Origin of the sequence: Aquabacterium sp. (assembly GCF_016234775.1) — a bacterium.
Lineage (GTDB): Bacteria > Pseudomonadota > Gammaproteobacteria > Burkholderiales > Burkholderiaceae_C > Aquabacterium.
On sequence record NZ_JACRAH010000030.1, the window covers coordinates 1 to 41,328 of the forward strand.

A 41,328-nucleotide genomic window follows, 5' to 3' on the forward strand; every position below is an offset into this window, starting at 1 on the left:
AACCGCTGACATCAGCGCGCTGACCAGCACCAATATCCGCGTCCTGAGCACGGCCGCCATCGCAGCCCTGAGCACCGATCAGATCCAGGCCCTGACCACCGCACAAACGGCCGCCTTGCTCACCACCCAGGCCGATGTGCTGACCGTCGCCCAGATCGCCGCCTTGCAAAGCACCGATCTGGCCAACCTGAGCTCCGCCCAGGTCGCCGTTCTGGACAGCGCCCAAGTCGCCGCCATCGAAACGGCCGACATCAGCGCGCTGACCACCACCGCCTTCTAGGCGATGAACACCGAGGCCGTCTACGGCCTGAGCACCGATCAGATCGCCAACCTGACTTCTGCCCAAATTGGCGCGCTGAACACTGCCCAGACAGCCGAGTTCAGTACTGCGCAGGCGAAGGCCATTCAGACGACGGACATCAGCGCCATGAGCACTGCCGCCGTGCGCACGCTGAGCACCGCCGCCATCGCGTCACTGAGCACGGACCAGATCGCCGCACTCACCACCGCTCAGGTGGCTGGCCTTAACTCAGAACAAGCCCAGGCCCTCACATCGGCCCAGATCATCGCCCTGCAAAGCACCGATCTGGCCGCTTTGAACACCGCCCAGGTCGCGGTTTTAAGCGGCGCTCAAGCGGCGGCCATTGAAACGGGCGACATCAGCGCGCTGACCTCGACCAACATCCGCGCCTTGACGACAGAAGCCATCAACGCGCTGACCACCGACCAGATCCAGGCCCTCACCACCGCTCAGACCGCCACGCTGCTCTCGACGCAAACCAGCGTGCTGACCACCGCCCAGATCGCGGCCCTGCAAAGCACGGACTTCGCCAACCTCAACTCGGCTCAGGTCGCGGTGCTTGACAGCGCACAGATCGCCGCCATCGAGACCACCGACATCAGCGCCCTGAGCACCACGGCCATCAAGGCGCTGAACACCGAGGCCATCTACGGCCTGAGCACGGATCAGATCGTCAACCTGACTTCTGCGCAACTGGGGGCCCTGAACACCGCTCAGACGGCCGAATTCAGCACTGCCCAGGCAGCCGCCATCCAGACCAGCGACATCAGCGCCGTCAGCACCGCCGCCATGCGCACGTTGAGCACGGCCGCCATCGCCGCCCTGGGTACGGATCAGATCGCCGCGCTCACAACCACCCAGGTGGCCGCGCTCAACAGCAACCAGGCTGAAGCACTGACCACAGCCCAGGTTGCAGCCCTGGAAAGCACCGATCTGGCCGCCCTGAACACCGCGCAAGTGGCCGTGTTCAGCGCGGCCCAGGCCGCCGCCATCGAGACCACCGACATCAGCGCACTGAACACCAGCAACGTCCGCGCCTTGAGCACGGACGCCAGCAGTGCGCTCACGACCGAGCAGATCCAGGCACTGACCACGGCGCAGACCGCCGCCTTCACCACCACCCAGACCAGCACGCTGACCATCGCGCAAATTGCCGCCCTGCAAAGCACGGACTTCGCCGTGTTCAACTCGGCCCAGGTGGCTGCGCTTGACAGTGCCCAGATCGGCGCCATCGAGACCACCGATATCGGCGCCTTGAGCACCCTGGCCATCAAGGCGATCAACACCGAAGCCATCCACGGCCTGACAACGGATCAGATCGTCAACCTGAACTCAGCCCACTTGGCGGCGCTCAACACCGCACAAACAGCCGAGTTCAACACCGCGCAGGCCGTCGCCATCCAGACGTCCAACATCGACGCCCTGAGCACCTCGGCCATTCGCACACTCACCACCGCCGCAGTGGCCGCGCTGGGCACGGACCAGATCGCTGCCCTCACGACCGCCCAGATTGCAGGCCTGAACACCGAGCAGGCGCTGGCACTGACCACCAGCCAGATCGTCGCCCTCAACAGCGCCGATGTAGCTGCCTTGAACACCGCCCAGACGGCCGTGCTAGACACCGCGCAGGCCGCGGCCATTGAAACCAGCGACCTCAGCGCCCTGAGCACCACCGCCCTGCGCACCTTGTCAACCGCAGCTGTGGCCGCGCTGGACACCCTCCAGATCCAGGCTCTGACCACAGAACAGGTTGCCGCGCTCTACAGCACCCAGATCGAGGCCTTGACCAGCACCCAGGTGGTCGCGCTGGAAAGCACCGATCTGGCCATCCTGAACACCGCGCAAGCAGCCGTGCTCAACGCCACCCAGGCGGGCGCCATTGAAACCACCGACCTGGCAGAACTCAGCGTCGGCGCCGTTCGGGCCTTGAACACCGACGCGATCTCTGGCTTGAGCACCAGCCAGATCGCCAACCTGACGTCTGCCCAGATCGAGGCTTTGAACACGGCCCAGGCTGCTGCACTCAACACCGCTCAGGCAGCCGCCATTGAAACCACCGACATCGCGGCCTTGAGCACGGCGGCTGTTCGCAACCTGAGTAACGACGCGATCGCGGCGTTGACCACCGACCAGATTCTCAATCTGGGCACCGATCAGATCTCGGCATTGACCACCGACCAGCTCCAGCACCTGAACACCGCCCAATTGGGCGCTTTGGAGACCAATGACATCGTCGCTTTCTCCACGGCCCAAGTCTTTGCGCTCACCTCGGAACAGATCACGGCACTGAACACGGCCGACATCCAGATCATGGACACAGTCCAGGTCCAGGCGATCAACACCGAGGCCTTCCAGGCGCTGCGCACCGATCAGATCGTGGCCCTGAACACCGACCAGTTCGCCGCGCTCACGACCGATCAAATCGCGCACCTCACGGCCAGCCACATGGTCGCCATGGAGACGGATGACCTGCAGGCACTGAGCACCACCCAGTTCACCGCCTTGTCAATCGACGCAATCTCGGCCATGACGACCGCAGACATTGTCGCGATGACCACAGCCCAGATCCTGGCACTGGACACCGCCCATATCGCCGCCTTCAACACGCTGGACATCATCGCCCTCAGCGTCGACCACATCCAGGCCTTGGACACCAACCAGATCCAGGCCTTCACCGCCGAGCAGATGGCCGTGTTCGAGACCACGGATCTGGCCGCCTTCAACATGGCGCAAAGCACGGCGCTCACGCAGCCTCAGCTGGATGCCCTCAACACCGAGCAATCTGCCGCCCTGACCGCCGTTTCCCCCATCGTGCTGGACCTCAATGGCGATGGTGTTCAAACGCTGTCAGCCGCCCGCGGCGTCAACTTCGACCTGATGGGCACGGGCATCGAACACCTTGTCGGCTGGGTTGCACCGACCGATGGCCTGCTGGTGATGGACCGCAATGGCGACGGCCAGATCAACGATGGCAAGGAACTGTTCGGCACCGCCACCGTGGTGGAGGGCCACCGCGCGGGTGACGGCTACACCGCCATGCGCGCCGAGGACAGCAACCACGATGGCAAGCTCAGCGCCAGCGATCTGCGCTTCGATGAACTCAGGATCTGGGTCGATGCCAACAGCGACGGCACCTCGCAAGCGAGCGAGCTGCGCGATCTGGCCGGTCTGGGCATCATCGAACTCAATCTGCAGGCGCGAGCCGGTACCGACATCAACAACGGCAACTTGCTGGGCCTGGTGTCGGACTACAGAACGAGTGATGGCCATTCGCATGCCATGGCGGACGTCTGGTTCGCCAAGGATCAAACGCCCCCCACTACCGACCTTGCAGCGCCCACGCTGGACCTGCATGTCAGCGACTTGCTGGCCCCCAGGGCCGAAGACCTGCTCGCCAGCAACATCAAACCAAACACCTCGATCACGGCCGCACCAGCCGTGCCGCCAGGCGACCTCCATCTGGCACAGGTGGACCACACCCAACTCACGGAAGACCCGAACAAGACCACACCGCTGATCTAAACCCCACCTTTCAGCCTCCCAGGCCCTGACCTGGGGAAGCCCCTCGGCCCCTACCCCGGCAGAGGGGCGTGCGCGCTCGCGCAAACCGTGCAAATGTGCACGGATGCCCCGCTTTTTCAAGCTTATGAGCGCCGCTTGCAGGATCACCATTGCTGAACTGCCTCGTGCGGAATGGTTCCGCCGGGCTGTCTCGTCAAGGAGAACCGCATGAGCATGCGACTGGGCACCAGCAAAACCTGTCTCGTTACCGGCGGCGCCGGCTTCCTGGGTTCACACCTGTGCGAACGCCTGCTGGAACAAGGCCATGAAGTCGTCTGCGTGGACAACCTGTTCACCGGTTCTCGCCGCAACATCGAACACCTGATGGACCACCCCAGGTTCGAGTTCCAGCGTCACGATGTGACCTTCCCGCTCTACATCGAGGTTGACGAGATCTACAACTTCGCCTGCCCGGCCTCGCCCATTCACTACCAGCACGATCCGGTCCAGACCACCAAGACCAGCGTGCACGGTGCCATCAACATGCTCGGCCTGGCCAAGCGCGTGCGCGCCAAGATCCTGCAGGCATCGACCTCCGAGGTCTATGGCGACCCGCAGATCCACCCGCAGCCCGAAGAGTACTGGGGCCATGTGAACCCCATCGGTTACCGCTCCTGCTATGACGAAGGCAAGCGCTGCGCCGAAACGCTGTTCTTCGATTACCACCGCCAGCACAAACTGCGCATCAAGGTCATGCGCATCTTCAACACCTACGGCCCCCGCATGCATCCCAACGACGGCCGCGTGGTGTCCAACTTCATCGTGCAGGCGCTGACCGGCAAGCCCATCACCCTGTACGGCGAAGGCACCCAGACCCGCTCCTTCGGCTATGTGGACGACCTCATCGACGGTGCCCTGCGGCTGATGAACAGCCCTGACGACATCACCGGGCCGATCAACATCGGCAACCCGGTGGAGACCACCGTGCGTGCCCTGGCTGAAAAAGTCATCGACATGACGGGTTCGAGTTCGCCCATCGTCTACAAGCCCCTGCCCCACGACGACCCCATGCAGCGCTGCCCGGACATCACCCGTGCCAAGACCCTGCTGGGCTGGCAGCCCAACACCCAGCTGGAGCAAGGCCTGGCCAAGACGATTGCCTACTTCGAGCACCTGCTCAAGGTCGAAAAGATCGAAATCGCCTGAGGTAGACCACCATGACCAAAGCACTGGACATCGGCTGCGGCCCCAAACCGAAGAACCCCTTCAACGCCACCGAGGTGTACGGCATCGACGTGCGCGATGACATCGACCGTGGCATCTTCCGCGCCGATCTGGTGGTGGACCCGATTCCCTTCCCTGACAACAGCTTCAACTTCGTGACGGCCCACGATTTCCTGGAGCACATTCCCCGCCTCATCTACTGCCCACAGCGCCGCAATGCGTTTGTGGAAGTGATGAACGAGGTCTGGCGCGTGCTGGAACCCGATGGCCTGTTCATGTCCTTCACGCCGGCCTACCCCAACCCGGCCGCCTTCCGTGACCCGACTCACGTCAACATCATCACGGACGAGACCTTCCCCGCCTACTTTGACAACGTCAACCGCTGGGCGTCGGTCTATGGCTTCAAGGGTGCATTCCAGATCATCAGCCAGGAATGGCGCGGCCCGCACCTCATGACCATCATGCGCAAGGTGGCCGCACCGGATACGCCCCAGACAGAGGCCATCCCCGACGTGTCCATGCACACGCCGCCGGCCCCTGCTGCTGCAGCCGCCCCGACCACATCGGCAACGTCGGCCTCAGGCGACAAACCCAAGGCCGGCTCCGTGGAAGAGTGGAACTACAAGCTCTATCACGACGAAGGCAGCCATGCGCTGGATCCTGAGACCCGCCGCATGCATGAATCCTGGTTCAGCGAGGACACGGCCGACTTCTGGCGCCACGAGCGCATGATGGAGCCGCTGTTCCACTGCCTGAGCCACACGCACAACGACAAGTGGCTCACCGTCGGTGACGGCCACTACGGCCTGGACGCCATCCGCATGATGCGCCGTGGCTACAAGAGCGTGCTGCCCACCAACATCTCCGGCACCTTCCTCGCAGAAGCCAAGGAGCGCGGCCTGATCCCCGCCTACTCCGAAGAGAACGCCGAAAAACTCAGCTTTGCCGACAACGAATTCGACTTCGTGCTGTGCAAAGAGGCCTATCACCACTTCCCTCGCCCCGCCATCGCCCTGTACGAGATGCTGCGCGTGGCCCGCAAGGGCGTGGTGCTGATCGAGCCGCAAGACAAGTACGCGGATCCTCCCGTCATCCCCGGCGAAGATCAGCCCAGCTACGAAGCCGTGGGCAACTTCGTCTACGCCCTGTCGCGCCGCGAGATCAACAAGGTTTGCTGGGGCCTGGATCTGCCAGCCGTGGCTTACAAAAATATCTGCGACGTCTACCTGCCGGGCGTGGAATACGTCCAGGCCAAGGATGGCGAGCCCCTGTTCGAGCGCCTCAAGGCCGAAACCGCCGATGCCGAGCTCAAAGCCAAGCAGATGCTGATCAAGCCCAACGTGCTGCTGACGGTGATCTTCAAGGAAAAGCCCGACCAGGCCACCATCGACCGCTTCACCCAGGGTGTGGAGGGTTGGACCTTCCGGCAGTTCGAGGGCAACCCGCACCTCAAGCGCACCCGCACCTGGTAGCGCCAGGTTCAGGGGCCTCGCCCCGGGCGCGCCACCAAACCGCAATAAACGCTGTAACCCCCCGGTTTTTCTCGCTAAAGCCGGGCGGGTGGGCGCGCGACCATGTGAACCACTGCACAACCTGACCGTCCTCTTCCAAGGAGAAACCGCATGAGCATGCGACTGGGCACCAGCAAGACCTGTCTCGTTACCGGCGGCGCCGGCTTCCTGGGCTCGCACCTGTGCGACCGCCTCCTGGAGCAAGGCCATGAAGTCGTCTGCGTGGACAACCTGTTCACCGGCTCACGCCGCAACATCGAGCACCTGCTAGATCATCCCCGGTTCGAGTTCCAACGCCATGACGTGACCTTCCCCCTGCATGTGGAAGTCGACGAGATCTACAACCTGGCCTGCCCGGCCTCGCCCATCCACTACCAGCACGACCCGGTGCAGACCACCAAGACCAGCGTGCACGGCGCCATCAACATGCTCGGCCTGGCCAAGCGCCTCAAAGCCAAGATCCTGCAGGCCTCCACCTCCGAGGTGTATGGCGACCCACAGGTGCACCCTCAAACTGAGGACTACTGGGGCCACGTGAACCCCATGGGCATCCGCTCCTGCTATGACGAAGGCAAGCGCTGCGCCGAAACCCTGTTCTTCGACTATCACCGCCAGCACAAGCTGCGCATCAAGGTCATGCGCATCTTCAACACCTACGGCCCCCGCATGCACCCCAATGACGGCCGCGTGGTGTCCAACTTCATCGTGCAGGCACTGAGCGGCAAGCCCATCACTCTGTATGGCGACGGCATGCAGACACGCGCCTTCGGCTATGTGGATGACCTCATTGACGGTGCCCTGCGCCTGATGAACAGCCCCGACGACATCACCGGCCCGATCAACATCGGCAACCCGGTCGAAACCACCGTGCGCGAACTGGCCGAAAAGATCATCGACATGACCGGCTCCAGCTCGACCATCGTCTACAAGCCCCTGCCTCACGACGACCCCATGCAGCGTTGCCCGGACATCACCCGCGCCAAGACCCTGCTGGGCTGGCAGCCCACCACACAGCTCGAAGAAGGCCTGGGCAAGACCATCGCCTACTTCGAGAAGCTGCTCACCGTCGAGCAGATCGCCCTGGCCTGACAGCCGCCCGCGTTCAACCCCATCTACAGGTAGATCCCCATGACCAAAGCACTGGACATCGGCTGCGGCCCCAAGCCCAAGAACCCCTTCAACGCCACCGAGGTGTACGGCATCGACGTGCGTGACGACATCGACCACGGCATCTTCCGTGCCGACCTGGTGGTCGACCCCATCCCCTTCCCTGAAGATGCCTTCGATTTCGTGACTGCGCACGACTTCCTGGAGCACATCCCCCGCCTCATCTACTGCCCACAGCGCCGCAATGCCTTTGTGGAAGTGATGAACGAAGTCTGGCGCGTGCTGAAACCGGGTGGCCTCTTCATGTCCTTCACACCGGCCTACCCCAACCCGGCCGCCTTCCGTGACCCGACCCACGTCAACATCATCACGGACGAAACCTTCCCCGCCTACTTCGACAACGTGAACCGCTGGGCCACCGCCTACGGCTTCAAGGGTGCCTTCCAGATCCTGAGCCAGGAATGGCGTGGCCCCCACTTGCTGTCGATCATGCGCAAGGTGGAAGTGCCCGAGCCAGCTGCTGCAGCCCCAGCCGAACACGCCTGATCTGACTGATCGGTCTGAGAACAGCACAGGAGCAAGCCATGAGCACCAAGGTCGCCGCCATCACGATGATCAAGGACGAGTGCGACATCATCGAACTCTTCGTCCGCATCAACAGCCGTTGTGTAGACCACATCTACGTGATCGACCACGACAGCAAGGATGGCACGCAGGAGATCCTGCTGCGGCTCAAGGCTCAAGGCTTCCCGCTGACCATCTACAAGCACGAATCGTCTGATTTCCAGCAGGCGATCATGCTGACCACGCTGTGCCGCCAGGTTGCAGCGACCAACGACTACGACTACATCGTGCCGCTGGACGCCGACGAGTTCATCCACACGCCCAACGGCCAGGACTTTCGCCAGGCGCTGGATGAGCAAGTCCCCAAGGACGGCTGCGGCCTGATGGCCTGGGTCACCTACGTGCCCACCGGTGGCGACTACTACGGCAGCAAGGCGCCGCTGTACGACGTCTTCCGCAAGCGCGCCAAGGAGCCCGAACAGTTCTACAAGGTCGTCATCCCCAATGAACCCGGCAAAACCTGCATCATTGCCGAAGGCAGCCACTTCATCTCGGTCAACAACCAATGGCTGCAAGGCCCCGTGATCACGCCCGTGCTGCAACACGTGCCCGTGCGCTCGGTGGACCAGATCACCGCCAAATCCCTGATTGGGGCGCGCCGCCTGTCCATCAAGGTAGGCCGCAGCAAGACCCAGACAGCCCACTGGGACCACATGGCTGAGAAGATCCGTGCGGCCAACTACCGACTGCCCCACTCAGAGATGCTGGCCATGGCCTTCCTGTACGCAGGCGACCTGTCGCAAGACTGCGATCACTCCGCCATCGACGAAACCGCCCCCCGCGTTGGCAACCCCGATGACCAGATCCTGTTTGCTGACCTGTCGCGCATCAACATCCTGATGAAGTTCGACCAGTTCGCCGCCAGCCTGTGTGGCGAGATCCGCGCCACGCGTGGCATCAAGGATGAAGAGGCCTGACGGCACCCATTGCCTCATGTTGTGGCCGCTACCACCTCACGGCTGAGCTCACCACCCCCAACTTGAATGATCAGGGAATAACGCGATCGACATCAAGGCGCGATAGTCTGGCTGCTGCACAAATCGACACCAACGCATCGGGAGCGTGTTCATGCAGCAAACCATGCCGCAAAAAGTGGGCCGACTGTTCATGGGTGCCGCCATCGTCCTTGGCGCCCTGCTGAACCTCGGGGGCTGTACCACCACACTGGTTCAGCCATATGACGAAGTCTTGCTGAACGACACCCAAAGCCTGTTCAAAAAGGCTTCGGCCATGGTCAATGACGGGATCGCCAAAAGCCCCCGAACGGACCATGACCGCGCCGCCTTCAAGGACAAACCGACCACGCACCCGGCACATGTCGCCCAGTTCGAGGCGCGCTACGCCGAACTTGGCAGCGACAGTGATGCCCTGATCCTGCGTGCGCTCAGTCGCAGCCAACAGGTATCGGCCACTGGTCAATCTCTGGAGAGCAAGGTTGAAGAACTGATCGAGAAACACATTCCCAACGCCTGCCCTGATGTGGACGCCGAACTGGGCACCCTGAGCACCGGGCTGACCGTGCGCAACTACCTTGATCTCAAATGCCTGCTGCTGAAATGGCACGAACAACACGCAGACCTGGACGTCACGGAATCAACCGGCATTCTCAAACGCAGCAACTGGGAACTCCGTCGTGCCACGCTCTTTGCGGCGGTTCTGGCCATCGAAAAGGCCGAACTGGCCAAGAAGAAATAAGCCGCCAAACTGAAGCACTCAAAACGGGAGCCAACACATGGGCCAAGTCATCAACGGCGTTGACTTCGGGCAAGTTGCCAAGAACGCGATCGCAGAAGCCAAAATTGCAGCGGCCAATGCAACGATCTGGAACAGCCTGAACGACATCATCAAGAACATCACCGACAGCCTCAAAGCAGACGTTCAGGTCATCGCGAAAAGAAAGCTCTCCGGCGAGTTCAATGAAAAGGATGCCGCCATCTTCATGGAGGACCAGAAGATCGTGGCCAGAATGCGCATTCGCTCCATTGCGGTTGTCGGCATGCAACTGGCCGAAGACATCTGGAACGCCATTGCCAAAGTGTTTCGCACGGCCATCCAGACTGCGCTGGGTTGGACGGTGATCTGATTGCCGGCTGCTGCAATACCCGGCAGCAAGGCCTCGACATGGCCCCTTCGGCAGGGGGCTGTCAGCACAACGTCATCTCCCCCTCGTAAGGTAGGGCTCACATGCTTCACCAACGAGGAGACCCCAACATGTCGCACCCGCTAAGCAAGCTGCTGGCCCTGTCTGCAGCGCTGTTCATCGCCACGCCAGGCCATGCGCACGAACTCGACGCCGTCAAAGGCCTTGGCTTCGAGCACGGCGCCCGCCACCAGGCCGCCAAACCCTTGGTCATCGGTCACCGTGGCGCGTCTGGCTATCTGCCAGAACACACCCTGGAGAGCTACGCCCTTGCCATCGAACTGGGCGCAGACTTCGTTGAACCCGATCTGGTCGCCACCAAAGATGGCCACCTGATTGCCCGCCACGAACCCAATATCACCAACACCACGGACGTGGCTGAGCACCCCGAGTTCGCCTCACGCCGGCGCACAGCCGTGGTGGATGGCGCAACAGAAGAAGGCTTCTTCGCCTCTGACTTCACGCTCGCCGAAATCAAACGCCTGCGCGCCAAGCAAGCCTTCGGAGAACGCCCTCAGCAATTCAACGGCCACCTCCAGATCCCCACACTGGAAGAAGTCATCGCACTGGTCAAGCGCAAGACCCTTGAGCAGCGCCGCGTGATCGGCATCTACCCGGAAACCAAGCACCCCACCTACCACAAGCAATTGGGCCTGCCGCTGGAAGGTCGTTTGCTCACTGCCCTGACCCTGGCGGGCTGGAACCACCGTCACGCCCCCGTATTCATCCAGTCCTTTGAGCAAGGCAACCTCAAGGCGCTCAGCAAGCTCACCAAAGTGCGCCTGATCCAGTTGGTGGATGCCAATGACGTGAACCCTGATGGCACCTTGGACTTCACCGCCCCCTTCGACCGCCCATACGACTGGACCGCCTCCGGCAAGCCAGAACTGCTGGCCCGCACCTTTGGCTGGCTCACCACCGACGAAGGCCTGCAAGACGTGGCCTCCTACGCCTACGGCATCGGCCCTTGGAAGCGCTACATCGTACCCACGCTTGCCAACCCGGACGGCAGCGGCCCCGGCGAAGCCAAGCTCAAGTTGGCCGCCCCCACCGATCTGATCGAGCGCGCCCACGCCGCCGGGCTGAAAGTCCACACCTGGACCTTCCGCAACGAACAGCGTCGTCTGGCTGGTGACTACGCTGGCAACCCCATCAACGAGTACCTGCAGTTTTTCGACCTCGGTATCGACGGCGTGTTCTCCGACTTCCCCGACACCGCCGTGGTGGCCCGCGAGTTGGCCAGGATCAAGGCTCGTATCGACCAGCAAGCCCAGAACGACTGAGGCTGAGCATGGGAGCGCCATGCGCCTGTTAACCTTGCGGTTGCACTGCAACGAAGGACAGGCGCATGGGCACCGAAAATCTCAACATGTCGCGTGACGAGGGTTTCGACCTGCTGAACTACATCCAGCTGGAAGACCATCCTCAACCGGACGAACTGACCGACGCTTTCCGACGCCTGTTCATGGCCTTGCGCCAGGCCCCGGAGGTGGCGGATTGGTCTGCTGCCATCGACGCCTACATGGTCGAAGCCAAAGGCCTCATCGGGCCTGGCCTGCTGCATGGCTGGAACGCCGCTGGCGCCCTCTTTGTGGGCGAAGCACTGGCCGCCGGGCTGCGCGCAAAGGGGCGTGAGGGTGGCCTTCCCATTCTGGGATTCGTCATCCAGCTCTCCATGAGCGAAGCCCAATGGCAGGGGGCGCAGCAAGCCATGAAGGCCGACCGCCCGGCTGGCGAAAAAAGCGCCGTGCTGCGTGTGGCCGACTTTCCCCTCACCGTGCTCGAGTACCTCTTCAAACGGGGCGACCGCGACCTCCTGCGCGAGATCTATCAAGGCGCCCGCTTCGCGATTGACAGCGCCGCACAGAACGCCATGCGCGAAGCCACCAGCATTGAAGACTGGCAAGCCCGCCTGGGTGTGTTGGCCGCTTACCTGACGCTGCGCCGCTGGCTGCCGCTTACCACCAAGGCTGAAGGCGATGTAGCACCCTCACTTCAAGACATTCACCCCATGGTGACTTGGCTGTTCAACGCCGAAGAAATCAGCACACTCCACCAGCGCGAGCTCTTTGCGGCCGACTGTTTCTCCCACCTGTTCGCCTCGCACTTCGGCGGCATGATCACGCCGGAACATCAAAAAGAAGTGGCCGACGAATACGCCCGACGTTCTGAAGAAAGCCGTCTGGACGCGCGCCAGTGGCTGGCCCTGGGCAAGAGCCGCTTCGAGATAGCGCCATACCTGAACTGAGCCGATGAGCACCACGCAAACCAGCTCCAGAAGCGGCCGGTGGCCATGGGCCAGGCGCCTGTTGATCGCATACCTCGTCGTCCTCCACCTGGCCATCGCCATCATGCTGGCCCGCGTCGGCCTGCCCATGCCTGTGCGCATCCAACTGGGCCTGAAACCGGCCAACACGCCATCCCATCAGGCCATGCTGTTCTTCCAGAAAAGCATCGATGCCCAACTGCCCGAAGGCAGCACCGTCTTCCTGGGCGACAGCATCACGCAGGGGCTCGCCAACATGGCTGTCGTGCCCTTGAGTGCCAACTACGGCATCAGCGGCCAGACCACCGCGCAACTTCTCGGCGCCCTTGGCAACTACGGCTCGTTGCCGCGCGTAAAGGCCATCGTGCTCACCATCGGCATCAACGACTTCCTGCGGCACGAGGAAGTCGGCATCGAGCAACGCCTCACCCAGATCGTACAAGCCTTGCCGCCACATGTGCCCCTGCTGTGGAACGCCATCATGCCGGTCGCCCCAGGGCTGGTGGATGCCACTGCGCTGGCCCGCACCAATCTCTCGATCCAAGGGTTGTGCGCGCAACGGCCCCGCTGCACCTACCTCGATAGCTGGCCAGTCATGTCTGATGGGCAAGGTGGCATCCAGCCCACTTACTACATCCCGGATGGCGTGCACCTTAGCGCGCAAGGGTATTTGGCCTGGATCAAGGCCATGAAGCATGCGCTGACCTCCGCCGCGCACTGACACCACAGCTCCCCCCTAGAACGTGGCTTGCGTATGGACAGCCGCCCTCGCCGCTCCTATTCTGGAAACAGCACGCGTGCGAGTGAAACAGCACGTGATGTCTTCTCAGGATCAACAGGAGTACGAGCATGAGAAAGAACATCATCTTCTGCGCCGATGGCACTTGGAATTCGCCCGGCCAGGACGAAAACCGCGACGGCACCCCCGACTGCACCAATGTGTACAAAACCTTTCTGGCCTTGTCGGGCGGGTTGTCCACCAAATCACTGCTGGATGCGGGTGAGCAGGAAAAAGTGCTGGAAACCGTCAAGGGTGTGCAGCAAGTTGCCAAGTACATCCACGGCGTGGGTGACTCGAAAAACCCGATCCAGAAACTGCTTGGCGGCGCCACGGGTGCCGGCACCATCGCCCGCATCGTGCGGGGCTACACCTTCATCTCCCGCAACTACGAACCGGGCGACCAGATCTTCATCATCGGCTTCAGCCGCGGCGCCTATACGGCACGCGCCCTGGCCGGCCTGATCTGTTCGCAAGGCGTACTCAAGAACATCAACTACCAGGACGTCGATAACCGCGAGAAAGCCTACCGACGGGCCGCCCAGGTCTGGTACCGCTACGCGGAGGGCCGCAAGTCCACCCACACGCTGGCCAGGCTGATGAGCGCCGTGGCCGACCTGCCCGGCTTCATCACCCATGACAACATTGAGGCACACGACCTGCAGCCTGTGGACACGCTGGCAGCCGTCGCCGTTTGGGACACCGTGGGTGCCCTGGGCATCCCGGACATCTTTGGCGATGGCGACAAGCACGATGCCTTCCAGTTCTCGGATCTGAAGCTCAACCCCAAGATTCAAAAGGCCTTCCATGCCGTGTCGCTGGATGAGCGGCGCGCGCCCTTCATCCCCACCTTGTGGACCGAAGACTCGCCCCGTGTCGAGCAGGTGCTCTTCCCCGGCGCCCATGCTGACGTAGGGGGTGGCTACCCGGAGAGCGGCCTGTCTGACATCGCCCTGAACTGGATGCTCGGCAAACTCAAGGACTGCGGCGTGAAGCTGGACATGCCAGCCCTCCAACCCAACGCCGGCGCCACCGCGCACGAGCCCTGGAAGAGCGTGGTCTACATCAACAAGCGCGAGCCCCGCCCGTTCGATGGCATGCACATCAAGCTGAAGGAAGACCCCGCCATTGGCCAACGTTGTGCACTGCCGGCCGTCAAGCCAGACCCGGAAAAAGCTGCTGAGAAGTACGCGCCGAGCAACAGGCCGAAGCGAACCTGAGGTTCGCGCCTGAGTCGATACACAAGTTGTTGCATTAGCGCGCCTTAAGTACCCTCAAGAAACCATCGTTTGTCAGCCCGCCTGCCGCTGCCTACAGTGCACGGCATGCAGCAAACACCAACTGACCGAGCCCAACTGGCGCCACCTTGTGCGCTGGTGGTGGGCGTTGGCGAGCTTGAGGGCATTGGCGGTGCGGTCGCCGTGCGCTTTGCGCAAGAAGGCCGCCACGTCTACGTCGTCGGGCGCACACAAACCAAGCTGGACGCCGTGGTGGCGCACATCCGCCGCCAGGGTGGCCAGGCCACGGCGGTGGTCAACAGCCTGGGTGGCGAGGCCGATGTCAACGCGATCTTCACGCAGATCCAGCGCAGCGGCCACCGGCTGGATGCCGTGGTCTACAACGCGGCCTACCTCAACATGCCCCGGCGCTGGCTGGGCACCCCACCCAGCTACATCGAAGGCAACTGGCGCCTGACCTGCCTGGCCGGCATCCTGGTGGGGCAAGCCGCTGCCCGGATGATGTTGCCCCACGAGCGCGGCACCGTGATCTACACCGGCGCCACCGCCTCGCTGCGTGGCAAGCCCCTGTTTGCCGCCTTTGCGTCTGCCAAAGCCGCGCTGCGTGCCTTTGCCGGCAGCCTGGCGCTGGAAGTGGCGCCACTGGGCATCCACGTGGCGCATGTGGTGATTGACGGCATGGTGGAAGGCCAGCGCGCCAAGGGCGCCTTGGGTGGCCTGGGCCGCATCGTGATGGGGGTGGTCAAACGCCGCAACGGCGTGCTGAACCCCACGCAGATTGCCGAGAACTACTGGCAGATCCACCAGCAGCCCAGCGGGGCCTGGAGCCACGAGCTGGAACTGCGGCCTTTCAAAGAACCCTTCTGAGCGCACGCGCCAGCACCCGCCATGCCCCAAAAGACCCCACAACCCTGCGCGCTGCTCTTTTGCAGTGAACAACACCTTGACGTGGCCCAGGCCCTGGCCCGCCAGTGCGAACAAGCCGGCCTGGCCGTGCATCTGTGTACAGAAGGGCTGGCGCAAAGCGAGGCTGTGTTCCAGCGCGCACGCCAAAGCGGGCACCAGCCCGTGCTGGTGGTGCATGGTGGCGGCACCTTGCTGAACCGATCTGCGCTGAGCAGCACCGCTGCCGATTTTGAAAGCGCCTGGCGCAGCGTGTGCTTCACCGGCGCGGTGATCGGCCAGCAAGCCATGACGGCCATGCTGCCGCAAGGCCAAGGCACCGTGATCTTTCTGGGGCATGCCTCAGCTGCCGAGCGCCTGAGTGGCGCTGCCGCCTACGGTGCGGCCAGCGCCGGTCTGCGCTCGCTGGCGCAATCCATGGCACGTGAAGGCGGGCCCAAAGGCCTGCATGTGGCCCACGTGCTACTGCACGGTGACATGCAAGGCCACGGCCGCCCCCAAGCCCAAGACGTGGCCGCCGCCTGCTGGCAACTGCACCAGCAAGACCCCAGCACCTGGACGCACGAACTCGATCTGCGCCCCAGCCACACACCCTCATGAGCCCACACATGCCGCCCACCCCAGTCAAACCAAGCCCCATCGTGCTGCACCAGTGGGAGGCCTCGCCCTTTTGCCGCAAGGTGGCCCACATGCTCAAGTTCAAGGGCCTGCCCTACGAGGTGGCCAACTACAACGGGCTGAAGGGCATCATGGCGCTGCGCCTGAGCCAGGTGGGCAAGCTGCCCGTGCTGGATGTCAAAGGCCAGCGCGTTCAAGACAGCACCCGCATTGCCCGCTTTCTGGATGAGCACTACCCCGGCACCCCGGCGCTCTACCCTGCCGACCCACGCAGCCGCGCCCTGGTGGAGCTGTGGGAAGACTGGGCCGACGAGGTGCTCTACTGGTTTGAAGGCTACTTCCGCATCAATGACCCGAAGGCGCTGGATCACTTCATTGCCCTGATGTGCGAAGGCCGCCCCACATGGGAACGCACACCGCTCAAGCTGCTGCTCAAGGTGGCCGGCAGCATGAGCATCAAAGCCCAAGGCCTGGGCCGCATGAGCCCCGAGAACGTGAAAGCCGAGTTCCTGCGCCACCTGGACCGCATCGACACCACCCTGGCTGAAACCGGCTGGCTGGTAGGCCCCACCCAAACCGTGGCCGACATGGCCGTTGGATCCCAGATGCTGGAGGTGGTGCGCACCAGCCCCTTGCGTGACGAGATCCTGCGCAGGCCCCACATGGCGCGGTGGATAGCGGCATTGCGGCCGCAACACGGCTTGTGATTCAGGCCAGCAGATCGGTGCGCAGCATGCCGCTCACACGGGCGATGTCTTCGTTGGTGACGCCATATTGGCGCGCCAAGGCCGGCCAGTCTGAAAACACCTCAATCGTTTCTTTCAGGATGGCCCGTGGATGGCGGATGTCGAACTTGGCGCCGATCTCGATCAGCTCCTCGGCGGTGAAGTTGTCGCCCTTGCCTGCGATCAGCATCTGGTGCATGCGCGTGTAGTTGCTGCCGGCGGCAAAGGTCAGGTCATAGGCGGGGGCCAGCTCCCAACCCGATGAGGCATCACGCATCAAGAAGCCGAAGTTCTTGACGTGATCGTCCTGGTTGCGGCCCACCACGTTGAACAGCATGCGCCGGTACGCCTGCTCCAGCGCGGGGTAGCCCAGCTTCAGTTCCAGAATCAGGCGGAACCACGCCTCATAGCTGTAAGCCTGCGGGCGGTTGTAGTCCACATGCGTCATGCCTGCCAGGCTGTGCATGTGGTACTTCGTGGCGCCTTGGCGATCAAAGCGGTGCGTCATGAAGTGGAACATCCCGGTGTCTGCATCCTCCAGGAAGTCCACATCGGCCATCTCGATCTTCAACTGCCTGGCCAGCAGCGCGTAGGTGTATTCGATGCGGTTGAATGGCTTGGCCTTGTTGTCCACCACATTGGCCGAGCCCACGCCATCGAACTTGATGAGCCAGGCCTCCTCGCCCGCGCGGGCTCGCGCAAAGCCCGATCGCACGCGCTTCTTGTCGCGGTCCCACAGGATCAGCGCCTTGGCCCTGGCACCACCGGCCGAGCCCCCCACGCGCATGATCTCCTGAACGGCTTCGCCCGCATCGCCCTCGATCAGCCTGCGCGCTGATTCAACCAGGGCTTTCACCTCCAGCGCCTGCTCGTCTTCTGGCGTCTTGCGCTGCAAGTGCGGCGTGTACTCCAGCGCACCCATGGCGCGGTTGCCCACATACAGCAGGCGCTGAACGGGGCTGAGCGCCTTGTCTGGCTGGCCCTGCGCTTCGAAATAACTGCGGATGATCAGGTTGCCGAAGGTGTCTGGCAGCGAGTCAGCCAGCACGCCGGGCAGCCCCATGAAGGCCTCCATCGCACGCAGCTCCGGGAACTCGAAGGTGCGCGGCGCCAGCGGCAGGAAGCGCGGCGAGATCGACACGCCTGCGGTGAGGTAGCCCGGCGCATACGAAAAGCCAATCCGCCCGCTGCGGTACTCGGTGATCGTGCCCAGTTGCTGCCCCCACAGGTGCACATGCGCCTGGGCGACCAGATCCAGGGCGAGCCTGGGCTTGCGCGGCTGGCGGGGCTTTTTGGCGGCTTCCATATTGGCGTCCATATGCACTCAAGCCTGCTTGGGCGCAGCCGCCGGCTTGGCGCTCAGCTTGTGCTTGCTGCGCACGCCACCCGCACGCTGCCTCACCTGCCCGCGTTGCGAGAAGGCCTCGCTGCCCGGCAGGGTGTCAGGCAGCACGGCATCCAGCACGCCCAGCAGGTTCAGGTAGCGCAGCAGCTTGATGAGGGAGCCCAGCCGCACGTCGCCACCGTTTTCGATCTCCAGGATGGTCTTGCGGTTGATGCCCACGGCCTCGGCCACCGCATCGACAGAGATGTTGCGATCCAGGCGGCGGGCACGCAGGCGGGCGCCGATCTCGATCAGCACCTCATCATTTGTCAAATGATCCCCAATGGCGGACATTGATGAACTCCAAAGCTATTAACATCCATCTTAGCGGACTCAATACATTTACACAAACATCATCCGCTTTAGAGGTTGAAATATCGCTGATTTCCACATTTAATCTACTCCAGTGGATTACATGACAAATCCCAAGACAATGATGCCCAGCACCCTGATGACGAGATCACTGCGCGCCAGCCCGGCCAAGGCCCTGGCGCTCGCCGGCATCTCCCGTGCAACCGGCCTCATTGCCTTGGCGGTGTTGACGATGGCGAGCCCTTGCCCTGCGCGGACCGCAGAAGGAACGGCACCGCCCAGCAGCGCCCCATCAGTCGCTATCAAACAGCCGCCCCGGCCACTGGCCACCGGCTTTCGGCCCTACCCGGCAGAAGCGATGCGGGATGGCCACCAAGGGCTCGTGAGGCTCAGGTTCACGATTAAGGTGAATGGGCAGACCGACGACATCGAGTTGATAACTTCGTCTCGCTCGCCCGCGCTGGACCGCGCCGCCATGCAAGCTGCTACCGTGTGGCGATTCAAGCCTGCGATGGATGCGAACGGCCAGCCCGTGGCCAGCAAGGCCGTTCAAGACGTTGTTTACCGCAAGGATTCGGAAGACAGCCTGCCCAGCAAGAAGTGCAGTGAATTGAATACCGACCTGGCCTGGTTCAAGACGGCCTATGCCGAATTGCCCTTGAGCAAGATGCCGGTTTATGACTTGTCAATCACCCTGCTCTTGGATGGATCTGGCCCGACTTCGGGCACAGAAGCTGAGATCAAGGCCGAGTATCCACAGGCGTTTGAGCGAGCGCTGGCGCGGTGTGCGGCCCAGCCTGATGGCTTGTATTGGGATGCGCTGAAACGCGAACTGCCCGGCAAGCGTTAATACCGCCCCCTCAACGCGGGGGATGCAGATCATTTCTGATTGATGAAGCGCAGATGCGGATGATTTGTCCGGATCTGGCGTGACTGCGGGCCAACAGACGCATGACGTTTAAGGTTGGCTTGATGGACAGGTGTGCTTGGGGCTCTTATCCTCGTTCGCACATAACGGTCGGCGATACGAAGAGTACTCAGGGGGGAGTCTAGGCGCCATGACAAGAGTCAGCATTCATGAGCAACAGCGCACAGCTTCTAGATCAACATTTCTGCTGCCGGATGCCCGCACCTCGGCTACGCAAGCTAGACACTACCGCAACGCTCCTCAGCCAATTGATTCGGAATTTTCACTGAGCAATCTGGATCAGAGCAAGCAAGTCCTCAGCCAGCCCAAGTCTACAAAAATGTAGCAACACATGAATAACCCATCTATCCACAAATGGCCATCCATAGCCACAAGTAGCTATAGCTGGATCAGTCATGTGTCGTCAAAATGGCGTTAGGGCAATACATCCATGCGCAGATCAATCATCATCTTCGGCAATGGATTGGGAATGAGTCTTGATAGTAATTACTTTCCAATTAGCGCAGGCCTCGCAAGCGTGTGGTCAGGATCAGAGTACTTCAAGGCGGAGCACAAAGATCTTATAAAGACTGCCATCCCAGGACTAACTGAAGATACCTATCCATCTACAGAAGAACAATTAGATGATCTTCAGGTAGCAATAGTTGCGTCAGAGTACCTTAGAGGGTTCGAAACGGATAAAGTCAAGTGGCTTACAGATCAGGTGCGCGAACTTCCGGAGGCCTTTCGGCGCTTCATTCACGAAGTCGCCGCCTACTACCAAGGCTACGACGCGCCCTTGCCTCTGGACTTCAGAAGCAGTCTAGCGAATTATCTCCGCTCAACAAAGTCACACGTTGCAACGCTAAACTACGACAACCTTCTTTACGACGGGTTGAAGGGGTATGAAATTTTCGAGGGCTACAACGGGGTACTAATCGACGGATTTCATCGCAATGGGTTTGATCCGGACAATCTGAACAGAATACGTGGGCCTCGATCTCTGGGCTGGTATTTACATCTTCATGGATCACCCCTATTTGTGGGCAACCAAAAGCTAATGGGGGGTGATCGAGCAGTTTTCACGCCTGATGAGAAATCGCACATAGTTCTAACCCATGTAACCCACAAGCCACTCGTCATCGAAAGCTCCAGCGTCCTCAGCGAATACTGGAAGCGACTCAACGAAGCCATTCAGGAAGTGGAGTACATCGTAATTTTCGGATACTCCGGCACCGACAGTCACTTAAATGAACTGCTATCGCAAAAGTGCACAAATAAGCAACTCTATATTATTGAATGGAGTGGCACCGGGGACCTCGATACCCGATGTCAATTCTGGCAAAGAATTCTCAGAATGCAAGAATTAAAACTAATTCACATGACCAATATTTTGTGCTTCACAGCATGGTGCAAACTATGAGTAGCCCTAACTATCGATTCAGCGCGGACTCCAACACTGGCCATGCCTTCGGCATTTTTATGACCAGTGTTGGCGCCCTGAGCGCTTCGCGCTCCGGCGCCGGTTAACCTGGGCGTTAGGCCTCAAGTAAGTTACGCATAGACCTCACATTATATCAAAACAATCACTCCGAAAAATGTTTGCAATAGCACCATACCTAGTAGAAGTGAAAGATGGCAACAAGCAGTCGCAAGATCTTTGGAACTTCTTCCACAAGAATAATTTGCACGACGTGCTCACCAACTACTACAAGGGAAACCTCGATAAATACCAACCATCAACAAATGATCCAAAACGGATGTTTATGGTGTCAAAAATCTTCACCGGAAGCGCGCAATCAGTATCCGGAATATATCAAACAGGTCAATTTGGGTACGAATCAGAGATATACAGCACGGGAAAAAAGAAGGTAACTCACATTAGAATGAAAGATGAGGCCGACATGGTCCCATTTTACTTTTCTTTTTACTTCAACAAAGATCCGAATGCAGCCCAAAGAGAGAGAGGCCTTCTCTTGCTGGGGAGATTTAATACGCTTGGTGTTCGCGGAATAACAATCCCCCATCTACAGCAACACTTCTCCCAGAGATTTAACAATTTCTCCCTAAGTATTGAGCGAGTGGTGCCTAAGGTTGTCATGGAGACACTACTCAAGAACGGCTCACTAAAAAATATCCGCCTAATCAAGAAGAGCATTCCAAAGGATATTGCTGACGTCCTGTCAATGCGAGACAGAGATCAAGTTCAGGAAATTGAATTGATCATAAGATCAAAAAGGAAGTCAAAGTTTGATGACATCAACTGGGCTTTAAACGCTATAAGCAACAACAGTCAGCCAAGCCAAATTCTCACCATTCCATCGTTCGCACACGACAACGTCAAGCTAGACATAGTTCTCGAAGGACGAAAGCGAACGCTGAACATCGGTCGCCCCGGCGCAATATCCTCCAACATGGAATTAGATCTACAACCAGGCCCAAATGGCCACCCAATTCCCAAAGAGTGGCTGGCGGAGGCCGACGAGATTGCGGGAAATATTATGTCTTCATGGGGCATAAAAGGGCAATCATGGAAGTCATCTCTCTAAAAAGAGGACAAAATGCTTTCAAAAATCAATCCATACGAAATTATAGCGTCGCACTATCGTTCAATGTACCGGCATGATACCGGGAAAATTGACATTATTGAAGTTGGCCTTCATTTCTCCATACCCCTCTCGCTCGCTATTGTGGCAGCATATTGCACCGAAGCATTGACCAGTGAAGTTGTTGGAATTATAGTTTCGGCAGCCTCTATCGTTGCCGGCCTGATGCTGAACTTGCTTGTCTTGGTTTACACCCTTGCCTACAACACCAAAAATAGTGGCAAACCCATATCCAAGCCAGGCGAATTCAAAACGCTAACCGACGAACTGCTAGCAACCATCTCCTACAGCATTTTAATTTGCATTGGATTGGTGGCCACAGCCTTCCTCGCGCTTGCAAAAAACCTACCGATAGCGGAGGTTGGGAAGTTTGTGACAATATTCCTTGGAGCATCCGCGATGCTATGCCTACTGATGGTCCTCAAAAGATGCCATATATTGGTGGCATTTGAATTAAACCAATGCTAAAAATGCACATCTTCGCTGCAGGCCTAACTGAGCGTTCAACGCGGACGCAAACACCAGCCATAGCTTCGCCATTTTCATGGCTAGTGTTGGTGCCCTCCGCGCTTCGCGCTCCGGCGCCGGTTAAATAGGGCGTTAGGCCCAGAAAGAAACTATGTCCGTCTCCGAAGAGAAACTTTCTGCAATAGCGGCGCAACTCAAAAAAGGGGTCGCGCCTTCGCGAGAGACAGTTCGAACCTTCTTGCTTTGGTTCGATGCAGAACGGCGCGGCTACAACGTCATCCGACGAGTACGTGGCGCCCTCAAACGTCACGGACTGTCAACATCGCCAGACTTTGAATACACCTGGCTCGACGGGACGATTGGATTCATTGCAGCGCCTGCCGTCAGTACTCCTTCCGTAGCGTCTTCCGGTGCAGCCTCGCCAGACCCCACCTTCAGAATTGGACGACTCGACGCTGCCAACAAAACACCCGTATTTGTAAAGCCGGACTCAACACTTGCGCAAGCGGTGACGGTCATGCTCACCAACGATTTTTCTCAACTTCCCGTAATGACAGGGCCGCGCGATCTAAAAGGCATCATTAGTTGGAAAACAATCGGAAGCAGGCTTGCGCTAAAGCGGCCATGCTTGAACGTTCGGGACGCGATGGAGCCCGCCCAAGTTGTCTCGGTTGATGAGTCTCTATTTGACGCCATCGCAAAAATTGCATCGCACGACTACGTTCTTGTTCAGGCACCGGACAAATCTTTCACAGGCATAGTCACTGCGAGCGACTTCAATTTCCAATTCCAGGCGTTGGCTGAACCATTTCTGTTAGTGGGAGAAATCGAGAACGGTCTTCGAGGCATCTTGCATCAAAAGTTCAGCCTCAAGGAGCTGGAAGAGGCTAAGGCACCAGGGGACGACGGGCGCACCATCGAATCCCCGAGTGACTTAACACTTGGTGAGTACGTGCGTTTGATCGAACCTGAAAAGCGATGGAAAAAGCTACGAATTGAGATTGATCGAGTGGAATTCTTGGCACGGTTGAACCGCGTGAGAGAGGTTCGGAACGATGTAATGCACTTCGATCCAGATGGCCTTGATCCCGCCGACTTAGTGTTTCTTCGAGAGTTTGCACAGTTTCTAAAGCGCCTTCGGGATGTTGGCGCGGTCTAGGCCTAATTGGTCGTTCAACAGGGATGTCAATGCTTCGCATTGCCGCCCTTCAACTTTGGCGTTAGGCCTCACAAGGAAATTCCGTGCCAGATCCACGAAAAGAACTTGCCGCCAAGTACCTCCCAGAGAATAGGTACGCGAACTTCGGCCCCTCCTTGAACTCTGTTCGAATCATGGGTTTTCGCGGAGTTGCAGACCTACGAGTCGACTTCCAGTTTCCAATAACCGCTATATCAGGCCTAAACGGAGCAGGAAAGAGCACCGTCGGACAACTTTGTTTAGGCGCCTACAAGAAGCCAGGAACGGTTCATGACTACAAGCGCTTCTACATCCGAGACTTCTTTCCAGCCTCTCTCGCAGACCCAAATCCATTCACGGTCGATTCATCTGTTGTCTATGAGTACAACACCAATGAACCACTGACCCCTCAAACGCTTACGGTCGCACGTACACAGCGTGAATGGAGCGGCTACAAGCGGCAGCCTGAGCGAACCTGCTACTACATAGGTTTCACGATCTACATTCCAAAGGTCGAGCAACGCGACCTTAGCATTTACCGAGGAGCTCAGTTGGCTCTTGGAAGGCAGCGCCAAATTCCAAATGAAGTACGGGAGCGCGTAGGACGAATCCTGGGGCAGCAGTATGACGGCATGCACTTCCAACGTATTGAGCACGGCGGACGTGAGGGCGAGTTGGGAATTGCTGCCCGTTTTGGGGCTCAGTACTCCGAGAACAACATGGGATTCGGAGAAGGCAGAACACTCTATCTCGTTGATCTACTTGAGAATGCGCCATCGCCCAGTCTGTTTGTCATAGAAGAGCCAGAGACATCCCTGCACGAAAACGCTCAGTTCGAGCTCGGTCGATACTTTCTTGATGTTTGTAACCGTCGCCATCATCAGATCATCTTAACAACGCACTCAAGCACGCTTCTCCAAACCCTACCGGCAGATGCTCGAGTCATGCTATCGCGTGATGCTCAAGGTGTAGCTGCATACCCGGGCCTATCTGCTGCACGCGCTCGCTCTATCCTCTCGGGCGGGCATCATCGGGACATGACCGTACTGGTAGAGGATGATTTTGCAAAACTACTGTTACTAGAAATGATTCGCCGTTGCGATCGCGATCTACTTCGATGCGTAGAGATCCATGAAGTCGGAAATACGAAGGCGGTCCGCTCTGGCGCTCAATTACTGCAACGGCTGGGTAGAAATTACGCCGCCGTTAGAGACGCAGATGTGGGGCCAGACCCCGCGCTTGGAATGTACGTCTTCCCCGGTAATCGTCCACCAGAAAGTGAGGTCTATTCGAATGCCTCGGTCCTTGACGCACTAACCGCTGAATTCGGAATTAACGCTCATCACGCACTCATCCAACGGCAAATCACCGATCACCATAAGTTCTCAGAAGCTCTCGCGGATGAAGCATCAACTTCAGTTGACTACCTCCGAACATACGCAGTGAAGCGATACCTTGACGACATTGGCGTTGCAGCTTTTCAGCCGCTAATTGAAAATATTCAAGCCCGTATGGGTCGGTGACGCCTAACTGTTGGTTCAACGCGGACGCGAGCCTTGCCTGACTATTGCGGACGCACCGCCATAGCCGAGAATGTCCTGCAGATCAAATACTCAGCGAGCCAAACACATTACGTATATCGCCCCCAATTCAATGCGCCGCCACCAACTCACCCCCACTCAAAATGGGTCGTCCAGGCGGTGCAGCCGGCACCAGCACCGGCGGTTGCTGCTCCAGCAGCGCCACCCAGAAGGGCTGGTTGTAGCGCCACCAGGCGTGGCCGCCCATGGGCGCCCTGCCCTGGTTGATGGCCAGGTAGCGTTCGGGTTGCAGTTCGAGCGCAAACAGCGAGGCCACGCGCTCGTTGGGGATCTTGAAGCTCACCGACTGTGAGCCGATCAGCGAAAAGAAGATGTCTTCGCTGGAGCCCGAGCGCAGGAACATGTCCGTCGCCTGGGGGAACTCTTTGAGCAGCTGGATGCAGGCCGCATTGCGGCGCAGGCTCAGGCCCCCGTTGCCCACGTGCACCTTCACGCGCTTGCCCAGCGGGCCGGTGAAGTTGTCGAGGTTGATCATCACCTCCAGGCCATCGGGCCAGGGGGCGCCCACGTAGTCCCAGGGTTGGCTGCACCAGTGGTCCAGCTCGTCGCGCAGCAAGATGGCGTCCGTCTGCAGCACCAGCATGAACTCGTGGCTGCTGGCAAAGCGTTCGTAAAACGCAGGGTTCAGCAGCAGGCGGTTGTAGCCTTTGACAGAGGCAAAGTAGCCATTGTCAAAGCGCACCACGGGCACGCCCGGGTAGTGGCGGGTGTAGTAGCCCACGTCCAGGTGTTCGGGCGCCACGAAGAACAGGTCACGCCCGGGTTTGAGGTGCTGGGTGGAATAGTCCAGCGAGAACTTTTCCAGCGGCTCCAGCTCGGCCCGGTAGATGGGGATGACGATGGCGCACTTGCCATTGCTGGCGTGGTGGATGGTGCTGCTTGTGCTGCTGCTCATGATGCAAAACGCTCCCTCACGAATCTCATCACATCGGCCATGCGCTGGTCGCCGTGGTGGTGGTCCAGGGCGTAGCGGTGGCGGGCCACGATGCCGTCTGCACCGCCTGCGTCAAACATGGCCACGGCGCGCTCGATCAGCGGCTTGGGGTTCATGATGTCGTCGGGCGTGCTGAACACGATGTGTTCGCGGCTGATGTCCTTGATGGGTGGCAGGAACTGCATCGAGGCGGGCACCACGGGGATGCCGCCCGTGCTCAGCGCGTCAAAGATGCGGATGGCCACGTCATTGAGCACAGGCGCAATCCAGTGCACCTTGTGTGAATACCATTCCTCCAGGCGCTCCTCAGGCGTGCGCACATGGAAGTTGCGGTCGCTGAAGCCAATCGATGGGTAGTGCTGGCTCAGCGTGCTCACCACGCGGTTGCGGTAGGTGAACGGGGCATACGGGATGTGCTTGCCCAGCGGCGCATTGGAGCGCTTGGCCGTCACGATCTTCGCGATGCTGTCCGTCAAGAACTGGCGAGACCACTGCACGGTGCCGCAGTACACGGGGCCCACGGTGGCCCAGTTGTAGCGGGTCAGCAGGTAGAGGTTTTCGTGGTGGCCGGGGGCGTACACATCGCTGTGCGCGGCCAGGAAGGTGCTCAGGTCCAGCCAGTGGTGGTTGTCCCAGTCCCAGGCGATGAAGATGGTCTTGTCGCACTGGGTGTAGAAGTCGGCGTATTCGGCTTTGGCCTGGCCCACATCGTTGTTGTTGACGATGACGATGGCGCTTTCCAGGAAGGCCCGCTTCTCGGCGCGGATGGCCTCATTGGGTTCTTCAAAGAAGCCCTTCTCCAGGTACTCCACCGTGCAGCCGGGGATCTGGCAGCCAAAGCCGTTGATGTTGGCGCCCAGGATCACGCGGGTCAGGCCCTTGTCGGCAAACCAGGCTTTGAGCGCATTGGCGCGGCTGTGCTTGAGTGCGGCCAGGTGAAAGAAGCCATCGTGCTGGGCAAACTTCACCAGCTCTTGCGATTGCTGCACAGGCAGCGTGCGGTTCTCGATGGCCTGGAAGACGGCGTGGATGCTGGGTTGCGCCATGGTGTGCTGCCCTCCCGGTGTTCAGAGTTGGTCGTGGGCTTCACCCAGCTCGGCCTTGCGCCACATGGCCACGTAGATGGATTCCATGTTGCGGCAGAAGCGTTCGGTGTCAAACAAGGCGTGGGTGCCTTGGTTGGCAGCCAGCTTGGTGCGCAGGGCTTCGCGCAGGGGGCGGTCGTTGGCGAGCTTCAGGGCCAGGGCTTCGTAGCCTTCTTTCGAATCGGCCACCAGCTCGGGCATGCCGATGGCGTGCAGCAGGCTGGCCGCCACGCGTGCCGGGAAGGCGCCGCCCATGAAGGTGACCACGGGCAGGCCAGCCATCAGGGCATCGGCAGCGGTGGTGTGGGCGTTGTAGGGGTGGGTGTCCAGGAAGATGTCGGCCTGGCGGTAACGGGCCAGGTGGTCTTCCACCATGGGCACGCGGCCAGCAAACACCAGGCGGGAGGGGTCCACGCCACGCTTGGCGGCTTCGTTGCGCAGGTTGGCTTGGGCAGCCTGCCCGCGCGACATCAGCCACAGCACGCTGCCGGGCACCTGTTGCAGCAGGCGCATCCACACATCGAACAGCGGGGGCGAGATCTTGTAGTCGTGGCTGAACGAGCAGAACACCAGGGCGTCATCCGGCAGGCCGCATTCGGCGCGGGTGGGCGTGCGTTCGGCGATCTTCAAGCCGGCATCCGTGGGCAGGTAGGCATCAGGCAGATAGGCCACCTTCTCGTCGTAGAAGCACTGGTGCTCCGGCGGGATCACATAGCGGTCGGCAATGATGTAGTCCATATAGGGCACACCCATGGTGCCGGGGTAGCCCAGGTAGTTCACGTGAACCGGTGCGGGGCGGTGGGCGAACACATCGGTGCGTGAATCAGCGGTGTAGCCGGCCAGGTCCACGGCGATGTCCACTTCCATCTCGCGCATCTTCTCGGCGATCTGGCGCGAGGTCATCAGGCGGGCGTCCACGAAGTGGTCGAAGCAGTTGAGCATGCGGCTGCGCAGGCGGCTCTTGTCGTCAATGCCCAGCGAGATGGCGATGGTCTCGAAGCGGCTCTTGTCGTGGTGCTCGAAGATGCCGCACATCAGGTGGCCCACGGGGTGCTCGCGCAGGTCAGGCGACACATAAGCCAGGCGGATCTTCTTGTGGTTGTAGCGTTGGCCCGTCCACATCGCTTGCTTGGCTTGCGGGAAGCGTTGGCCAAACAGGCGCGAGCTGATCTGGTGGGCGGCCACGTCATCCGAGAAGGCCATCAGCGGCAGGGATTTGCAGGTCTTCTTGCCTTGGTGGATGCCCTGCACGATGCGCTGGGCCATGCCTTCAAAGTCGGTCCAGTCACAGGTGTGCAGGCGTTCGTAGCCCAGCAGGCCCAGGCCCCAGTCGTAGTTGGGGTTGACGGCCAGCAGGCGCTGGAACATGCCGATGGCTTCGTCCGAGCGCTTGAACTCGGTCAGGATGATGCCGCAGTTGCCCAGGGCAGTTTCGTGGTCGGGCTTGATCGTCAGCACCTGCTGGAAGCGTTGCAGCGCCTCCAGGTGGCGATGGGATTCGCGCAGCAGCACGCCGCTGTTGATCAGGGCTTCGGTGTATTGGGGGTTGACGGCCACGGCCTTGTCATAGGCGGCCAGGGCCTCCTCGCGGCGGCCCAGGTTCTGCAGCACGTTGGCGTAGGCCATCCACACAGGCGCAAAGCCGGGGGTGACCTGCACGCAGGGCTCCAGGATGGCCAGGGCGCGGGCGTGGTCCTGGCGGTGCATCAGGATCACGGCCAGCGAATAGGTGGCAATGCCATCACAAGGGTGGGCTTGCAGGTAGCCGGTGAAGATGGCTTCGGCCTCGGCCAGTTGCCCTGCGTTTTGCAGCTCGATGCCGCGGATCAGGGTCGACTGATCCTGTGCGATCTGGCTGGGGGCGGGTTGCGGTGCGGGTTGCGGCTGAGCCGGCGCAGCGGCCACCGAGGCGGCCACTTCCTTCACAAGCGTTGAAACGGCTTGCTGAGCAGGACGAAAGGAGGCGGCAAGAGCTTGATTTCCCATCACATTGGCCCGTCAAAACACGGCGATCGTCGCCGCAGAGCCAAGATTAGGGGAGCGCACCCTAGGGTGCTCCCGCCAACAAAGCGTGAAAAACCCGTCAAATTGGGCTTGTCATACCCGCAGATCTGATCAACGTGTCACAGCTTCGGGCGTCAGCCAGGCGCTCAGGCCTGCCCCCAGGGAGCGCAACTGGGCGCTGGCCAGGTAGCCGTCATGCAGCGCGTTCACGTAGGCGATGCGCAGGTTGAAGTGGTCGCTCTCGGACGACATCACATCAAACAACGAGCGGCGCCCCAGTTGGGACCACTGCTGGAAGGTGAAGTTGCGCACCCGTTCGCTGTCACGCAGCACGTCCACATAGCGCTTGGCACGGTCGAACGAACTGGTGGCCACGTCATACATCTCGGCGGTGCGGCTGAACTTGGTGTTGAGCAGGTCCTGCAGTTGCTGGCGGCTGGCCTCGGCGCGCTTGGCGGCGGCCTTGGAGGTGGCGTCGTCAGAAAAGCCATTGAAGATGCTGTAGCTCACCGTCACGCCGGCGTGCCAGGATGAGGTGCTGTTGGAGCCCTGTTGCCCTTGCGTCTTGCCCAGGCTCCAGTTGAACTGAGGCCCCTGCCCAGCCACCACAGCCTTGGCATAGCTGTCCTGGGCTTCGGCCTGGGCGCGCAGTTGCTGCGCGTCGTTGCCGTATTCGATCTGGCGGTTGATCTCACCGATCTCGGGCACATTGGCCAGCGGGATGGTGATGCCGTCGCCCGGGGGCACCTGGTCACCGATCAGCTTGCGCAGCTTGATCTCGCTCTGGCGGCTCTGGGCCAGGGCCTGGTCGCGCTGCAGTTCGGTCTGCGCATGGGTCTTGCGGGCTTGCACCAGCTCGCTCATGCGGCCTTTGTCTTCATTGATGATGCCCTCCAGGGCCTCGACTAGGCAGCTCATCTTGCGCATGTACTGCTGGTAGACCTGGGCCTGCAGGCGGTAGCGGTTGCGCTCCAGCGCGGCGCTCACGGCCTCCAGCACGACTTGTTCGGTGGTCATGGCGGCGCCAAACTTGGCAGCACCAGCCAGATTCGATCGCCAGTCTGTCAGGCGGCTGAGGCGGCCGTTGTCCCACAGTGGCGCCGTCATGTTCACGCCCAGGCTGGACTGGTTGCCCTTGCTCACGGTGGTGCCCGCTACCGCGCTGCCACCTGCCCCCAACACACCGCTCACAGACACTTGCGGCCAACGGCCTGCCTTGGTCTCGGTCACATCCAGCTCGGCGGCTTCAGCCAGCAGGCGCGAGGCGCCCACCGAGGCACTGCGCCGCTGAGCTTCACGGGCAATCAGTTGCAGTTGGGTGACCGGGTCCATGGGCGCAGGCTCGGCTTCCACCTTGCCTGGTGCGGGCTTGGCACCGCCTTTGATGTAGGCCGCCTTGTCCGGCTTGGGCTCGCCAGCCAGGTCATCCGCACAGCGCGCCCACGCGCCCACCATGCCAGCTTGCGCCGCCAACACGGCCACACAGACAGCAGACTTCAGAAACGGGAATGTGGTGGTCTTCATGGCTCAACGCTCTCGGAAAGCTTCCTGGGACTTGACCAGTGGCATCAGCAGGTACTGCGCAACGGTCCTCTCGCCGGTCCGCACCTCGACCGTGGCAGTCATGCCGGGCATCACGGCCAGCGGCTTGTTCCCCTGGTGCAGGGTCGACACATCCGAGCGAATCCGCGCCCGGTAGTAGGTGGCGTCATGGGCACCTGCCTTGGCGTCATCACCCAGGGCGTCCGGGCTGATGTAATCGATCGTGCCTTTGAGGCCGCCATACAGGTAGTAGTCGTAGGCGCTGAGCTTGACCGTCACCGGCAGGCCCACGCGCACGAAGCCGATGTCAGCAGGCTTGATGCGGGCCTCAATGAGCACGCGCGGGCCGATCGGCAGGATTTCCATGATGGCCGCGCCGGCAGGCACCACACCGCCCACTGTGGCGATGCGGATGTTCTTGACCAGGCCCTTGACGGGCGATTTCAGCGTGGTGCGGGTCAGCAAGTCCTGCTTGACCACCATCTGCTCTTCCAGCTGGGCCAGCTCGGTGCGCACCTTGACCAACTCGGCACTCGCATCCTGGCGGAAACGGTTGATGCGCTCCTGGATTTGCAGGGTCAGATCATTGACCTGGCGTTGCGAACGCATCACTTCCACCTCGGACATCAGCCCCTTGGCGGACATGCGCTCGGCCATGGCCAGTTCGCGCCGCAACAGCCCCAGGCTGCGCCGGGTCACGCCCACGGCCTCTTCCAGGGCCATGCGCCGCGCGTCGTACGATTCGGTCTCGTCGTGCACGATCTGCGGCAGGGCCCGCACTTCCGTGGGGAAGATCAGTGGCTTGCCGGTGGATTCAGCCAGCAGACGCGCCAGCGTGCCGGTGAGCGCCAGGCGCTTGGCTTCGCCTTCGTTCTGACTGGCCTCGGCGCGGGTGGGATCGATCTGCAAGAGATCCTGGCCCTTTTCGACCATCATCCCTTCACGCACCAGCATATTGCGCAGAATGCCGCCTTCCAGGCTGGCAATGACCTGCTCGCGGCCATCGGACACCACCTTGCCTTCGGCCTTGGTGATCTGCTCGACCCGCGCCATGAAGGCCCAGACGATCGCGGCGATCACCACTGTCAGCATCAGGTAGATCGACCACACGGCCTGAGGCGTGGCCTCGACCAGCTCGGCCTGCTTGATGCCCGACAGGAATTCTTCGTCGCCGGGGTAAGCCACCCCATCGGCAGACTTTTTGGATCGACGCAATGACAGTGCCATGGTTGTCAACCCGCCGCCGCCAGCTCACGCTGCGGCTGAGGCGCAGCCGCTTGCGGCGCCTGTTGTTGTGCCTGCACGGGCTGCACATGGCCCGGGCGTTGGCCCGCCAGCATCGCCAGTACCTTGGCCTTGGGGCCATCGGCCAGGATGCGGCCACTGTCGACCACGATGATGCGGTCCACCACATCGAGCAAGGCCGGGCGGTGCGTGACCACGATCAGCGTCTGCCCATGCACGGCAGAGCGCAGGTGATTGATGAAGCTGGCTTCAGACTGCGCATCCATTGAGCTGGTGGGCTCGTCCATCAGCAGCACCTGGGATTTGGTCACCAGGCAGCGTGCCAGCGCCACCAGCTGGCGTTGGCCACCTGACAGCAGGGAACCCATTTCGCCCACAGGCAGGTCGTAGCCCATGGGGTGCGACGCTGCGAGCTTGTCCAGCCCGGTTTGCCTTGCCACCTCCAGGAAGTGGCCGACGTCGGCATTGGGGCGGCCCAGCAGCACGTTTTCTTTCAAGGTGCCGTAGAACAGGCGAGGCTCTTGCGACACGAAGCCCACGTGGGTGCGGAAGTCCACCGGGTCGATCTGGCGCAGGTCGATGCCATCCACTTCCACAAAGCCATCTGTGGGCTGATACAGCCCCGCCAGCAAGCGCAGGATGGTGGATTTGCCGCTGCCGATCTTGCCCAGGATGGCGATGCGCTCACCCGGCTGGATCTGCATGTTGATGCCCTTGAGCACCGTGGGCGCGTGTTCGTGCTTGCCCTTCGGGTAGGCGAACATCACCTCGTGCAGGCCCAACTGACCCTTGAGGTTCTTGCGCGTGAGGTACTGCTTGCCCGCCACGCGCTCGGTGGGCATGGCCATCAGGTCATTGAGGATCAGGAGCGCCGCCTTGGCGCCTTGATAGCGGCTGGCCAGGGCCACCAGCGAGGTCAGGGGCGCCACGGCACGGCCGGCGAACATCACGGCACCGATCAGCGAACCGCCCGACACCTGCCCATCCTTGATCAGCACCACGCCCCACATGAGCATGGCCACCGTCACCAGGGGCTGCACCACGGCAGAGAAGTTGTTCACCAGGCTGGCAATGGCTCGCGAGCGCAGCGACGAAGCCGCCGCAGCCGCATTGGCCGCCTCGTAGCGCTTGGAGAAGTAGCCCGCCGCACCGGCTGCGCGCACGTCTTCGAGGCCTTCCATGGCCTCCACCAGCACGCCTTGCAAGTCAGCGTGCTGCGCCATATTGGCCCGCATGGAGCGGCGCAGCATGCGCTGGATGCCGATGGACAAACCGAGCACGGCCGGGATCGCGATCAGGAGCACGAACACCAGCGGCCCGGCGATCACATAGGTCATCAGCACGAACAGGAAGATGAAGGGCAAGTCCGTCAGCACCGAGGCGCTGGCCGATGTCGAAAACTCGCGCACCACCTCGATCTGCGACAACCTGTGCGCAAACGAGCCAGCCGAATCCGGCCGGTGTTCCAGGCGGATGTTGAGCGCCTGGTTGAACAGCATGTTGCCCATGATCAGATCGGCCTTCTTGCCGGCCGTATCGATCAGGTAGCTGCGCAACTGGCGCGCTACCAGGTCAAAGAAGATACCGATCAAGGTGCCGATGCCCAGCGACCACATGGTCACCATGGCGTCATGCGGGATCACCTTGTCATACACGATGGAGGTGAAGAAGCCCGTCACCAGCATGAGCAGGTTGCTCAGCAGCGCCGCCACCATGGCCGAGCGGTAATAAGGAACGTAGCGCTTGAGCGTGGACCACAGCCAGTGCGATGGCGAGAGCTGCTGCGCATCACGGTCACCATGCACGGTGCCGGGCTTGACCGCCGCCAGCAAGGTGTAGCCGGAGTACTCGGGCAACAGTTCTTCTTCCGTGGCGGTGCAGACCTCGTTGCCCGAACCCGGCATCACCACTTCATAACGTGTGCCCCCTGCCCGCTTCGAGCGCGAGCCCAGGCGCCGCGTCAGGATCACGGCGTCGCCGTTCTTGAGCAGCATCACCACGGGCATCAGCAGGCCCAGAATCTTGCTGGGCGGGCGCTTGACCAGCGTCGCGCTGAAACCCACCTGCTTGAGCACCTGTACCGCCTGTGGTGGCGACATGCCGGCCCCATCCACCTGCAAGCCATCCAGCAAGGAGGCATGGCTGCGGTCGATGCCATGGTGATGGCACAACCAGACCACGGCTTCCAGCAGCGGATCGGCTGACAAGGCTGCGCCCTCACCTGCAGCAAAACTTTGCTCAGGTTCACCAATCGGTTCTTCGATCAGATCGGGCTCGGAGGTGGGGTCCACCAGATAGCTCCCAGGTAACAACAACGGGTACACGGCCCGTTTGGGGCCCCTTTAGGGACTTTTCGGGCGTGTACCTGGGATGCTAGGTGGGGGGCTGTGAAGTCTTAAGCGGCAATAGAGGCGTCTTCGCCGCGCATTTCCGGCCCGTGCAACAGCGGCGCACAAGCGCAGCGGGAACACGAAAAGCGACGACGCAAGCGAGCCGAACACGGCAGCCTGGCGTCAGACTTCAGCGACTGATGGAGGGAAGACGAGAGGCAGGGGGGGGTGGAGGCGCGGCCCGGAGTCGAACCGGGCTCAACGGATTTGCAATCCGACGCATAACCGCTTTGCTACCGCGCCTCAAAAACAACTTCCAGCAGCTTGGGCTGGAAAAAAGGGAAGCACTTGGCTTCCCTTTTCAAAATTTGGAGCGGGATAAGAGACTCGAACTCTCGACCTATACCTTGGCAAGGTATCGCTCTACCAACTGAGCTAATCCCGCATATTGTCATTGCTGACAATTTTCTTCGCTTTGACTTCAGCTTGTTTGCTGCTGTCTTGATCGTTTTGGTTGTCGCGATCAGCGAAGACCTGAACTATACATCGATTTTGGTACTTTGCGCAAGGTGTCGCAAATTTTCATCAAGATTTTTGTACGCCAGACCGGTGGTGCGCGGGACGGGAATCGAACCCGTACACCCTTACGGATACGAGATTTTAAGTCTCGGGCGTCTACCTATTCCGCCACCCGCGCATGAGGCTCGGCATTGTACCTGTGCGTTCTTTCAAATGCCCGATGAACAGGCACTTGTGCACGCCATGAAAGCCACGCAAAGCCCCAGCCCCCTTCTCTTCCATTCCCGCTTGCCTAGAATGGGTCTCAAGAGATCAGCGGGAGCCACACCATGCGTGTACTCGTCCTCGGAAGCGGTGTGATCGGCGTGACCAGCGCCTACTGCCTGGCACGCGCCGGCGCCAGCGTCACCGTGATCGACCGCCAGCCCGGGCCCGCCATGGAAACCAGCTTCGCCAATGCGGGCCAGATTTCACCCGGCTATGCCTCCCCCTGGGCCTCACCCGGCCTGCCCCTCAAAGCCCTGCACTGGTTGTTCCAGAAGCACTCGCCCCTGGCCATCAGGCCTGACGGCAGCTTGTGGCAATGGCAATGGATGGCGCGCATGCTGCGCGAGTGCAACCCCGAGCGCTACGCCATCAACAAGGAGCGCATGGTGCGCGTGGCCGAATACAGCCGCGACTGCCTGCGCCAATGGCGCGCCGAGATGGGCCTGCAATACGAAGGCCGCACCCTGGGCACCTTGCAGATCTTCCGCACCCAGGCGCAACTGCAAAGCGCCCACAAGGACACCTCGGTGCTGGACCGCTGCAACGTGCCCTACCAACTGATGACGCCCGATGAATGCGTGCAACAGGAACCCGCCCTGGCTGCGCGCCAAGGCTTGCTCACCGGTGGCCTGTATCTACCTGGTGACGAAACCGGTGATTGCCACCTCTTCGCCCAAGTGATGACCGAGAAGGCCCGCGCCTTGGGCGTGCAGTTCCTGCATGGCGTGCAAGTGGACCAACTGCTGCACGACGGCCAGCGCATCACCGGCGTGAGGCTGCTGACACCCAAAGGCGCCGAGGTGCGCCTGGCCGATGCCTATGTGGTGGCCATGGCCACGTATACACGTGCGCTGCTGCGCGATCTGGCACTGGACCTGCCCGTCTATCCCGTCAAGGGCTACTCGCTCACGCTACCGATTCAGCAGGCCGATGCTGCGCCGCGCTCCACCGTGCTGGACGAAAGCTACAAGGTCGCCCTCACGCGCTTTGATCAACGCATCCGAGTGGGCGGCATGGCCGAGCTGGCCGGCTTTGATCTGAACCTGCGCGAGAGCCGCCGCGCCACACTGGAGCGCGTCGTGCGCGATCTCTTCCCCGATGCGGGCCCCATCGATCAAGGTGAGTTCTGGACCGGCCTGCGGCCCATGACGCCCGACGGCACACCCATCATCGGGCGCACCCGCATCGACAAGCTGTGGCTCAACACAGGCCACGGCACACTGGGCTGGACCATGGCAGCCGGCAGCGGGCAGTTGCTCGCAGACATGCTGCTGGGCCGCCCCACCGCCATCCGCAGTGATGACCTGGCCTTGAGCCGCTACCAGCGCGCGCCCATCAAGGTGGCACCGCCCTCGCCTGCCATTGCCCGGCATCGCTCGTAAGCCAGGCACACGCCAGCAAGAAAAAAGCCCCGCCAGATGAACCGGAGGGGCTTTTTTGTAGAAGCTGGAGGCGCGGGCCGGAGTCGAACCGACCTACACGGATTTGCAATCCGGTGCATAACCGCTTTGCTACCGCGCCACTGATCTTTGCTGATCAATCTCGTTGCCGAGCTCCGCAGTATCTCTGAAAATTCAGCAACGTGCAGAGCACCAACAAAAAAGGAAGCCAAGCTGTTAAACCAGGCTTCCTTTCGGAATTTGGAGCGGGATAAGAGACTCGAACTCTCGACCTATACCTTGGCAAGGTATCGCTCTACCAACTGAGCTAATCCCGCATGTTCACTTTGCAGTGACGTATCGCTTTATGCAGATGCTCTAGAGTTGCCCCTTGCTTTGCTGCATCGATCCCTGTTTGGTCACAAGCATCTTGCGATGTCTGTGCAGTGATCAGCGAAGACCTGAACTATACATCATTTTTGACGTTTTGATCAAGTCGTCGCTTTTTTTCATCAACACATCAGTGCTTCAGGACGTCGGTGCTGGTGGCAGCAGGCGCGGCGGCAGCAGCCTCCGGCTTGGCTTCCACCTTGACCTCTTCCTCGGGCAGCGGCGTAGGCTGACGCTCCAGGGCGACTTCCAGCACCTTGTCGATCCACTTCACAGGCACGATCTCGATCTGGCTCTTCACGTTCTCGGGGATCTCAGCCAGGTCCTTCACGTTCTCTTCAGGGATCAGCACGGTCTTGATGCCACCACGGTGAGCAGCCAGGAGCTTCTCCTTCAGGCCACCAATCGCCGTGACTTCACCACGCAGGGTGATTTCACCCGTCATGGCCACGTCAGCACGCACCGGGATGCCCGTCAGCGCCGACACAAACGCCGTGGTCATGGCAGCACCAGCAGACGGACCGTCCTTCGGTGTGGCGCCATCAGGCACGTGAATGTGGATGTCGCGCTTCTCGAACAGATCGTCGGTGATGCCCAGGCGGCGAGCGCGTGAACGCACCACCGAACGAGCAGCCTCGACGGACTCCTTCATCACATCGCCCAGTTGCCCGGTGCGGATGATGTTGCCCTTGCCGGGCATGATCGCGGCTTCGATGGTCAGCAGATCGCCGCCCACTTCCGTCCATGCCAGGCCGACGACCTGACCGATCTGGTTGTCCTTCGTGGCTTCGCCGTAGCTGTACTTGCGCACGCCCAGGAAGTCATTGAGGTTCTCGTCGGTGACGACCACCTTCTCGGTGTACTGCTTGAGCGCAAAGCCCTTGATCACCTTGCGGCAGATCTTGGAGACTTCGCGTTCCAGCGAACGCACACCAGCTTCACGGGTGTAGTAGCGGATGATGCCGCGGATGGCGCTTTCAGCGACTTCCAGCTCACCTTCCTTCACACCGTTGTTCTTGATCTGCTTGGGCAGCAAGTACGTTTGAACGATGTGCACCTTCTCGTCTTCGGTGTAGCCAGCCAGGCGAATCACTTCCATCCGGTCCAGCAGGGCTGGTGGGATGTTCAGCGAGTTCGAGGTGGCCACGAACATCACATCCGACAAGTCGAAATCGACTTCGATGTAGTGGTCGCCGAAGGTGTGGTTCTGTTCGGGGTCGAGCACTTCCAGCAGCGCCGATGAAGGGTCGCCACGGAAGTCCATGCCCAGCTTGTCGATTTCGTCAAGCAGGAACAGCGGGTTGCGCACACCGACCTTGCCCAGGCTCTGCAGCACCTTGCCCGGCATGGAGCCGATGTAGGTGCGGCGGTGGCCACGGATCTCGGCTTCGTCACGCACGCCGCCCAGGGCCATGCGCACGAACTTGCGGCCGGTCGCACGGGCGATCGACTGACCCAGCGAGGTCTTGCCGACGCCGGGAGGGCCAACCAGGCACAGGATGGGCGCCTTGACCTTGTCCACGCGTTGTTGCACAGCAAGATACTCAAGGATGCGTTCCTTGACCTTGTCGAGGCCGTAGTGCTCTTCGTTCAGCACGGACTCGGCCAGGGCCAGGTCATGCTTGACCTTGGACTTCTTGCTCCAGGGCAGGCCGACCAGGGTGTCGATGTAGTTGCGCACCACGGTGGCTTCTGCCGACATGGGCGACATCAGCTTGAGCTTCTTGAACTCGGCATCGACCTTCTTGCGTGCCTCCTTGGGCATGCGAGCGGACTCGATCTTCTTGGCGATTTCTTCGAGGTCTGCGCCCTCTTCGCCTTCACCCAGTTCTTTCTGGATGGCCTTGACCTGCTCGTTCAGGTAGTACTCGCGCTGCGACTTCTCCATCTGGCGCTTGACGCGGCCACGGATGCGCTTTTCAACCTGCAGGATGTCGACTTCGTGCTCGAGTTGCTCCAGCAGCTTTTCCAGACGACCGGACACCGAGAACAGGTCCAGCACGGCCTGCTTGGCTTCGAGCTTGAGCGGCAAGTGCGCAGCGATGGTGTCAGCCAGACGGCCAGCATCATCGATACCGGAGATCGACGTCAGGATTTCAGGCGGGATCTTCTTGTTGAGCTTGACGTACTGGTCAAACTGTTGCGTCACCGCGCGGCGCAGCGCTTCAACTTCAGGCGTGATGCCGCCTTCGGGTTGAACCGGCACCACATCAGCGGTGAAGAATTCGTTTTCGTCGTGGATGGCCGACGTATTGGCACGCTGAACGCCTTCGACCAGCACCTTCACGGTACCGTCAGGCAATTTCAACATCTGCAAGATGCTGGAAACGCAGCCGATGTCGAACATGTCTTCCGCTTTGGGCTCGTCCTTGCCAGCAGCTTTTTGGGCGACCAGCATGATTTGCCTGCCAGCTTCCATCGCGGCTTCCAGCGCCTTGATGGACTTGGGGCGACCCACGAACAGCGGGATCACCATGTGCGGAAAGACCACGACATCTCGCAGCGGCAGCAACGGCAGCGTGATGGGATCGGAGGGAAGGATGGGGTGTCCAGACATATTGGGCTCACTTTCTCTGATACCCACTTGGGGCTTCAGCGATAAAACACAAGGGCACCGTGAAAACCTTGGATCACAGGGTCTTCAGCGGTGCCCGTCAGAGCGGAACTTCAAGAGTTCGCTCAGGCACTGGCCTTAGCCTGTTCCCGATACACCAACAAAGGCTTGGCGTTCTCTTCGATGGTGGACTCATCCAGGACCACCTTTTGCACTCCTTCCTGTGTAGGCAATTCGAACATCGTGTCAAGCAACGACTGTTCCAGGATGGATCGCAGACCACGTGCACCGGTCTTTCGGGCCAGCGCCTTGCGAGCGATGGCAGCCAGAGCCTGCGGACGGATCTCCAGTTCAACGCCATCCATGCTCAGCAGTTGCTGGTATTGCTTGAGAAGCGCATTCTTGGGTTCGGTCAGGATACGCACCAGCGCATCCTCGGTCAATTCGCCCAGCGTCGCCACAACGGGCAAACGGCCAACCAGTTCGGGGATGATGCCGAACTTGATCAGATCCTCGGGCTCGACCTCGCGGAAGACCTCGGAGAGCTTCTTTTCTTCCTTGGACTGGACGGCCGCGCCAAAACCTATGCCCGACTTGACGGAGCGGTTCTGGATGACCTTTTCCAGGCCATCGAAAGCGCCACCGCAGATGAACAGGATGTTGGTCGTGTCGATCTGCAGGAAATCCTGATTGGGGTGCTTGCGGCCGCCTTGCGGAGGCACCGAAGCCATCGTGCCTTCGATCAGCTTGAGCAAAGCCTGCTGCACACCCTCACCCGACACGTCACGCGTGATGGACGGGTTGTCGGACTTGCGCGAGATCTTGTCGATTTCGTCGATGTAGACGATGCCGCGCTGGGCCTTCTCGACCTCGTAGTTGCAGTTCTGCAGCAGCTTCTGGATGATGTTTTCGACGTCTTCACCCACGTAACCGGCTTCGGTCAGGGTGGTGGCATCGGCAATCACGAAGGGCACGTTCAGCAAGCGGGCCAGCGTCTGGGCCAGCAGCGTCTTGCCGGAGCCGGTGGGCCCGATCAGCAGGATGTTGCTCTTGGCCAGTTCAATGTCGGGCTTCTTGTTCTCGCCCGTGCCCATGTGCTTGAGCCGCTTGTAGTGGTTGTACACCGCCACAGACAGCGTGCGTTTGGCCGTGTCCTGACCAATCACGTACTGGTCCAGGCTGGCCTTGATTTCACCGGGCGTAGGCAGATCACTGCGTGCAGGGCGTGATTGTTCAGCCTCTGCGGCGACCTCATCACGGATGATGTCGTTACACAGTTCAATGCACTCGTCGCAGATGAAGACCGACGGGCCGGCGATGAGCTTCTTCACCTCGTGCTGGCTCTTTCCGCAGAAGGAGCAGTACAAGATTTTTTCGCTGGAGGAGCCTTTTTTCTCGGGCATGGTGCAGGCCTGTCAAAGTGTCGGCAAGGGGGTTAAGGACATGATAAGACAAATGGCCCCACGTCAATCTCGGTGAACTGCCCCATCTTGGCGCGGCTTTTTAGCCACTTCGGGGTCAATCCGGGGACGCGCGGGGGCGCTTCTGTCAGATCACTGTCGCTTGTCCAGCACCTTGTCGATGAGTCCGTAAGTGGCGGCCTCATCGGCCGACATGTAGTAGTCGCGTTCGGTATCGTTCTGGATCTTCTCCAGGGGCTGGCCGGAACGCTCGGCCAGGATACGGTT

General features: G+C 60.7%; 34 protein-coding genes, 5 tRNA genes and 1 pseudogene. 24 read left to right on the top strand and 16 right to left on the bottom strand.

Annotated elements, in window-relative coordinates; all coding sequences use genetic code 11:
* From HY836_RS08480 to HY836_RS08560, 17 genes and pseudogenes are all read left to right on the top strand, one after another.
* Positions 1–280, top strand: a 280-nt coding sequence (locus HY836_RS08480; RefSeq protein WP_290675446.1) for a hypothetical protein, incomplete at its 5' end; no start/stop codon positions are given.
* Positions 281–568: pseudogene (locus HY836_RS18975) on the top strand (hypothetical protein); the annotation flags it as partial.
* Positions 569–595: 27 nt separating this feature from the next.
* Positions 596–3,823: a heme utilization protein gene (locus HY836_RS18980; RefSeq protein WP_367114652.1), complete on the top strand. Its 3,228-nt coding sequence runs from the start codon at positions 596–598 to the stop codon at positions 3,821–3,823.
* Between the two features lie 213 nt (positions 3,824–4,036).
* Positions 4,037–5,008: a UDP-glucuronic acid decarboxylase family protein gene (locus HY836_RS08495; protein WP_290675508.1), complete on the top strand. Its 972-nt coding sequence runs from the start codon at positions 4,037–4,039 to the stop codon at positions 5,006–5,008.
* Positions 5,009–5,019: 11 nt separating this feature from the next.
* Entirely contained in the window at positions 5,020–6,498 is a 1,479-nt protein-coding gene (locus tag HY836_RS08500) for a methyltransferase domain-containing protein (RefSeq protein WP_290675448.1), read from the top strand.
* Positions 6,499–6,654: 156 nt separating this feature from the next.
* Positions 6,655–7,626 (top strand): UDP-glucuronic acid decarboxylase family protein, encoded by a 972-nt coding sequence (locus HY836_RS08505; protein ID WP_290675510.1) that lies wholly within the window; start codon positions 6,655–6,657, stop codon positions 7,624–7,626.
* 39 nt (positions 7,627–7,665) lie between these two features.
* Positions 7,666–8,190: a class I SAM-dependent methyltransferase gene (locus tag HY836_RS08510; protein WP_290675450.1), complete on the top strand. Its 525-nt coding sequence runs from the start codon at positions 7,666–7,668 to the stop codon at positions 8,188–8,190.
* Between the two features lie 38 nt (positions 8,191–8,228).
* A complete protein-coding gene (locus HY836_RS08515; protein WP_290675452.1) occupies positions 8,229–9,185 on the top strand; it encodes a glycosyltransferase family 2 protein in 957 nt (318 codons plus the stop codon).
* A 151-nt stretch (positions 9,186–9,336) separates the two neighbouring features.
* Complete coding sequence (locus HY836_RS08520) at positions 9,337–9,963, top strand: hypothetical protein (RefSeq protein ID WP_290675454.1); 627 nt, start codon at positions 9,337–9,339, stop codon at positions 9,961–9,963.
* A gap of 37 nt (positions 9,964–10,000) precedes the next feature.
* A complete protein-coding gene (locus HY836_RS08525) occupies positions 10,001–10,351 on the top strand; it encodes a hypothetical protein (protein ID WP_290675456.1) in 351 nt (116 codons plus the stop codon).
* 128 nt (positions 10,352–10,479) lie between these two features.
* Positions 10,480–11,691 (top strand): glycerophosphodiester phosphodiesterase, encoded by a 1,212-nt coding sequence (locus tag HY836_RS08530; RefSeq protein WP_290675458.1) that lies wholly within the window; start codon positions 10,480–10,482, stop codon positions 11,689–11,691.
* Positions 11,692–11,756: 65 nt separating this feature from the next.
* Positions 11,757–12,656 (top strand): hypothetical protein, encoded by a 900-nt coding sequence (locus tag HY836_RS08535; RefSeq protein WP_290675460.1) that lies wholly within the window; start codon positions 11,757–11,759, stop codon positions 12,654–12,656.
* Between the two features lie 4 nt (positions 12,657–12,660).
* On the top strand, positions 12,661–13,395 hold the full coding sequence (locus tag HY836_RS08540) for a GDSL-type esterase/lipase family protein (protein WP_290675462.1): 735 nt from the start codon (positions 12,661–12,663) through the stop codon (positions 13,393–13,395).
* 128 nt (positions 13,396–13,523) lie between these two features.
* Positions 13,524–14,672, top strand: a complete 1,149-nt coding sequence (locus HY836_RS08545) for a DUF2235 domain-containing protein (RefSeq protein WP_290675464.1) — start codon at positions 13,524–13,526, stop codon at positions 14,670–14,672.
* Between the two features lie 105 nt (positions 14,673–14,777).
* Positions 14,778–15,557 carry an SDR family NAD(P)-dependent oxidoreductase gene (locus HY836_RS08550; protein ID WP_290675466.1) on the top strand — a complete coding sequence of 260 codons (780 nt, stop codon included), beginning with the start codon at positions 14,778–14,780 and terminating at the stop codon, positions 15,555–15,557.
* A 21-nt stretch (positions 15,558–15,578) separates the two neighbouring features.
* A complete protein-coding gene (locus tag HY836_RS08555) occupies positions 15,579–16,193 on the top strand; it encodes an SDR family oxidoreductase (RefSeq protein WP_290675468.1) in 615 nt (204 codons plus the stop codon).
* A gap of 8 nt (positions 16,194–16,201) precedes the next feature.
* Positions 16,202–16,918 carry a glutathione S-transferase family protein gene (locus tag HY836_RS08560; RefSeq protein ID WP_290675470.1) on the top strand — a complete coding sequence of 239 codons (717 nt, stop codon included), beginning with the start codon at positions 16,202–16,204 and terminating at the stop codon, positions 16,916–16,918.
* Position 16,919: 1 nt separating this feature from the next.
* On the opposite strand, the gene HY836_RS08565 is transcribed toward HY836_RS08560, so the two are convergent.
* Together HY836_RS08565 and HY836_RS08570 are read right to left on the bottom strand one after the other, a co-directional pair.
* A complete protein-coding gene (locus tag HY836_RS08565; protein ID WP_290675472.1) occupies positions 16,920–18,242 on the bottom strand; it encodes a type II toxin-antitoxin system HipA family toxin in 1,323 nt (440 codons plus the stop codon).
* Between the two features lie 18 nt (positions 18,243–18,260).
* Positions 18,261–18,614, bottom strand: a complete 354-nt coding sequence (locus HY836_RS08570) for a helix-turn-helix transcriptional regulator (RefSeq protein ID WP_290675474.1) — start codon at positions 18,612–18,614, stop codon at positions 18,261–18,263.
* A gap of 157 nt (positions 18,615–18,771) precedes the next feature.
* Between HY836_RS08570 and HY836_RS08575 the strand changes: the two genes are divergently transcribed.
* From HY836_RS08575 to HY836_RS08600, 6 genes are all read left to right on the top strand, one after another.
* Positions 18,772–19,482, top strand: coding sequence for an energy transducer TonB (locus HY836_RS08575; protein ID WP_290675476.1), 711 nt, complete (start codon positions 18,772–18,774; stop codon positions 19,480–19,482).
* Between the two features lie 508 nt (positions 19,483–19,990).
* A complete protein-coding gene (locus HY836_RS08580; RefSeq protein ID WP_290675478.1) occupies positions 19,991–20,962 on the top strand; it encodes an SIR2 family protein in 972 nt (323 codons plus the stop codon).
* A gap of 175 nt (positions 20,963–21,137) precedes the next feature.
* Positions 21,138–22,088 carry a hypothetical protein gene (locus tag HY836_RS08585; protein ID WP_290675480.1) on the top strand — a complete coding sequence of 317 codons (951 nt, stop codon included), beginning with the start codon at positions 21,138–21,140 and terminating at the stop codon, positions 22,086–22,088.
* A 12-nt stretch (positions 22,089–22,100) separates the two neighbouring features.
* Positions 22,101–22,613, top strand: coding sequence for a hypothetical protein (locus tag HY836_RS08590; protein ID WP_290675482.1), 513 nt, complete (start codon positions 22,101–22,103; stop codon positions 22,611–22,613).
* A 151-nt stretch (positions 22,614–22,764) separates the two neighbouring features.
* Positions 22,765–23,772: a CBS domain-containing protein gene (locus HY836_RS08595; protein ID WP_290675484.1), complete on the top strand. Its 1,008-nt coding sequence runs from the start codon at positions 22,765–22,767 to the stop codon at positions 23,770–23,772.
* Positions 23,773–23,945: 173 nt separating this feature from the next.
* Entirely contained in the window at positions 23,946–25,313 is a 1,368-nt protein-coding gene (locus tag HY836_RS08600; protein WP_290675486.1) for an AAA family ATPase, read from the top strand.
* A 127-nt stretch (positions 25,314–25,440) separates the two neighbouring features.
* Here the strand turns inward: HY836_RS08600 and HY836_RS08605 are convergent, their stop codons facing one another.
* The 9 genes from HY836_RS08605 to HY836_RS08645 all read right to left on the bottom strand — a co-directional run bounded on the left by HY836_RS08605 (position 25,441) and on the right by HY836_RS08645 (position 35,228).
* Positions 25,441–26,286 (bottom strand): DUF5672 family protein, encoded by an 846-nt coding sequence (locus HY836_RS08605; protein ID WP_290675488.1) that lies wholly within the window; start codon positions 26,284–26,286, stop codon positions 25,441–25,443.
* On the bottom strand, positions 26,283–27,371 hold the full coding sequence (locus tag HY836_RS08610) for a hypothetical protein (protein WP_290675490.1): 1,089 nt from the start codon (positions 27,369–27,371) through the stop codon (positions 26,283–26,285). The genes HY836_RS08605 and HY836_RS08610 overlap by 4 nt, the downstream gene beginning before the upstream one ends.
* 21 nt (positions 27,372–27,392) lie before the next feature.
* Entirely contained in the window at positions 27,393–29,396 is a 2,004-nt protein-coding gene (locus HY836_RS08615) for a glycosyltransferase family 41 protein (RefSeq protein WP_290675492.1), read from the bottom strand.
* A 129-nt stretch (positions 29,397–29,525) separates the two neighbouring features.
* A complete protein-coding gene (locus HY836_RS08620; RefSeq protein WP_290675494.1) occupies positions 29,526–30,938 on the bottom strand; it encodes a TolC family protein in 1,413 nt (470 codons plus the stop codon).
* Between the two features lie 3 nt (positions 30,939–30,941).
* The gene (locus HY836_RS08625; protein ID WP_290675496.1) at positions 30,942–32,183 is read right to left on the bottom strand and encodes an HlyD family type I secretion periplasmic adaptor subunit; all 1,242 of its coding nucleotides are present in this window, start codon (positions 32,181–32,183) and stop codon (positions 30,942–30,944) included.
* Between the two features lie 5 nt (positions 32,184–32,188).
* A complete protein-coding gene (locus tag HY836_RS08630; protein ID WP_290675498.1) occupies positions 32,189–34,492 on the bottom strand; it encodes a type I secretion system permease/ATPase in 2,304 nt (767 codons plus the stop codon).
* Between the two features lie 268 nt (positions 34,493–34,760).
* Positions 34,761–34,834: transfer RNA gene (locus HY836_RS08635), tRNA-Cys, on the bottom strand.
* Between the two features lie 66 nt (positions 34,835–34,900).
* A tRNA-Gly gene (locus HY836_RS08640) sits at positions 34,901–34,976 on the bottom strand.
* Between the two features lie 165 nt (positions 34,977–35,141).
* Positions 35,142–35,228 (bottom strand) — tRNA-Leu (locus HY836_RS08645).
* A 151-nt stretch (positions 35,229–35,379) separates the two neighbouring features.
* Between HY836_RS08645 and HY836_RS08650 the strand changes: the two genes are divergently transcribed.
* Positions 35,380–36,699 carry a D-amino acid dehydrogenase gene (locus tag HY836_RS08650; RefSeq protein WP_290675500.1) on the top strand — a complete coding sequence of 440 codons (1,320 nt, stop codon included), beginning with the start codon at positions 35,380–35,382 and terminating at the stop codon, positions 36,697–36,699.
* Between the two features lie 65 nt (positions 36,700–36,764).
* On the opposite strand, the gene HY836_RS08655 is transcribed toward HY836_RS08650, so the two are convergent.
* The 5 genes from HY836_RS08655 to HY836_RS08675 all read right to left on the bottom strand — a co-directional run.
* Positions 36,765–36,838 (bottom strand) — tRNA-Cys (locus HY836_RS08655).
* Between the two features lie 120 nt (positions 36,839–36,958).
* Positions 36,959–37,034, bottom strand: a tRNA-Gly gene (locus HY836_RS08660).
* A gap of 182 nt (positions 37,035–37,216) precedes the next feature.
* Positions 37,217–39,643 carry an endopeptidase La gene (lon, locus tag HY836_RS08665; protein WP_290675502.1) on the bottom strand — a complete coding sequence of 809 codons (2,427 nt, stop codon included), beginning with the start codon at positions 39,641–39,643 and terminating at the stop codon, positions 37,217–37,219.
* Between the two features lie 122 nt (positions 39,644–39,765).
* Entirely contained in the window at positions 39,766–41,043 is a 1,278-nt protein-coding gene (clpX, locus tag HY836_RS08670; RefSeq protein WP_290675504.1) for an ATP-dependent Clp protease ATP-binding subunit ClpX, read from the bottom strand.
* 150 nt (positions 41,044–41,193) lie between these two features.
* A partial coding sequence (locus HY836_RS08675) for an ATP-dependent Clp protease proteolytic subunit (protein WP_290675512.1) occupies positions 41,194–41,328 on the bottom strand: 135 nt, incomplete at its 5' end.

Bases quoted from the DNA above. Each gene is read 5' to 3' on its own strand.
- HY836_RS08615 (WP_290675492.1), bottom strand. From the start codon at position 29,396: ATGGGAAATCAAGCTCTTGCCGCCTCCTTTCGTCCTGCTCAGCAAGCC.
- HY836_RS08500 (WP_290675448.1), top strand. From the start codon at position 5,020: ATGACCAAAGCACTGGACATCGGCTGCGGCCCCAAACCGAAGAACCCC.
- HY836_RS08625 (WP_290675496.1), bottom strand. From the start codon at position 32,183: ATGGCACTGTCATTGCGTCGATCCAAAAAGTCTGCCGATGGGGTGGCT.
- HY836_RS08540 (WP_290675462.1), top strand. From the start codon at position 12,661: ATGAGCACCACGCAAACCAGCTCCAGAAGCGGCCGGTGGCCATGGGCC.
- HY836_RS08585 (WP_290675480.1), top strand. From the start codon at position 21,138: ATGTTTGCAATAGCACCATACCTAGTAGAAGTGAAAGATGGCAACAAG.
- HY836_RS08555 (WP_290675468.1), top strand. From the start codon at position 15,579: ATGCCCCAAAAGACCCCACAACCCTGCGCGCTGCTCTTTTGCAGTGAA.
- lon (WP_290675502.1), bottom strand. From the start codon at position 39,643: ATGTCTGGACACCCCATCCTTCCCTCCGATCCCATCACGCTGCCGTTG.
- HY836_RS08530 (WP_290675458.1), top strand. From the start codon at position 10,480: ATGTCGCACCCGCTAAGCAAGCTGCTGGCCCTGTCTGCAGCGCTGTTC.
- HY836_RS08560 (WP_290675470.1), top strand. From the start codon at position 16,202: ATGCCGCCCACCCCAGTCAAACCAAGCCCCATCGTGCTGCACCAGTGG.
- HY836_RS08605 (WP_290675488.1), bottom strand. From the start codon at position 26,286: ATGAGCAGCAGCACAAGCAGCACCATCCACCACGCCAGCAATGGCAAG.
- HY836_RS08595 (WP_290675484.1), top strand. From the start codon at position 22,765: ATGTCCGTCTCCGAAGAGAAACTTTCTGCAATAGCGGCGCAACTCAAA.
- HY836_RS08620 (WP_290675494.1), bottom strand. From the start codon at position 30,938: ATGAAGACCACCACATTCCCGTTTCTGAAGTCTGCTGTCTGTGTGGCC.
- HY836_RS08515 (WP_290675452.1), top strand. From the start codon at position 8,229: ATGAGCACCAAGGTCGCCGCCATCACGATGATCAAGGACGAGTGCGAC.
- HY836_RS08495 (WP_290675508.1), top strand. From the start codon at position 4,037: ATGCGACTGGGCACCAGCAAAACCTGTCTCGTTACCGGCGGCGCCGGC.
- HY836_RS08545 (WP_290675464.1), top strand. From the start codon at position 13,524: ATGAGAAAGAACATCATCTTCTGCGCCGATGGCACTTGGAATTCGCCC.
- HY836_RS08525 (WP_290675456.1), top strand. From the start codon at position 10,001: ATGGGCCAAGTCATCAACGGCGTTGACTTCGGGCAAGTTGCCAAGAAC.
- HY836_RS08580 (WP_290675478.1), top strand. From the start codon at position 19,991: ATGCGCAGATCAATCATCATCTTCGGCAATGGATTGGGAATGAGTCTT.
- HY836_RS08590 (WP_290675482.1), top strand. From the start codon at position 22,101: ATGCTTTCAAAAATCAATCCATACGAAATTATAGCGTCGCACTATCGT.
- HY836_RS08575 (WP_290675476.1), top strand. From the start codon at position 18,772: ATGACGAGATCACTGCGCGCCAGCCCGGCCAAGGCCCTGGCGCTCGCC.
- HY836_RS08610 (WP_290675490.1), bottom strand. From the start codon at position 27,371: ATGGCGCAACCCAGCATCCACGCCGTCTTCCAGGCCATCGAGAACCGC.
- HY836_RS08550 (WP_290675466.1), top strand. From the start codon at position 14,778: ATGCAGCAAACACCAACTGACCGAGCCCAACTGGCGCCACCTTGTGCG.
- HY836_RS08600 (WP_290675486.1), top strand. From the start codon at position 23,946: ATGGGTTTTCGCGGAGTTGCAGACCTACGAGTCGACTTCCAGTTTCCA.
- clpX (WP_290675504.1), bottom strand. From the start codon at position 41,043: ATGCCCGAGAAAAAAGGCTCCTCCAGCGAAAAAATCTTGTACTGCTCC.
- HY836_RS08510 (WP_290675450.1), top strand. From the start codon at position 7,666: ATGACCAAAGCACTGGACATCGGCTGCGGCCCCAAGCCCAAGAACCCC.
- HY836_RS08565 (WP_290675472.1), bottom strand. From the start codon at position 18,242: ATGGAAGCCGCCAAAAAGCCCCGCCAGCCGCGCAAGCCCAGGCTCGCC.
- HY836_RS08535 (WP_290675460.1), top strand. From the start codon at position 11,757: ATGGGCACCGAAAATCTCAACATGTCGCGTGACGAGGGTTTCGACCTG.
- HY836_RS08520 (WP_290675454.1), top strand. From the start codon at position 9,337: ATGCAGCAAACCATGCCGCAAAAAGTGGGCCGACTGTTCATGGGTGCC.
- HY836_RS08570 (WP_290675474.1), bottom strand. From the start codon at position 18,614: ATGTCCGCCATTGGGGATCATTTGACAAATGATGAGGTGCTGATCGAG.
- HY836_RS08650 (WP_290675500.1), top strand. From the start codon at position 35,380: ATGCGTGTACTCGTCCTCGGAAGCGGTGTGATCGGCGTGACCAGCGCC.
- HY836_RS08505 (WP_290675510.1), top strand. From the start codon at position 6,655: ATGCGACTGGGCACCAGCAAGACCTGTCTCGTTACCGGCGGCGCCGGC.